We start from the raw sequence: 57,671 nt of genomic DNA, 5'->3' as shown, positions 1-57,671 counted from the left end.
GGCGCGGGGCCGGGCTTTTCGGGTGGTGCCGAACTGCGGATCAGGCAGGCATGTGCCATTCCTGCAGACGGTGGCCTTCCCGGTTGAGCTCGTCGCGGGCCTGGTTCAGCAGGCCTTCGAGCTGCTCCGGGTCGGAGTAGGCGGAGCTGGGAATGCGGGTGAGGCCCAGCAGTCGAGCACCGGTACGATCGAGGACGGACAGGTCGAGGCTGCCGTCGCCCCCCTGGTCAACCCAGGTGACGCAATTGAAGGGTTGGAAGGCTCGTCCGGTGATCAGCAGAGCCTCGTTGAAACGAAGAGTCGCATGCATGGTTGTGATCTCTCTGCGTGGTAATCCATTGCGAAGGTGGCGAAAGCGGTTCATCCACTTTCGTGTTCGTTCACGCAATTGATGTTTTCAGACCCGAAGAAAGTCACAGCCCATGTCGCGTTTGTACACAAAGTAGTCGCAATTTAATCCGCTGAAAATCCTGCAGGCCCCGTCATCCGTGGCCTGCAGGGCGCTCTGGGGTGCGCCATCGCGCCGCATATACCGTTCGTCAGGCTCGATCAGCGGTCAGGCCTGCATGGCCCAGCCGTCGACGTTCATCGCCGCCTGGCGCAGCGCCTCGGAACGCGTCGGGTGCGGGTGGCAGGTACGCGCGATGTCCTCGGCGGCGCCGCGGAATTCCATGGCCACGCAGTACTCCGCGATCATGTCGCCGACGTTCGGGCCGATCATGTGCACGCCGAGGATTTCGTCGCTGCGCTCGTCCGCCAGCACCTTCACGAAGCCTTCGGTCTCGTGGTTGATCTTCGCCCGGCTGTTGGCGCTGAAGGGGAACTTGCCCACCTTGTAGGCGCGGCCCTCGGCCTTGAGCTGCTCCTCGGTCCTGCCCACGGTGGCGACTTCCGGGTGGGTGTAGATCACGCTGGGGATGACGTCGTAGTTCACTTCCCCAGCCTTGCCGGCGATCAGCTCGACGCAGGAGATGGCCTCGTCCTCGGCCTTGTGCGCGAGCATCGGGCCGGAGGTCACGTCGCCAATCACCCAGATGCCCGGCACGCTGCTGCGGTGCTCGTGGTTCTCCAGCATGCCGCGCTTGTCGGTGGCCAGGCCCACGCTTTCCAGGCCGAGGCCCTGGGTGTAGGGGCGGCGGCCGATGGCGAGCAGCACGTAATCGGCCTCTATTGTCTCCGCCGCGCCGCCGGCGGCCGGTTCCACGCTCAGGGTCACCTGCTTGCCGCTGAGCTTGGCCTGGGTGACCTTAGAGCCGAGCTTGAAGCTCATGCCCTGCTTGGTCAGCGCACGCTGGAAGGTCTTGGCGGTTTCCAGGTCCATGCCGGGGCAGATGCGGTCGAGGTACTCGATCACCGTGACCTCCGCGCCCAGGCGGCGCCACACCGAGCCCAGTTCCAGGCCGATGACGCCGGCACCGATCACCACCAGGTGCTTGGGCACCTCGGGGATGGACAGTGCGCCGGTGGAGTCGAGGATGCGTTTGTTGTCGACCTCGACGCCCGGCAGCGGCGAGGGCTCGGAGCCGGTGGCGATGATGATGTCCTTGGCGGTCAGCGTGCTCTTGCTGCCATCGGCGGCGCTCACCTCGACCTTGCCCGGCCCGTCGATGCGGCCCCAGCCCTTGACCCAGTCCACCTTGTTCTTGCGGAACAGGAATTCGACGCCCTTGGTCAGCGCGGTCACGCTCTCGGCCTTCTGCTTCATCATCTGCGCCAGGTCGAGCTTGGGCTTGACCTGGATGCCGAGGTTGGCGAACTCGCCGCCGGCCGCCGCTTCATACAGCTCGGAGGCGTGCAGCAGCGCCTTGGACGGCATGCAGCCGACGTTCAGGCAGGTGCCGCCGAGGGTTTCGCGGCCCTCGACGCAGGCCACCTTCAGGCCCAGCTGGCCGGCGCGAATCGCAGCGTTATAGCCACCGGGGCCGCCGCCAATGACGATCACATCGTAAGCGCTCATGCAGTGTTCTCCTCAGTTGGGAAACGGGCAGTAGGAAAAGGGTGAAACGAGGTTAGTCGGTGGTCGCGGGATGGCCAGCGCAGAGCCCCGGCAATCCGTTACCTGATTTATATTACATACATAATATATTTGCCCGGGCAAGTGGCCGGCACATGACAGGCGCGGCGGGGAGGGCGAAAATGCAGGGCTTTGGCGCCCCAGGTTCGTGCGCCTACGGAGAATTCATGAAGATCGACTGCGATTTCGACAGCGGCAACATCCAGCTCATCGACGCCAGCGACCCGCGCCACGTGCGCCTGGCGCTGCGCCCGGACACCAGAAGCCCGCACTTCCAGTGGTTCCACTTCAAGGCCGAGGGCCTCGAACCCGGCCAGCAGTACCAGTTCAGCCTGACCAACACCCCCGGCTCCAGCTACACCGGCGGTTGGCCGGGCTACAACGCGGTGGCGTCCTACGATCAGCGCGAGTGGTTCCGTGTGCCCAGCACCTACGACTCCAACGGCCTGCACTTCAGCCTCGACGCCGAGCAGCCCCAGGCCTGGTTCGCCTACTTCGAGCCTTACAGCCGCGCACGGCACGCCGAGCTGGTGCAGCGCGCCCAGGCCAACGGTGCCGAGCTGCTCGCCACCGGCCACAGCCTCGAAGGCCGCGAACTGCCCCTGTTGCGCATCGGCAAGGGTGCGGCGGGCGCAAGGAAGATCTGGCTGATCGCCCAGCAGCACCCCGGCGAGCACATGGCCGAATGGTTCATGGAAGGTCTCATCGAGCGCCTGCAATCGGGGGATGCGGACATCCAGCGCCTGCTGCAGCGCGCCGACTTCTACCTGGTGCCGAACATGAACCCGGACGGTGCCTTCCACGGCCACCTGCGCACCAACGCCGCCGGCAAGGACCTCAACCGCGCCTGGGCCGCGCCCAGCGCCGAGGAAAGCCCGGAGGTGCTGTTCGTCCAGCAGCAGATGGCCCAGTACGGCGCGGACTTGTTCCTCGACGTGCACGGCGACGAGGAAATCCCCTTCGTGTTCGCCGCCGGCTGCGAAGGCAACCCGGAATACACCCCGCGCCTGGATCGCCTGGAAAGCCTGTTCCGCGAACGCCTGGAGGCCAACGGCGAATTCCAGAGCGTGCATGGCTACCCGAAGAACGCCCCCGGCAAGGCCAACCTCACCCTGGCCTGCAACCACGTCGGCCGCACCTACGACTGCCTGTCGCTGACCCTGGAAATGCCGTTCAAGGACCACAACCTCTCGCCCAACGCCCGCACCGGATGGAACGGGGCGCGCTCCAAGGCGCTGGCCGGCGCGGTGCTGGTGACGGTGGCGAGCCTGGTGGACGAGTTGCGTGGCTGATTCGGAATGACCCGCTTTTTGTAGGAGCGAGCTTGCTCGCGAACGAGATATCCGGCAGCACCTTCGCTGGGCGGTTCGCGAGCAAGCTCGCTCCTACAGGTCAACTCCCCGTGTCCCGCTCAGCCCCTGCGGGCCTGAACCGGCCACCGCCGGTCCGGCCTCGCACCGCGTTAATCCCCCGCTAATCCACTTCGTCGGACTGTATTCCGTATCCCGGAGCCTCCGCTGCGCTTCCTTCATCCCTTTCCCTGCGGGAAGCGGCATCCCAGAGCGGTCGGCTTCTGTAACTTCGGGCTTACCCAGTAGCCGTTGTCTTACAAAAAACAGACTGAAAACTTGAACTGCTTCACATAAAATCGACCTATCCGCTTAGTGCATTTCGCTCTATCCGCAGTCGCCAGTCAGCAGTAGAAGTCGCCCATGGAAAACCACAGCACCCCCCTGGGGCCGGTCCCCACTCATTTGCTCCGCGAGGCCGCGGCAAAGAAGACGGGCCTGGGCTGGGTCGTCGAATTCAACATCGCGACCTGGCTCAACCTCGCCGTGCGCGCTGCCACCCCCATCGTCCTCAAGGTCAGCTACCTGGACGGCGACAAGCCACGCGAAGTGCTGGTCGACAAGGGCACCCTGCACGGCGCCCAGCGCATCCTCCTGTGCGGCATCGCCCGCCTGGGGGTGAACCAGAAGCTCGAATCCATGAGTCTGTCGCTGGAAACCCAGGCGCCGATCCAGTCGCTGCTGGTCGAGGAACTGTTCGTCCAGGCCCTGGAAAAGCAGGTGGTGAAGAAGGACGGCGTGCGCAAGTCGCGCTGACTACCCGCCGCGAGGGGCGCCGCCTGCCGGCGCGCACGCTGCAATCGGCAGGCATTCCCGCCATGCATGACGCAGCGCCGGGCTTGCGATTCGACGGCCGGAGCGGGGAACATCGCCTGGCCCCACCCGTAAGCCAGGAAAGCCCATGCCCCTCGATATCGACCAGCTCAAGCTCTACACCGCCCACCGTGGCGTCGCCATCCCCATGCTCGACCACCTGCAGTTCCGCCATGCCCCCGCCGCCGATGGCAAAGGGCCGGGCTGCCTGGTGGTACGGATCGAGCCGCACTTCCTCAATGGCTGGGCCAACGCCCACGGCGGGCTGATCATGACCCTGCTCGACGTTGCCATGGCCCTGAGCGCCAGCGATGCCGACGAAGCCTATCGCGGCGTGGTGACCGTGGAGATGAAGACCAACTTCCTGCGCCCCGGCGGCGAAGCGGGGGAAATCCTCGAAGCCCACGGCAAGGTCCAGCACCACACCCGCTCCATCGCCTTCTGCGAGGGCGAGTTGCGCAACAGCCAGGGCGTGGTGGTGGCCACTTCCAGCGGCACCTTCAAGTACGTCAACAAGCCGCGCCCGCTGGCCGACGCCTGACCCGTTCCGTTCCCCTCCTGTTAGCGGCCGTGGACGGAAATTCGCGGCCGTTTCCCTGCGCTGATATCGCCTTGCTGGCAGCCCCATTCATCGGTGCGCTGGCGCCGTTAAGACCTTCTTAATTCATCGGGTGTCCTATCGAGGAACGCTCTAGCACGGGCTTTGTAAGAAATTTCTTTCACTGGCTGTCATGAATTCGTCACAAAGCATGACTACATTTTTCTGTCATGAAAGTGTCACGCGATGTGACTGAGCCAGTGACGGCACAAGGCAAACCACCATGCTGCTCGATGACAAGAACTTCCCACGACGCGTCCAGCGCGACCTGCTGGATGACCGCGACGAAGAGCTCGAACTCGAACTGTTCGACGAACTCTACGACTTCGAAGGGCTGCGCCACGGCAGCCTGCAGACCCATGAGGAACGCCTGGCGCGCCAGCGTTACTTCCACACCCTGTTCAGCCTGCAGGCCGAGCTGGTCAAGCTGCAGAACTGGGTGGTAAAGACCGGCCACAAGGTGGTCATCCTCTTCGAAGGGCGCGATGCCGCCGGCAAGGGCGGGGTGATCAAGCGCATCACCCAGCGCCTCAACCCGCGCGTCTGCCGGGTTGCCGCGCTGCCCGCGCCGAACGACCGCGAACGCACCCAGTGGTACTTCCAGCGCTACGTCTCGCACCTGCCGGCGGCGGGGGAGATCGTCCTGTTCGACCGCAGCTGGTACAACCGCGCCGGTGTTGAGCGGGTCATGGGCTTCTGCACCGACGCCCAGTACGAGGAATTCTTCCGCAGCGTGCCCGAGTTCGAACGCATGCTCGTGCGCTCCGGCGTGCAGGTGCTCAAGTACTGGTTCTCGATCTCCGACGAGGAACAGCACTACCGCTTCCTCAGCCGCATCCACGACCCGCTCAAGCAGTGGAAGCTCAGCCCGATGGACCTGGAATCCCGCCGCCGCTGGGAGTCCTACACCAAGGCCAAGGAAACCATGCTCGAACGCACCCACATCGCCGAAGCGCCCTGGTGGATCGTCCAGGCCGACGACAAGAAGCGCGCGCGGCTCAACTGCATCAGCCACCTGTTGAGCCAGATTCCCTACCAGGAAGTGCAACAGCCTGCTGTCGATTTGCCCGAGCGGCAACGCCACGAAGGCTACCGCCGGCATCCCACACCGTCGGAGCTGCAGGTGCCGGAAGTCTACTGAGCCGCCGCCGCGGACAACTTTTGTAGGATGGGTGGAGCGCAGCGATACCCATGCTGACCTTGCGCGGAGCAATCGATGGGTATCGCTGCGCTCCACCCATCCTACGTTCGAGGCTCTGCCTGTAATTCCGGAGCGGCCCATCACCTCGGTTCGCGAGCAAGCTCGCTCCTACAGTCGCAGCCATGCTCTTCGTAGGAGCGAGCTTGCTCGCGAACCCGCCTCACCTCCGAACCCCTCCCGCCACAAAAAAGCCGCCCCGAAGGGCGGCTTTTTGCTGCGCAACTGGCCGCAATCAGTGCCAGAACAGCGCGATCAGGATGATGATCGGGATCGGTACGCCGAGGAAGTACAGAAGAATCGAGCGCATGGTGTGCCTCCAGTCAGTGGGCGGGACGGGAATGGGACGAGACGTGTGCGGGCGTGCGGTTCACCAGCACCACCGCATCGCGACGGCGGCCGCCGTGGATGGCCAGGAAGCTGGCGAAGAACGCACCGCACAGCAGCGCGACGAACATCCACAGTGCCGAGCCGGCGGCCACCTTGCGCGCGGTGTCGGCGGCCTGCTGGGCCTTCAGCTTGGCCTGCTGCGCGGCGCCGAATACCTGGTCGATGCGCTGCTCGGCTTCCGCCTGGCTGATCTCGGTACGCTGCGCCACCACGCGGGCGAGGTAGGTGCGGTCGTCCGCATTGAGCTGACCTTCGGCGAGGCTGCGCACGAAGATGCGAGTGGCGATGGCATGGGCTGCGTCATCGCTCACCGCCACCGGACGGTTGTCGCGGAACAGCATGTCGATGAAGTAGCCCGAGCCATCATTGGAACGGTTGGCGCCGTGGGTCGAACCCGCCGCGGCGGCAGCGCTGGTGGCCGCCGAAGCACTGGCCTGCAGGCCGCCGCCGACGATACTGCTCACCGAGCCCACCACCAGCGTGGCCGTCACCAGCGTGGCCACGGCCCAGGCGAGGAAGCCATGGGCGGTATCGCGGAAATACACCTCGTCGTCATGCAGACTGGCCCAGCGCACCCGCAGGCGCCCGGCGACGTAGCCGCCCAGGCCGGAAGCGAGAATCTGCGTCAGCATCAGCCAGATGACGGTGGATATCCCCATCTGTTTCAACGTCGCGCCATCGCCCGGCCAGGGCGACACCGCGGAAAAGCCCAGGCCGAAGCCCAGGAGAATCAGGATCAGGGACAGCGCCGCCGCTCCAGCGGCCCCGGCGAACACCGCCGCCCAGGACACCCCCGAATGGTCGGCGGTATCCACGGCAGTGGCTGCGTAGGCATCAGTGGTTGTCATCATCTTGGCTGCTCCGTGGCGAGAGGGTGGAAACCTCGATGAGAGCTGCTGCAGCCGTTGTGCCAAATGTTACAAAATAATAAAGTCAGCCTTATCAACGGCTTGCAAAAGCTGATCGAGCTGCCGCCATGCAGCCTGCAAGATCGGCCGTTTTGCGCCTTGGCAGATTGCATGACTGCCGCGCCGTGCTCCCTTCGCCATGCCGGCCGCATGCAGCATGGCGGAAGACGGCGCCGCCACGGTGCCTACCTTCAACCCACGCAGGACGCCACGCCATGAGCCTCGACCCCTTGACCCTGCTGTGGAGCGCACCGCTGGTGATGCTGCTCGGCGGCTACCTGCTGATCCGCTGCATCGGCGGGCTGCGCCGGGTGATCGCACCCGACGTCCGCTACCGCTGGGCCGACCCCGCCCGCTCGGAAGTGGTGTCACTGCCGCAGCCGGGGCGCTACGTGGTCAACATCGTCTTCCCGCCGTTCACTGTCGTCACCGGTACCGCCCACTTCAACGCCGATTTCGCCATCACCGCCTGTGCCACCGACAAGCCCGTGCCCTACCAGGCGTACAGCCGCTTCAACGTCTTCACCGTGCGCCGCAGCGACATGGGCGGCAACTCCAGCAATCCCCTGGGCGAATTCCACTGCAGCGAGCCCGGCGACTACCGGATCACCTGCCTGACCCCGCAGCACATCCGCCCCGGCTTCCTGCTGGAAGTGACGCCCTACGTCTCGCCGGCCGGCGTCGTCCCGCTGATCCTCGGCACACTGCTCGCGTCCTTCATGACCATCGGCGGGCTGATCATGACCCTGCTCAAGCTGGCCGGCACGCTCTGACGCCACCGTACTGCGGCTTCTGCAGGGCGAATAACCGTGAAGCGGTTATCCGCCGCCACACCGCCACGGCGGATAACGCGTGCCGCGTTATCCGCCCTACGACCTGACTTCACGACGCCGGGTCCGGCCCTGACGCACCAGTAGGATGGGTGGAGCGCAGCGATACCCATGCTGTTGGCGCGCAGGCATTGATGGGTATCGCTGCGCTCCACGCCATCCTACGAACGGCATTTCCCGGTGGCCTCGTATGGCCTACAACCGCCGCGCCATGCTTCCGGGGTTCTTGCCGAATCGACGCTCAGGCTCAAGGCATTGAGCTAGCAATCAGTGAAAGTCGCCCAGACGGAAGCTGGTGTGGGCGAGAAGATAGGCATCCACCTCGGCCAATGAGGTGAGATCCACATGCCGGGCGTCCGCACCGTCCAGCGACAAGGTCAGTGCGCTGCCGGCGCTCGAGAGGGATGCACGGAATTGATGACCGTCTTCCTCGATCAAGGCCGAAAGCGGACGCTGCGCCAACTGACGTTCAATCTCTGCATAGAGCGCCACTTGATTTGCTTCGCGCCCGCTTGATCGTATGGCTTTGGCTGCGTACCAGATGGCCGCTGGTATCAGCAGCCATAGCAACTCCGTTACAAACCACTGCTGCATGGCCAACTCGCTTTCCCTGTAGACCAGGCAAGCGTGGCAGGACAGGGCAGGGCGTACAACCGTACGCGGTTGTACGCCCTGCCTCGCGCCATTGTGGTTCGGTGTCCGGCCAAACGGCGGATAACGCGTGCCGCGTTATGCGCCCTACGTCCGCAACCTTTTCGCCCAACCGCGCCAGCCGCTGCGCCCGGCGAGGGGCGAGCGGCCGCTCAGTACGCGGGGCAGGTCGCCGAAGCGCACCCAGAGATCATCCTGCCAATCCAGCACCCGCAGGCATTGCCGTTCGAATTGCAGCTCCACGTGGCGCGGGCCGCTGGCGTTGAACTGGCTGCGCACCTGCGGCACCACCGTGCCGCTGATCCAGCGCCGCAGCGCGCCATAGTCCGGCACGTTGAACAGCACCATCGCCTGGTACACGGCGGATTCGCTCAGCAGCACGTAATCGAGTTCCAGGCCGTCTTCGGTCAGCAGCCGCTCCTGGCGAATCTGGTCGTCCGCCAGGCGCATGGCCAGGCGGTCTTCGTGCGTATAGCCGGTCACGCGGCAGAAGTCGGAGAGGATGAACCAGACCTGATCGTCGATCAGCAGGGCGCGCAGGGTGCGGCGGTTACGGAGGAAGGGGAGTGGGGTGGGTAAGGGTAAATCGTCCATGGAGTAAGTCCTTGCTCTGAAGTCAAAGACCGTCATCCCGCTGCTAATCGGTGGTGACGGAACCGTGCAGGGTTAGCAGACCGGCAGAGCACCGGCAGACCCGAAGGTCTCCCCACACGGCCCGTCATAGCGGCAAATTCAAGGCGAACGAACTCGCCGGGAATCGCTATGGCGTTACCGATGCTCTGAAACGGGCTGCTAAACCCGGCCCGCGCGTGCGGGCAGTGCGGCAAGCTACTTACGCTACATGTATAAGTCAAGCTCGCATACTTAAAGCTTCTTGAATTTCTGGATGTTCCTTTGCTTGTGGTAATAAAATGGCGTCCTTTGCAAGAACAAGAAATTTGGTTTCGTTAAAGTTTGATGATCCTTGTATTTTTGCTTTCGCAAGTGCTTGCGCATATGCTACGAAAGCGAGAGGGTGAAGTTCGTGAATGTCTCGAATGTCCTCTGAAGTTAGTGTGTTAAATAGGTTGATGGCTGCATCTATTTCGTTGAAGTATAGTAATGTTATTCCGTAGTTGCCTTTGATTATTAAATTGTCTGGTTCCATGTTGTAAGCATTTTTATAGTGGCTGTAGGCTTGCTTGTATTTTCCTAGTCCATCAGAAATAAGGGCGGCTAGGTTCTCAGTCGCGGCAGATTTAATGCCAAGTAGTATAAGGTGTTCGTAATCGGCGTACGCTGTTTCAAAGGATCTTGAGAGTCTTAGTGCCTGAAGAACGCTTGTTGCAGTGTCATGAGAAAAATGGCGGATCCTAGTTGCTTCTGATCTTCCCAGTTCGGATGCTGCAAATCTTGAATACTCTATTGAGTTGGTTGCTGCAATTTCAGTCTTTATTTCGGCTTCCAGTCCGGCTCTGTCTTGCTCGGAAAAAACTCCGGCGACTGTCCCTGTTTCAGGGAATTCATTTGCAAATTCATCTGCAAAGCTTGATATAAATGGCTCGTTGTAGGATTGGTTTGGACCAATGATACATATTGATCCTCTATCCAGTATTTCTGTCTTTTGTGTGGTGTGAAACTTTATTTGCGCTGATCTATACAGTTTGGCAAGTGCAATGTTTAATGCAGCTGTGCCGTATTTTTTTATGTATTCCTGTTCGTTTGAAAATCTTATTACAGCGGAGTAGGGCTCTCTCTTCTGCTCAATTAGTGAGTCTAGAAAATTTTGCGCTGCTTGGAGGCCGCCGCTGCTAAGAGAGTCGGGGGCTGCAGGGAAGTATCTCGATGCGTTCGGGAGTAAGTGTCCGATGCTGCCTGCAGGTATTGCTTCAAGATGAGACTCTCTCTCTATGCTCTTTTCTGTATCCTCTGGAGACGATATGTATGCGAAAGAAATTTCAGCCTGCACGTCGAAAACAACTATCCTTGCACTTTCCACTCTAGGGTAAAGGCCAAGGGTGCGAGTGGTTCTCCCGTCATTTATGATGAAGCTTCTCGTTCCTGAGAAGGTTGGAAGATATACTTTGAATTCTTGGCCGAGAGATACGCCTACATTTGCACCTATATCAATTGCAATTATTCTGGCGTTCTGGTCTTGCTCAAGCACGCGGCCGCAAGTTGAAAGAATGTCATCGTAGGCTATTACCTGATTTCGCCCTGATGCCTTGGCTCGGTATAGAGCAGTATCCGCTCTATCTAATAGTGTGGATGAGATATCTGTGATGGACTCTGATTTTGAAGTGTTACTATGAATGGTTAAGCCTATACTGGTGCTTACTCTTCTTTCTGGGATGGGAGGGGGAATTATTGTGCTGAGATTTTCAGATGAGGATAGGATTGTCCATTCATCCTCAAGCGGCAGGATCTGCTCGCAGATGCATAACCGAAATTCATTGCCCCACTCTATAAATGTCTCCCTTGTGGCTCTGGCGAGGATCAGTATTAGGAACTCTTCACCTGATGGGTGACCTAAGTGGATTGAGAGCGGGGCGCTGAGGCCGTCTTTTATTTTGTTGGCGCAAGCCTCTAGTCGCATTCCGAATGTTTTGAGAACTTGATCGCCGTAGAGATGTCCCCAAGTGTCATTTATTTGTTTGAAGTGATCAATGTCCAATGCCAGGATGGCAAGGGTTTTGGGTAGATTTATTTCTTGTGTGTCGGACTTGTTGCTAGAGTCTTGGTTGACCTCTTTAAGTGCATCGCTGAGCTTTTCCTTGAAAGCGTCTTTTGCTAATAAATTTGTTAGATGGTGATGGGCTACTCTATATGCGTTGGTAGAGTTCTCCTTGATTCTGAGTATTTTATTCCTATACCTCAGTCGAGTGCCCTTTTGTGGGGATTTGTTGAATCTCAGTCTTACTGTGGCGTCGACGTCCTCAAGATAAAACCACGCACTATAGCTGCTGGAGGTATGTAGGGAGATTTCTTCTTGTTTTGATTTTTGAAGGTTGATAGTTGTCTGTGCGTTTACGGGGGAGCTGGTTATGTCGTTCCATAACTCGTTGTGGTAGTAATATAGAAAAATGTCTATTCCGTCGGGCTCTAGTTCTATCTTTAATTCTTCATATAGGGATACAAGTCTGTCTATCTTCATGGTTTGTGGGTCCGTTTTTTATGCACGGTTAAAACTTTTTTAGGTGGTAATATTTATCCGGCGACGATTGGCTCGTAGCGTGCCTACTTGCCGCCCACCCCATTGCGCTCATGCCGATAAACACTCACCGCCTCATAAACCGCCTTGCGCAGTCGGTTGATGCCGCCAATCGGGCGGTGTTCGGGGAGGGCGTGCCAGGGGTTGTAGGAGAGGTTGTCGCAGGCGAGGTTCTGCTCGCGGCTGTCGAAGTCCTGGGGTGGGATGCTGACGGTGGCGACGGTCTGGAAGGGGGCGTCCTTCTCGCTCCATTCGACGCTGACGTCTTCGATGGGCATGTACTTGCTCGGGTCCTGTTTCTGCACTTGCAGGGCGAAGCAGGCGGGGACGCGGTCGACCGAAAGTTGCTGGTACATGGCGGTGCGCAGGAAGTTCGGCAGTTTCTCGTTGAGCTTGGGCAACTGGTAGGCCGGGCAGCCTTCACTCAGTGGGATGACGCGGTACTTGATGTTGTTGGCGTCGCCCAGCTTGTAGGGGGCGATGCCGTTGTAGCCGGCCTGCAGGGGGCTGTCCGGGGCGGGGGCGAGGGTCTGCAGGGCGATGACCAGGTGGCGGATTTCCCAGGTGCTGGGCTTCCAGCTGGGGAAGAACGCGGCGACCTTCTGGCCGCTGGCCTGGGCAGCGAAGTTCTGCCGGTATTCGGCGACGTCGCGGACGAAGAACACCGGGTGGTTGAACATGACGAAGTCCTGTTCGGTGTCGTGGCCCTTGCCGGGCATCAGCTTGGCGCCGGGCACGTCGAGCAGTTTGATGGCCATGCCGCGGGCGTCGCGAGCGCTGTCGAACTGTGGGTACGCGTTGCCGTTGGAGAAGCGGACCATGGCCTCCCATTTGTGCCCCGGTTCGGCGAACACGCCCTGGCGCAGGCCGGGGGCGAGGTCGCCAGCGACTGTGACTTCGGCCTTCACGCAGCCGTGGGCCTTGGCGTGGGCGTCACGCAATACGCGGGTGTTGTCGCGGTGCTGTTCGACGATGCGCACGGCGTCTTCGATGATGGCCTGGGTGAGCTGGGCTTCGCCCGGCGGGATTTCTTCCTGGGCGGAGACCGGGCCGGAGAATTTCCACGCGTAGTAGAGGCTGCCGATGCCCCAGCCGAACAGGCCGATGGCGGCGATGGCGAGCAGCAGACGGCCGAGCCATTTGCCGAGGAAGAGCCAGATGCGGGTTAGCAGGGATTGCATGGCACGGGGTCCTTTCGTGTTCTTTTTATGGAGGGGACCCCAGGAGCTTCCCTCTCCCTGACCCTCTCTCTGGGGAGAGGGGACTGCTTGGCGGATCGGTGTTGCGGGGAGGGAGTGGTGGTGGGTGTTTCCCTCTTCCTAACCCTGGCTACGCGCCCCGCTCCGAAGGGAGAGGGGACTGGATTGGCGTTTCGATGGTGCTGCGGAGCAAGGCTTGTCTGTAGGAGCGAGCTTGCTCGCGAACCCGCCCAGCGCCGGAGCTGTCGGGGGATCTGTTCGCGAGCAAGCTCGCTCCTACGAAGAACAGCGGCTCACTCGCACTTCGGCCCCGGCGTCCACGGCGGGGTGGGTACGTTCGGGTCGAGGCGGGTTTCGTACTCGGGGTTGCCCAGCACTTTGAGGTATTCCACCAGCGCCCAGCGTTCTTCCGGCGACAGGGCGCGGCCGATGACGCCGTCCTGGCGGCAGCCGTCGCGGAATTCGTGGCCGCGGTTGCTGTTGCCGGTGACGCTGGTCTTGTAGAGGAAGCCGCCGGGGAAGCGCTCGCTGCGGTAGCCGGCGAATTTCGGGTCGTACTCGAAGCTGCCGACCCAGAACTGGCTGTCGCGCTCGGCCACCGGGGAGAGCATCTGGAACAGGTTGGGCACCGAGCCGTTGTGCAGGAACGGCGGGGTCGCCCAGATGCCGTCCAGCGGGCGGGCCTTGTAGGCGCGCAGTTCGCGTACGCCGATGTCGAGGCCGTAGCCGTTCATTTCCTTCTGCTGCTCGGGGCTGACGTGGGCGTCACGGTAGCCGCGCTGCTCGACGAACGCGGTGACATAGGCCAGGCCCTTGGCGGCGGAGATCTTCGACAGGTCCAGCGGTTCGTCGCTCTTGGGGTAGAGGCGCACGTTCATGTTCTTCAGTTCTTCGGGGTTCCACTTCAGCGAGCGCACGTCGAAGGTGTGGTCGGCGATGTTGTCGGCGGTGGTGGGGTCGGTGCCGATCTCGCTGGTGGGGACCATCTTCATGCGCCACTCGGGCACGCGGGCCGGGGCGATGTAGTCCGCGGCGCCGGGCTCCTTCACGTGCGGGCCGTGGCAGTAGACGCAGTTGGCCTGGAACAGGGCGCGGCCCTGGGAGGCCTTCTTCAGGTCGATCTCGCCGAAGACTTCCTTCGGCCAGGCCGGCGGCTTGAGCTGCTTGAGGGCTTCTTCGAGGGTGTAGAGGTCGCGCAGGCGCACACTGGAGGCGTAGCGCTCATCGCCCATCACCGGTTTGCCGTCGCTCTCGAACATGCGCAGGGTGGCGCCCACGCCGAGGGCTTCGCCGATGTTGCGGGCCATGGGCTGCATGGCCGAGCCGTTCCATTGCACCCAGTCGAATTTCCAGATGTCCCACAGCTGCGGGTAGTTCACCGGGGCGTTGGCGACGCGGTAGTTGGCGGCGTCGATACCGTCGCCGAACACGCCGTTGGCGATGCGCCCGAAGGCGTCGGCGCGGCCGGGGCCTTCCAGGGTCGGGTAGAGGCCGCGGTGGGTGTCGTTCCAGGCGGTGCCGACGAGAGTGCCGATGACGTTGCGCACGTCGCGCTTGAGCGCGGCCTTGCCCTTGGGATAGCGGTCGCCCAGCACGCCCTTGGCGAAGCGGTCGAACTTCCACGGCGTGTAGTAGGTGGCGGCCAGGCTGGCGCCGAGCGCCTGGCCGAACGCTCCGCCGCGCAGGGTCGGCACGGTGGAGGCAATGGAGTGCATGGCTGCGCCGCCGTCGATACGCACGGCGGTGCCTTTGTAGCGCAGCTCGCCGGTGTGGCAGGCGGAGCAGGTGATGTCGAGGTACCAGGCGCCGGTCTCGCCGTCCTGGTGGCGGGCGAAGCCGACTGGCAGGTTGCCCGGGTTCTTAACCGTGGCGGCCAGTGTGTCGTCGGCGTCGCGGCCGATCTGTTCGGGCTCGATGAGGAAGCCGAAGCGCGCGAGGTTTTCCGGGCTGGCGAACTTGTCGCTGGAGAACGGCTGTTCCAGATGGGTGAACCAGTCGTAGCGCAGGCCTTTCACCTGGGTGCCCTGGGGCGTGTAGTAGTAGAGCTCGCGATCCGCCTTGGACCATTGGTCCAGGTGGACCATCTTTTCCGGCTTGGTGTATTCGGGGAGGTTGGGATGCGCGATGTACCAGGCGATGACGCCGCCGACGAGCAGGAGCAACAGCAGGACCGCAAGTAGGACGCGTCCGAAAATGCGCATCGAAACTTCCTTGTTATTTGTACGAAAAGATTCGGACGTTTATGCCAACTGTGCGGCGGCTTGGCAAGGTGATGCCGTACGGAATTCAGGGTTTTTATGTTGGGTTACGCGGCTGGGCGGGGTATTTGCGGTTTCGCGGGGAAGTGCTGGTGTGGCAACAGCATGGGTATCGCTGCGCTCCACCACATCCTACGGAGAGTTCCGAGGCGAGTAGGTGGCAAGTCGTAGGATGGCATGGAGCGCAGCGATACCCATCGCCTTTCAGGCGGACACCTAGGACGCCGGCCGCAGCTCCAGCAGCAGGCTCAGGCAGATCGCCGCACCGATCAGCACGCCAACCAGGCTGGCGATGATCAGCGGCCAGCGCAGACCGGGGCTGTCGCCTTCGTCATCGGGGATGTGCGCGTGGATGGCCGGCCACAGGTCGTCCGGTGGCGGCAGCTCCGGCCAGGGCTCGTCGATTGGGAGCGGCGGCGGCTGGTCGGCGAGCCGGTAGAGCAGGGCGACCATCCAGTCCAGCGCCGCGCTGCGCGTGGGGTGGTAGCGGTCGGCGTCGGTCCAGACGTGGAGGAAGGTGTCGATCAGCAGGGTGTCGGCGGCTTTCTGTTCGGGCTTCAGTTTCAGCGCCAGCGGGTAGAGGCGCGGGGCGGTGCAGCGGTACAACGTGGCGAAGGCGCGCGCGTCGCCGTCGCCGCTTTCGGCGAGCAGGTGGCTGAGGAAGTCTTCTTCGCCCGGTTCGATGATGGCCTCCGGCGGTGTCGCGGCGAGCGGCGTGGCTGGGAGGGTAAGGATAGTTGGTGGTGCTTTTCGTAGGAGCGAGCTTGCTCGCGAACAGATGTGCAGGTGACTCCGCTGTTGGGCGGTTCGCGAGCAAGCTCGCTCCTACAGGTTGGGCTTCGGAGTGCGGGCTATTGTAGGAGCGGAGCTTCTCCGCGAAATCCCGGCGCAGCCGGGACAGCCGGAACACGGAGAGCACCGGCCTGTCGGCCGGATCGCGGACAAGGTCCGCTCCTACAGGCTGGGCTTCGGCGTGCGGGCTTTTGTAGGAGCGGAGCTTCTCCGCGAAATCCCGATGCAGAATCGTAGGGCGAATAACCTGGAACAGGTTATCCGCCGGCTCTTGAGCGGCGGATAACGCTGGCGCGTTGTGCGCCCTACGGGACTGGGGAAAACCCCTCAGGCCACGTCCTCGAACGGCAAACCGACATAGTTCTCCGCAATGGTCGTGCGGCCGGCCTCGGAGTCGAGGAAGTAGTCCAGCTCGGTCTCCAGCATGCGCCGGGTGAAGGCGTCGTTCTCCGGGAACTGGTGCAGCATCGAGGTCATCCACCAGGAGAAGCGCTCGGCCTTCCAGATGCGCCGCAGGGCGATGGGCGAGTAACGCTCCAGCAGGTCGGTGCGGCCTTCGCCGTAGACCTTCACCAGAATGCGGTGCAGCGCGTCGACGTCGCTGGCGGCAAGGTTCAGGCCCTTGGCGCCGGTGGGCGGGACGATGTGGCCGGCGTCGCCGACGAGGAACAGCCGGCCGTACTGCAGCGGCTCCACCACGAAGCTGCGCAGCGGGGCGATGCTCTTTTCCAGCGCCGGGCCGGTGACCAGCTGGCGTGCGGTGTCCTCGGGGATGCGGCGCTTGAGTTCCTCCCAGAAGCGCTCGTCGGACCAGTCCTCCACCTTCTCTTCCAGCCCCACCTGCAGGTAGTAGCGGCTGCGGGTGGCGCTGCGCTGGCTGCACAGGCTGAAGCCGCGTTCGCTGCTGGCATAGATGAGCTCGTGGTTGACCGGTGGGGTGTCGCTGAGCAGCCCGAGCCAGCCGAACGGGTAGACGCGCTCGAAGACGCTCAGGCGCTCGGCTGGGATGCTGCGCCGGGCCACGCCGTGGAAGCCGTCGCAGCCGGCGATGTAGTCGCAATCCAGGCGCACGTGCTCGCCCTGGTGGGTGAAGGTGACGTAGGGCTTTTCGCTGGTGACGTCGTGCAGCTCCACGTCGGCCGCTTCGTACACGCTCATGGCGCCGCTGGCCGCGCGGGCCTGCATCAGGTCGCGGGTGACTTCGGTCTGGCCGTAGACCATCACCTGCTTGCCGCCGGTGAGGGCCTTGAGATCGATGCGCTCGCGGCGGCCGTTGAGTACCAGTTCGAAGCCGTCGTGCAGCAGGCCTTCGGCGTCCATCCGCGCGCCTGCTCCGGCTTCACGCAGCAGGTCGGCGCAACCTTGTTCGAGCACGCCGGCACGGATGCGGCCGAGCACGTAGTCAGGCGTCTGGCGTTCGAGGATGACGTTGTCGATGCCGGCCTTGTGCAGCAGCTGGCCCAGCAGGAGGCCGGCAGGGCCGGCGCCGATAATGGCAATCTGAGTCTTCATGGGGTGGCTCCTTGGAGAGCGCTGTTGTTTTTGTCTCCTGCATTTTTTGTGGATAGGATCGGCCTTTGAAGGTAATTTCCAACAGTCTTCTTGGACTTTTCATGGATGTGGGCGGTGATCGAACAACGTGCTGACACACCGGTCCCGGTGTTCCGTCTTTATGGCGAGACGACGGCATGGCCGACGCCGGACCTGATCCACTGCGAATCCATCGCCTCGCGCAGCCGCCTGCACGACTGGGAAATCCGCCCGCATCGGCATGGCGATCTGGTGCAGTTGCTGTATGTGCAATCCGGCGAAGCAGAGTTGGAAGTGGAGGGGCGGGTGACGCCGATCCGCGAGGCTTCGCTGCAGGTCACGCCGGCGCTGGCGGTGCACGGCTTCCGCTTTGCCGAGGACGTACAGGGCTGGGTGCTGAGCATGGGCCTGCCGCTGGCCGAGCAGCTCGGCGGCCTGCTGCAGAGCCCGGTACTGGAACAGCCGGCGTGCTTCGCCGTGGGCCGCGGCAAGCGCCAGCTGGATGCACTGTTCGAGTCCATCGAGCGCGAGTACGCCGAGCAGGCGCCGGGCCGCGACCTGATGCTGCAGTCGCTGCTCAACGTGCTGCTGGTCTGGCTCAGCCGCCAGGCGCTGGAGCAGTCCCGCGCCCAGGCCAGCCAGCAGGACCGAGGGATCGAGCACGTGCACGGCTTCTCCCGCCTGCTGGAGCAGGACTTCCGCGAACACCGCCCCATCGAGCATTACGCGGCGGCCCTGGGCATCAGCGCTGCGCACCTCAATGCGCTGTGCCGGCGTCTGGCCGGGCAGTCGGCGTTGCAGATGATCCACCAGCGCCTGCTGCTGGAGGCCAAGCGCAACCTGGTGTACACAGCCATGACCATCCAGCAGGTGTCGGACAGCCTGGGCTTCTCCGAACCCGCCTACTTCTCCCGATTCTTCAAGCGCTACGCCGGGGTCTCGCCCCGCGCGTTCCGCGAGCCGCGTTGAGCCGCCATGAATATCGATTCGCGTATCAAGTTCCGCCATCTGGTGTGTTTCCTCGAAGTGGCCCGCCAGGGCAGCCTGGCCCGCGCGGCGGACGCCCTGGCGGTGAGCCAGCCGGCCATCTCGAAGACGCTCAAGGAGCTGGAGGACCTGCTCGAAGCCAGCCTGTTCGAGCGCGGCAAGAGTGGCGCCAGCCTGACCGAGGCGGGCGTGGCCTTCCTGCGCTACGCCGGCCCCTGCGTGCAGGCACTGCGCGACGGGGTGAACAGCCTGCGCGGCGGCGAGTACGCCTCCAGCACGGTGCGCCTGGGCGTGCTCTCCACCGTGGAAAGCCTGCTGATGCCGGAGACGGTGCGGCGTCTGCACGAGCGTCACCCGGCGCTGGTGGTCAGCGTGGTGACCGGGCCAAGCGCGCACCTGCTCTCGCAGCTGCGGGTGGGCGAGCTGGACCTGGTGGTCGGCCGCATGACGGAGAGCCCGCAAATCCAGGGCCTCGCCTTCGAGCATCTGTACAGCGAATCCATGACCCTGGTGGCCCGCGCCGGCCACCCGCTGCTGGGCCGTCCACTGCCGCCCTCGGCGCTCGACGACTGGCCGCTGGTGATGCCGCTAGCCGGCACCACCATCCGCAAGTCCGCCGACAGCCTGCTGGTGCAGAGCGGCCTCGGCCAGCCGCGCCGCCGGTTGGAAACCCTGTCCACGGTGCTCAGCCGCCGTTATGTATTGACCAGCGACGCGCTGTGGATCGCCCCGCTGGACTCGGTGCGCCTGGACCTGCGTTCCGGGGATATGGTCGAACTGCCGCTGGACGTACAGGAGCCGGGCGGTTCAGTCGGGGTTTGCAGCAACTCGACGTTGCCGCTTTCGCTGGGTGCGCACTGGTGCCTGGAGGTGCTGCGTGAGGTCGGCGAAGCCTATCGAGATGGGGCTTATCCATAACCAATAGGTTATGGGTTGCGGGCATCTTTTCAGTTTTCGCTATCAGGCTTGCGGGTGACACTCCGCCGCACTGCCTGATGCAACAGGCTCCTATAAATCCAACAAGAGGAGACCGACATGTCCGACGCGGAGAATAGCCGCTTCGTCATTCGTGACCGAAACTGGCACCCCAAAGCCCTCACCCCCGACTACAAGACCTCCATCGCCCGCTCCCCGCGCCAGGCGCTGGTGAGCATTCCGCAATCGGTCTCCGAAACCAGTGGCCCGGACTTCTCCCACCTGAAAATGGGCGAGCACGACAACGATCTGCTGCTCAACTTCAACAACGGCGGCCTGCCCATCGGCGAACGCATCATTGTCTCCGGCCGGGTGATGGACCAGTACGGCAAGCCCGTGCCGCACACCCTGGTGGAGATGTGGCAGGCCAACGCTGGCGGTCGCTACCGCCACAAGAACGACCGTTACCTCGCGCCGCTGGACCCGAACTTCGGCGGCGTCGGCCGCGCAATGACCGACAGCGAAGGGCGCTACGTCTTCCGCACCATCAAGCCCGGCCCGTACCCGTGGCGCAACGGCCCGAACGACTGGCGCCCGGCGCACATCCACTTCTCCATCAGCGGCCCGTCGATCTCCACGCGGCTGATCACCCAGCTGTACTTCGAGGGTGACCCGCTGATCCCGATGTGCCCCATCGTCAAGTCCATCGCCAACCCGGACGCGGTGGAAAGCCTGATCGCGAAGCTCGACATGAGCAACGCCAACCCCATGGACTGCCTGGCCTACCGCTTCGACATCGTGCTGCGCGGCCAACGCAAGACCCATTTCGAGAACAAGTGAGGAGGACCGACCATGCCTATCGAACTGCTGCCGGAAACCCCCTCGCAGACCGCCGGCCCCTACGTACACATCGGATTGGCGCTGGCCGCCGCCGGCAATCCGGCCCGTGACCAGGAAATCTGGAGCGAGATGGCCAAGCCTGGCGCGCCCGGCGAGCACATCCTGCTGATCGGCCACGTCTACGACGGCAACGGCCACCTGATCCGCGACTCCTTCCTGGAGCTGTGGCAGGCGAATCATGAGGGCGTGTACGACACGGCCTACGATCTGGAAAAGCCTTTCAACGGCTTCGGGCGCACGGCAACGACCTTCGACGCCGGCGAGTGGCAGGTGCAGACCATCAAGCCCGGTGTGGTGAAAAATGCCGCCGGCGTACCCATGGCGCCGCACATCAACCTGTCGCTGTTCGCCCGAGGTATCAACCTGCACCTGCAGACCCGCCTGTACTTCGACGACGAGGCTCAGGCCAATGCCGTGGACCCGGTGCTGAACCTGATCGAACAGCCCGAACGTCGGCAAACGCTCATCGCAAAGCGTTGCGAGGTGGACGGGAGGCTCGCTTACCGGTTTGATATCCGCGTCCAGGGAAATGCGGAAACGGTGTTCTTTGACTTCTGACACACGACTCCATGAAACATCCGCCGAACCGGTCGCCGACCGTGTCCGGCGGCACTTCGCTGCCGCGCTCGACGAGCGCGGCTATCGGGCGGACGAGGCACAGACGGCGGCGGTGGACCACCTCGCCAACTGGCTCGACGACTTCCTCGCCGGCCGCCATGGCTTCCTGCGCAAGCCGGTGGCCGGCGTCTATCTGTGGGGCGGGGTAGGGCGCGGCAAGAGCTTCGTCATGGACCAGTTCTTCGCCGCCGCACCGACCCAGGCCAAGCGCCGCGTGCACTTCCACGCCTTCCTGCAGGAATTGCAGGGACGCATGCTGGCGATCACCGGGCAGTCCGACCCGCTGGTGCGCGTCGCCCGCGCCATCGCCGAAGAAACCAAACTGCTGTGCTTCGACGAATTCCACGTGCACGACATCGGCGACGCCATGCTCCTTGGGCGAATGCTGAAGGTATTGGTGGACGAAGGCGTAGGCCTGGTCTGTACGTCCAACTATGAGCCGGAAAACCTCTGTCCGAACCCGCTGTACCGCGAGCGCTTCCGCCCGGCCATCGATCTGATCGAAAAGCGCTTCGAGGTGATCTCGGTGGACGCCGGGCAGGACTACCGCGAGCACAGCACGTCGCTGGAGGAGTGGGGCAGCTTCCTCTGGCCGGCGCGCGCCGATGACCTGGAGCTGATCGGCTCCCGGCTGGGGCTGGCGGTGGACGCCAAGTTCGACGAGGTGCTCAGCGTCAATCACCACCCGCTGAAGGTGCACGCCCACGACGATCACTGCGCGTGGATGGACTTCAGCGAGATGTTCGAACGCCCGCGCTCGGCCAGCGACTACCTGTGGCTGATCGAGCACTACCCGCGCATGGCGGTGAGCGGCTTAGGCCCGCTGGCGGACTACCCGCCGGACGTGAGCATGCGCTTCCTCAACTTCATCGACATCGCCTACGACCGCCAGTTGAAGCTGCAGCTGTTCGCCACGGTGTCGCTGGAGGACCTGGCAGCGGGCGGCGCGGCGCTGGACTTCTCGCGCACGCTGAGCCGGTTGCGGCAGTTGAAATTGGAGCCGTTGCAGGCGGGTTGATGGCTGGTCCGGCGAGGTCTGTTCGCGAGCAAGCTCGCTCCTACGAAGAGCGTAAACCGACCTGTAGGAGCGAGCTTGCTCGCGAACCCGTTCCTACGCCGCGTCACGAGCCTAGAAGATTTCGCGGACAAGGTCCGCTCCTACGAGAGCTGAGACGTCGGAGCTGGTCTGTAGGAGCGGACCTTGTCCGCGATCGCGCGCATGGCGCGCTCCTGCAGGGTGGGGCGTACGGCGCAAGGCAGAATGAAAAGCGGCCCCGGCGCCGGGTTGGTCCTGAGCGAGGACCCGGCGCCGGAGCCGTAAGGGGTCAGCCGCGGCGATGCACGTTGCGGCCGTGCGCGAAGGTTTCCTTCACGGTACGGTCGTCGCCGAGGATGACCAGTGCGAAGAGTTTCTCCTCCAGGGTTTTCGCCTGCTGCAGGCGGTAGTCCAGCAGCGGGGTGGCCTTGTAGTCGAGGACCACGAAGTCGGCCTCGTTGCCCTGGGCGAAGCTGCCGACCTTGTCTTCCAACTCCAGCGCGCGGGCGCCGCCGAGGGTGGCCAGGTACAGCGACTTGAACGGGTCGAGCTTGATGCCCTGCAGCTGCATGACCTTGTAGGCCTCGTTCAGCGATTGCAGCTGGGAGAAGCTGGTGCCGGCGCCGACGTCGGTGCCCAGGCCGACCTTGACCTTGTGCTTTTCCAGCTTGGCCAGGTCGAACAGACCGCTTCCCAGGAACAGGTTGGAGGTCGGGCAGAAGGCCACGGCCGAGCCGGTTTCCGCCAGGCGCTGGCATTCGCCGTCGCACAGGTGCACGCCATGGGCGAACACCGAGCGCGGGCCGAGCAGGCCGTGGTGGTCATAGACGTCCAGGTAGCCCTTGCGCTCCGGGAACAGTTCCTTGACCCATTCGATTTCCTTGAGGTTTTCCGACAGGTGCGTGTGCATATACACGCCCGGATGCTCCTTGAGCAGGCGGCCGGCAGCGTCCAGTTGTTCCGGGGTGCTGGTGGGTGCGAAGCGCGGGGTTACCGCGTAAAGCAGGCGGCCCTTGCCGTGCCAGCGCTCGATCAGCGCCTTGCTGTCGGTATAGCTGGTTTCGGCGGTATCGGTCAGGTAGTCCGGGGCGTTGCGGTCCATCATCACCTTGCCGGCGATCAGGCGCAGGTCGAGCTTCTCGGCCGCGCCGAACAGCGCGTCCACCGACTGCGGGTGCACGGTGCCGAACACCAGCGCGGTGGTGGTGCCGGCGCGCAGCAGCTCCTTGAGGAAGATGCCGGCGACGTCGGCGGCGTGGGCCGGGTCGGCGAACTGCTTCTCGGTGGGGAAGGTGTAGGTGTTCAGCCAGTCCAGCAGCTGCTCGCCGTAGGAGGCGATCATGCCGGTCTGCGGGTAGTGGATGTGGGTGTCGATGAAGCCGGGGGTGATCAGCGCGTCGCGGTATTCCACCACTTCGACGCCGCCCAGTTGCGGCAGCAGGTCGGCAGCGTGGCCCAGGCGGGCGACCTTGCCGTCTTCCACCAGCAGGATGCCGTCCTCGAAGTACTGGTAGGACTTCTCCACGCCGACTTCGGCGGGGTCGGCGACGCTGTGCAGGATGCTGGCGCGGTAGGCTTTGGCTTGAGTGCTCATCGATCTCTCTTCAGTCGTGTTTCGGGGCCGGGGCGCGCGCAGGCGCCGGGGCGGGATGGGCATGCGCCCATGCTACGGAAATTTCAGGCGCCGCTTTCGGCGGTGCGGGCGCGACGGCTGGTGGGTAACAGTTTGGCCACGGTGTTCTCACCCTTGCCGGTCTCCTGACCGAAGGTGGCGTTGTAGGTGGCGATCACCTCGCCGGCGATGGACACGGCGATCTCCACCGGCAGCTTGCCTTTCACTTCGCTGATGCCCATGGGGCAGCGCATGCGCTGTACGGTGTCGGCGGCGAAGCCGCGGTCGCGCAGGCGGTGTTCGAACTTGGCGCGCTTGGTGTCGGAGCCGATCAGGCCGAAGTAGGTGAAGTCGTTGCGCTCGAGGATCTTCGCGGTCAGCTCCAGGTCCAGCGCGTGGTTGTGGGTCATGACGATGAAGTAGCTGCCGGCGGGCATCTCGTCGATCTCGTCGATCACTTCCTCGTTGATCACGCGGGTCACGCCCTCGGGGATGTAGCCGGGGAACTCGGCTTCCCGCGAGTCGATCCAGCGCACCTTGCACGGCAGGCTGGCGAGCAGCGGCACCAGCGCGCGGCCGACGTGGCCGGCGCCGAACACGGCGATGTGTGCCTGGGGCTGGCCCATGGGTTCGAACAGCAGCACGGTGGCGCCGCCGCAGCACTGGCCGAGGCTGGCGCCCAGGCTGAAGCGCTCCAGTTTCGGTTCGCGCTCGCGGGCCAGCAGCATGTCGCGGGCGATCTGCATGGCCTTGAATTCGAGGTGGCCGCCGCCGATGGTGTCGTAGGCCTTGTCGGCGCTGATCACCATCTTCGAGCCGGCGTTGCGCGGGGTCGAGCCGCGTTCTTCGATGATGGTCACCAGTACGCTGGCTTCGGCGCGCTGTTGCAGGTCGGCGAGGGCACTGATCCAGTTCATGGCTTCAACCTCTGAGGCTGGGCTTTTCGTAGGAGCGAGCTTGCTCGCGAATGGACTTCCCGGCGGCTACGGCGCTGGGCGGTTCGCGAGCAAGCTCGCTCCTACAGGTTCCTGAAAGGGTGGGGCGGCGCTGGCAGGGTGGAGGACGGAAGTGGGGACGCCTCTCCCTGCCAGCGCTGCCCCATGGTCACGTCACGCCGGCTCGACCTGAGCCGGTGCCTTTTCTACCTGGGCCAGCTTCAGCTTGCGCATCTGCTCCACGCCCCAGAGCACGCGCTCGGGGGTGGCCGGGGCGTCGATCTGCGGCTGGGCGCGGTAGTCGGCGAGGCTGGCCACGGCGTCCTTGATCGCGCAGAACACCGAGATGCCGAGCATGAACGGCGGCTCGCCGACGGCCTTGGAGTGGAACACCGTCTGCTCCGGGTTCTTGCGGTTCTCCACCAGCTTCACCCGCAGGTCGATGGGCATGTCGGCGATGGCCGGGATCTTGTAGCTCGCCGGGCCGTTGGTCATCAGCTTGCCCTTGGCGTTCCAGACCAGCTCTTCCATGGTCAGCCAGCCCATGCCCTGGACGAAGCCGCCTTCCACCTGGCCGATGTCGATGGCCGGGTTCAGCGAGGCGCCGACGTCGTGGAGGATGTCGCTGCGCAGCATCTTGTACTCGCCGGTGAGGGTGTCGACGATCACTTCCGAGCAGGACACGCCGTAGGCGAAGTAGTAGAACGGCCGGCCGCGCGCCTTGCTGCGGTCGTAGAAGATCTTCGGCGTGCGGTAGAAGCCGGTGGAGGAGAGCGATACCTGGCCGAAGTAGGCCTGCTGGATCAGCTCCTCGAACGGCAGGATGAGGTCGCGCACGCGCACCTGGTTGTTGCGGAACTCGACGTCCTCCTCGGTCACCTTCCAGTGCCGGGCGGCGAATTCCACCAGGCGCTGGCGGATGATCTCGGCGGCGTTCTGCGCGGCCTTGCCGTTGAGGTCGGCGCCGGAAGAGGCGGCGGTCGGCGAGGTGTTGGGCACCTTGTCGGTGTTGGTGGCGGTGATCTGCACGCGGTCGATGTCGACCTGGAAGACCTCGGCCACCACCTGGGCGACCTTGGTGTTCAGGCCCTGGCCCATCTCGGTGCCGCCGTGGTTCAGGTGGATGCTGCCGTCGGTGTAGATGTGGATCAGCGCGCCGGCCTGGTTGAGGAAGGTGGCGGTGAAGCTGATGCCGAATTTCACCGGAGTCAGCGACAAGCCTTTCTTCAGCACCGGGCTATTGGCGTTGAATTCGCGGATCTCGGCGCGGCGCTTGGCGTACTCGCAGCTGGCTTCGAGTTCCTCGGTCATCTCCTGCAGCAGGTTGTGTTCCACCTGCTGGTAGTAGTGGGTGACGTTGCGCTCGTCCTTGCCGTAGTAGTTGCGCTTGCGCACTTCAAGCGGGTCCTTGCCGAGGTGGCGCGCGACCGCGTCCATGATCTCCTCGATGGCGACCATGCCCTGCGGGCCGCCGAAGCCGCGGTAGGCGGTGTTCGACGCGGTGTTGGTCTTGCAGCGATGGCCGTTCACCGTGGCGTTGCCGAGGAAGTAGGCGTTGTCGGAGTGGAACATCGCGCGGTCGACGATGGAGCCGGAGAGGTCAGGCGAGTAGCCGCAATTGCCGGCCAGCTCGAGGTTGATGCCGTGCAGCAGGCCGTCGTCCTCGAAGCCCACGTCGTATTCGACGTAGAACGGGTGGCGCTTGCCGGTCATCTGCATGTCTTCGACGCGCGGCAGGCGCATCTTCGCCGGGCGACCGGTGAGGCGCGCGACCACCGCGCACAGGCACGCCGGGGCGGCCGCCTGGGTTTCCTTGCCGCCGAAGCCGCCGCCCATGCGGCGCATGTCGATGACCACCTTGTTGAAGGAGATGCCCAGTACCTCGGCGACCAGCTTCTGCACTTCGGTGGGGTTCTGCGTCGAGGTGTAGACGATCACGCCGCCGTCTTCGCTGGGCATCACCGAGGAGATCTGCGTCTCCAGGTAGAAGTGCTCCTGGCCGCCGATGTGCAGGGTGCCCTGGATGCGGTTCGGCGCGGTGGCCAGCTTGGCTTCCGAGTCGCCGATCTTGTGCTGGTGGCTGTCGAGCACGAAGTGCTTCTTGCGCAGCGCTTCGACCACGTCGAGCACCGGCTCCAGGTCCTCGTATTCGATGATTGCGGCCATGGCCGCCTTGCGCGCGGTTTCCAGGCTGTCGGCGGCCACCGCGATGACCATCTGGCCAACGTACTCGACCTTGCCGTCGGCCAGCAGCGGGTCGCCGGCGACTACCGGGCCGATGTCCAGTTGGCCCGGCACGTCATCCTTGGTGATGGCGATGGCGACGCCGGGGAACTGGTAGCAGGGGCTGACGTCCAGCCTGGTGATGCGCGCATGGGCGCGGTCGCTCATGCGGGCATAGACGTGCAACTGGTTGGGGAATTCCAGGCGGTCGTCGATGTACTGCGCTTCACCGCTGACGTGCTTGGGCGCGCTCTCGTGCTTGACGCTGCGGCCGACGCCGGTGGTGAGGTCGGCGCGGAACAGCTCGGCGAGTTCTTCCTGGCTCTTCTGGGGCTTATGCATAGTGGGTCACCCGGGTCACGGCCTGAGGGGCTTCCAGTTCCAGGAAGCACTTGCGCAGCAGGTTCTGCGCGGTGAGCAGGCGGTATTCCTTGCTCGCACGGAAGTCGGTGAGCGGGGCGAAGTCCTCGCTCAACGCCAGCGCGGCGCGTTCGAAGGTGGCGCTGTTGAAGGTCTGGCCGAGCAGCGCGGCCTCGCAGGCCTTGGCGCGTTTCGGGATGGCGGCCATGCCGCCGAAGCCGGTGCGCACGGCGGTGACCTTGCAGTTTTCCACGGTGATGTTGAAGGCGGCGCAGACGGCCGAGATGTCGTCGTCCAGGCGCTTGGAGACCTTGTAGGCGCGGAACGCCTGGCTGGCCTGTGGGCGCGGGATGATCACCTGTTCGATGAACTCGCCTTCCTGGCGCGCGGTGACCTTGTAGTCGATGAAGTATTCGTCGATGGGCAGCTCGCGGCGCTCGTTGCCCTTGCGCAGCACCAGGCGCGCACCGAGGGCGATCAGCAGCGGCGGCGAGTCGCCGATGGGCGAGGCGTTGCCGATGTTGCCGCCCAGGGTGCCCTGGTTACGGATCTGCAGCGAGGCGAAGCGGTGCAGCAGCTCGCCGAAGTCCGGGTAGTCGCGGGCCAGGGTTTCATAGCAGTCGGTCAGCGGAGTCGCCGCGCCGATCTCGATGCGGTCGTCGAAGACTTCGACGCGCTTCATTTCCTCGACGTGGCCGACGTAGATCATCACCGGCAGTTCGCGGTGGAACTGGGTGACTTCCAGGGCCAGGTCGGTGCCGCCGGCCAGCAGGCGTGCCTGCGGGTTGGCGGTGTAGATATCGGCGAGGTCAGCAATGGTCAGCGGCAACAGGCAGCGCTTGTCGCCGCTGTTCAGCTCAGCGGTTTCGCTCGGGGCGATGGCTTTGAGCTGGGCGATGATCTCGGGCTGGGCGACGTCGAACTGGTCGGGCTGCTTCTGGCAGCAGGACTGCTCGGCGGCATCGAGGATCGGGCGGTAGCCGGTGCAGCGGCAGAGGTTGCCGGCCAGCGCTTCATGGGCCTCGGCCTTGCGCTCGTCGGCGCTCTCGCCGGCGGTGTTCTTCTGCAGGGCAAACAGCGACATGACGAAGCCGGGGGTGCAGAAACCGCACTGCGAGCCGTGGCAGTCGACCATGGCCTGCTGCACGCCGTGCAGTTCGCCGCGATGCTTCAAGTCATCGACGCTGATCAACTGCTTGCCGTGCAGCGACGAGACGAAGGTCAGGCAGGAATTGAGGGTGCGGTAGCGGATGCGCTCGGCGCCTTCCGCGCCGATCAGTTCACCGACGACCACCGTACAGGCGCCGCAGTCACCGGAGGCACAACCCTCCTTGGTGCCGGTCTTGCCCAGGTGCTGGCGCAGGTAGTTGAGCACGGTGAGATTGGGATCGAGGCGGTCTTCGACACGCAGCTCGCGATTGAGCAGGAACCTGATCAAGGCTTGCCTCCAGGCTGATTCTTGTTTTTGGCAGGGCACTGGAGGCGAATCTATGGAAAGCTGACTTTTGAGTCAATAAAATTTCTGTCTCAATGGTCAGAAAGTTTTTCGGCGGGTGACAGACGGTGTGAAACCGGCGGCGGAAAGAAAAACGTAGGGCGCATAACGCGCCAGCGTTATCCGCCGCGGGGCAACGGCGGATAACCCGTTCCGGGTTATGCGCCCTACATCCTGCGCTCCACGCCATCCTACGAAGAGCGGCCGATTCAAGAGCGCAGAAAGAAAAAAGGCGGCAAGCCGGGGTAGGGCTTGCCGCCAAGGCGTGGAACTCGTCGATCAGGCCTGCTGGGTGGCGCTCAGCTGGTATTCCTCACCGGCGTAGTAGGCGCGCACCCGGCGGTCCATCACCGCGCGCCAGAGCGGCGGGAACAGCGCGAGGACGATCATCCCGGCGTAACCATTGGGCAGTTGCGGGCTCTCGTCGAAGTGGCGCAGCACCTGGTAGCGGCGCTTGGCGTTGGCGTGGTGGTCGGAATGGCGCTGCAGGTGGAAGAGGAACAGGTTGGTCAGCAGGAAGTTGCTGTTCCAGGAATGCTCGTGGGTGGTCCGCTCGTAGCGCCCGGTGTCCAGGCGGCGGCGATGCAGGCCGTAATGCTCGACGTAGTTGACGATCTCCAGCAGGGTGAAGGCCATCACCGACTGGCCGATGAAGTACACCGCGCCAATCCAGCCGAAGGCGATGCTGAAGCCGACCAGGAACAGCGCGCTGATCACGTACCACCAGATCAGCTCATTGCGCCAGTGCAGCGCCGGCAGGCCCTTGCGCTTGAGGCGCTCGGTCTCCAGCCGCCAGGCGTTGAGGAAGTTGTGCTTGTAGGCGTGGGGCAGGAAGGCATACAGGCTCTGGCCGTAGCGCGAGGACGAGGCGTCTTCCGGCGTGGAGACATGCACGTGGTGGCCGCGCACATGCTCGACCTTGAAGCCGGCGTAGCACACCGCCGCCAGCAGCAGGCCACCGGCGTTCTGCTCCAGTTCCGGGTCCTTGTGTATCAGCTCGTGGGAGACGGTGATACCGATGGCGCCCATCACCGTGCCGACCGAGAGAATCCAGCCCAGCTGACCGACCCAGTTCCAGGCGTCATAAGTGGCCAGCACCCAGCCGCCGTAGACCAGCATGCCCAGCAGCAGCGGCACGGTCAGCAGGCTGAGGAAGCGGTAGTAGCCCTCGCGCTCCATGGGCGGGACTTCCTCGATCTCGTCGGGGTTGGCCGGATCGCGGCCGACCACGAAGTCCAGCAGCGGGATCACTCCAAACACCACGGTGATCACCAGCCAGGGCCAGGCATTGGGGTATTCGCTGCCGAAGGACCACCAGTAGCTGACGGGAATACCGAAGACGGGAACCAGCCAGATCCAGTAGCCGGCCTTCTTCAGACGCAACATCCAGGCAGAGGAAAGGAACAAAGCGAACATGGACGACTCCCGATACGTCTCTTGTGTAGGATTGTCAGACAATCCTGCGCCTGATCCTTCCGCAGGGCGCACCAACCTTTGTTCTGTCGTCCCCCTTGGGCGGGGGATGGCGCGGTAACACCCTGTGTTACACTTCGCGTCCGCAACACCCCCTCGAAAGCGCCCCGATTCTTAAGGACAACCATGACGTTCAAGGCCCCGGACAGCCTGGCTGAGCAGATCGCGCATCACCTTGCCGAACGCATCATCCGGGGCGAACTCAAGGAACGTGAGCGCATCCAGGAGCAGAAGGTCACCCAGACCCTCAACGTCAGCCGCGGCTCGGTCCGCGAGGCGCTGTTGATCCTCGAACGTCGCCACCTGGTCGTGATCCTGCCGCGCCGCGGTGCGCAGGTGTCCGAGCTGTCCGCTGCGCACGTCGAAAGCCTCTATTCGCTGGTGATGGAGCTGTACATCATGCTCGCCAGCAGCGTGGCGCGGACATGGCGGGAAGAAGCCGACCTGGCGCCGTTCATGGCCATCCAGCAGCGCCTGCTGGATGAACTAGAACGCGGCGACATCAATGCCTTCGTCGAATCCAGCTTCGACATCATGCGCGCCGCCTTCCCGTTCGCTGCCAACCCCTACCTGCAGGAAACCGTGGAAAATCTCCTGCCGGCCATCAGTCGCACCTATCATCTGGCCCTGGAACGCCGCAAAGGCGAGATGAGTCAGTTCATCGGCAGCTTCGAAAGCCTGCTGCGCGCCGTGGTCGGCCGCGACGAGGCGGGCATCCGCGAGGTGCTGCTCGACTACGGTCGGCACAACAGCCAACTGGTCCTGGCCGCACTGGCTGAAAGATAAGAAGAGAGAGGGGAAGGGCGCATGCGGCTCAAGTGCATCAAGCTGGCGGGCTTCAAGTCCTTCGTCGACCCGACGACGGTCAATTTCCCGAGCAACATGGCAGCCGTCGTCGGCCCCAATGGTTGCGGCAAGTCCAACATCATCGACGCCGTTCGCTGGGTAATGGGTGAAAGTTCGGCGAAGAACCTCCGCGGCGAGTCGATGACCGACGTCATCTTCAACGGCTCCAACACGCGCAAGCCGGTGACCCAGGCGTCCATCGAACTGGTGTTCGACAACTCCGACCAGACCCTGCTGGGCGAGTACGCCAGCTACGCCGAGATCTCCATTCGCCGCCGCGTGACCCGCGACGGCCAGAACACCTACTTCCTCAACGGCACCAAGTGCCGGCGCCGTGATATCACCGACATCTTCCTCGGTACCGGCCTGGGTCCGCGCAGCTACTCGATCATCGAACAGGGCATGATCTCCAAGCTGATCGAGGCCAAGCCGGAGGACCTGCGCAACTTCATCGAGGAAGCCGCCGGCATTTCCAAGTACAAGGAACGCCGCCGCGAGACCGAGAACCGCATCCGCCGCACCCAGGAAAACCTCGCGCGCCTCACCGACCTGCGCGAAGAACTGGAGCGCCAGCTGGAACGCCTGCACCGCCAGGCCCAGTCGGCGGAGAAGTACCAGGAGTTCAAGGCCGAGGAACGTACCCTCAAGGCCCAGCTCGGCGCCCTGCGCTGGCGCGACCTGAACGAGCAGGTCGGGCAGAAGGAAAAGGTCATCGGCGACCAGGAAGTGGCCTTCGAGGCGCTGGTGGCCGAGCAGCGCAGCGCCGACGCCAGCATCGAGCGCCTGCGCGACGGCCATCATGAGCTGTCGGAAACCTTCAACCAGGTGCAGGGCCGCTTTTATTCCGTGGGTGGCGACATTGCCCGTGTCGAGCAGAGCATCCAGCACGGCCAGCAGCGCCTGCGCCAGTTGCAGGACGACCTGCGCGAGGCGGAGAAGACCCGCCAGGAAACCGAATCCCACCTGGGCCACGACCGCACCCTGCTCGCTACTCTGAGCGAGGAGCTGGAGCGCCTGGCCCCGGAGCAGGAAATCAGCGCCGCCGCCGCCGAAGAAGCGAGCGTCGGCCTGGAAGATGCCGAGCAGCGCATGCACGACTGGCAGCAGCGCTGGGACGCCTTCAACCAGCAGAGCGCCGAACCGCGCCGCGAGGCGGAAGTACAGCAGTCGCGCATCCAGCACCTGGAACAGAGCCTGGAGCGCCAGGGCGAGCGCCAGCGCCGCCTCAATGATGAGCGCAGGCAGCTGGCTGCTGACCCGGAAGATGCCGCGATCCTCGAGCTGGGCGAGCAGGTCGCCGCCATCGAGTTGTTGCTGGAAGAATCGCAGATTGAAGAACAGGAACTGGCCGAGCGCCTGGAGCGCGTGCGCCAGTCCCTGCAGGAAAGCAGCGCCGCGCAGCACCAGGCCCAAGGCGAACTGCAACGCCTGAATGGCCGCATCGCCTCGCTGGAGGCGTTGCAGCAGGCCGCGCTCGATCCGGGCGACGGCACTGCGCAATGGCTGCGTCAGCAAGGGTTGGAGCAGCGCCCGCGTCTCGCCGAAGGCCTGCGCGTGCAGGCGGGTTGGGAGCTGGCGGTGGAAACCGTGCTTGGCGCCGACCTGCACGGCGTGCTGCTGGACGAGGTGAAAGGCTTGCCGTTCGACGCGCTGGAGAAGGGCGAGCTGCGCCTGCTCGATCTGGCCGCTGGCGCGGTTTCCCGCCCCGGTAGCCTGCTGGACAAGGTCGAGACCCATGTCGACCTGAGCTACTGGCTAGGCCGCGTGCGCCCGGTGGAAACCCTGGAGCAGGCGCTGGCCCAGCGCGCTTCGCTGGGCGACGGCGAAAGCCTGATCAGCCGCGACGGCTACTGGGTCGGCCGCAACTTCCTGCGCGTGCGTCGTGGCGAGTCTGCCGATGGCGGCGTGCTGGCGCGTGGCCAGGAGCTGGAGCGTCTGTACGCCGAGCGCGAGACGCTGGAGCAGCGCCTTGCCGAAATCGACGAACAACTCGTGCGCCTGCGCGACGAACAGCGCCAAGCCGAGGAAGGCCGCGACCAGGTGCGCCGCCGCCTGCAGGACGAAGGTCGCCGCCAGGGCGAGCTGAAGGCCCAGCTGTCCGCGCAGCAGGCCAAGGTCGAGCAGCTGACCCTGCGCCGCCGCCGTCTGGACGAAGAGCTGGCTGAGCTGGCCGAGCAGCACGCTGTCGAGCAGGAGCAGCTGGGCGAGGCCCGCCTGAGCCTGCAGGAAGCGCTGGACGCCATGGCAGTGGACACCGAACGCCGCGAATCACTGCTGGCCGAACGCGACGGCATGCGCGAGAAGCTCGACCGCATCCGCCAGGAGTCCCGCCAGCACAAGGACCACGCCCATCAGCTGGCGGTGCGCGTGGGCTCCCTGCGCGCCCAGCACGAATCCACCCGCCAGGCGCTGGAGCGCCTGGACGGCCAGGCCGTGCGCCTGGTCGAGCGTTGCGAGCAGCTCAACCTCAACCTGGAGGAGGGCGCCGCGCCGCTGGAAGAGCTGCGCATGCGCCTGGAAGAACTGCTCGACCGGCGCATGGCGGTGGAAGACGAACTCAAGCATGCGCGCCTGGCACTGGAAGATGCCGACCGCCAGCTGCGCGACGCCGAGAAGCGCCGCACCCAGGCCGAGCAGCAGTCGCAACTGCTGCGCGGCCAGCTGGAACAGCAGCGCATGGAGTGGCAGGCCCTGAATGTGCGGCGCAAGTCGCTGCAGGAACAGCTCCACGAGGACGGCTACGACCTGCACGGCGTGCTGGGCACCTTGCCCCACGACGCTGCCGAGAAGGTCTGGGAAACCCGCCTGGAAGAACTGGCCGCGCGCATCGGCCGCCTCGGCCCGATCAACCTCGCGGCGATCGAGGAATACCAGCAGCAATCCGAGCGCAAACGCTACCTGGACGACCAGAACGACGACCTGGTGGAAGCGCTGGATACCCTGGAAAACGTCATCCGCAAGATCGACAAGGAAACCCGCAACCGCTTCAAGGAAACCTTCGACCAGATCAATGCTGGCCTTCAGGCATTGTTCCCCAAGGTTTTCGGCGGCGGTCATGCCTATCTGGAACTTACCGGCGAGGATCTACTCGATACCGGGGTGGCGATCATGGCGCGCCCGCCGGGCAAGAAGAACAGCACCATCCATCTTCTGTCCGGTGGCGAGAAGGCCCTGACCGCTCTGGCGCTGGTGTTTGCGATCTTCCAGCTGAACCCGGCACCGTTCTGCATGCTCGACGAAGTCGATGCGCCGCTGGACGATGCCAACGTCGGTCGTTATGCGCGGCTGGTGAAGGAGATGTCGGAGAAAGTGCAGTTCATCTATATCACCCACAACAAGATCGCCATGGAGATGGCCGATCAGTTGATGGGCGTGACCATGCACGAACCGGGTTGTTCGCGTCTGGTGGCGGTGGATGTGGAAGAGGCGGTCGCATTGGCGGAAGCCTGATCGCTGGGGGAACTCGAAAGGGTGCTGGCACGATGCCTTTTTTGATCTCTAAGGCATTGATTTGGCTGGAATAGGCTGCATTCGCCAAATTGCACCCGGAACTGCTATGAAAAGTTGCAAAGAGCGCGGCGGAGTGTCGCGTCAGGCAGTGTAAAGTTATGTGAGAGCGTGTTAGCTTAACGACCACTTTTGTATCGCGTGGAAAACATCAGCCGGAACATGAAGTTGGCTCCACGTTTTCAAGGGATAGGACGTCCTTTTTCTTCATCATCATTTTTTGTTCAGGGGCTACGGGATTAGATGGATATCGGTCTGCGCGAATGGCTGATCGTCATTGGGCTTATCGTGATCGCCGGCATTCTGTTCGACGGCTGGCGTCGCATGCGGGGTGGCAAGGGCAAATTGCGCTTCAAACTGGATCGCCAGTTTGCCAACCAGCCCGATGACGGGGATGAAACCAACCCGGAACTGCTCGGGCCTTCCCGGGTAGTCGACCACCGTGAGCCGGATCTGGACGAGGAAGACCTGCCCAAGGTCAGCGCCAAGGAGTCGCGCGGCAAGCGCCGCGGCGAGCCGCGCCAGGGCGACCTGAACCTGGACGACCCGGCGCCGAACCTGCTCGGCCCGCTGGACGAAGAGGATTTCCCCAACCCGCTGGACGAAGCCCCGCAGGAGAAGGAAAAGCCCAGAAAGGATCGCAAGAAGGACAAGGAGCGCGCCGCTCCCGCTGCCGCCGCTGCTCCTTCCGCTTCCCAGGCTCCAGTCGAGGAAGTGCTGATCATCAACGTCATCAGCCGCGACGAGAACGGCTTCAAGGGCCCGGCGCTGCTGCAGAACATCCTTGAGAGCGGCCTGCGCTACGGCGAGATGGACATCTTCCACCGCCACGAAAGCATGGCCGGTAACGGCGAAGTGCTGTTCTCCATGGCCAACGCGGTCAAGCCGGGCACCTTCGATCTGGACAACATCGACCAGTTCAGCACCCGCGCGGTGAGCTTCTTCCTCGGCCTGCCGGGCCCGCGTCATCCCAAGCAGGCGTTCGACGTGATGATCGCCGCCGCCCGCAAGCTGGCCCAGGAGCTCAACGGCGAGCTGAAGGACGAGCAGCGCAGCGTGATGACCGCACAGACCATCGAGCATTACCGCCAGCGCATCATCGATTTCGAGCGCCGCGCCCTGACTCAGAAGCGCTAAGCTTCTCCCACGCTGCACGCGAAGCCCCAAGCGACCCTTGGGGCTTCGTATTTCTACCTCACGCAGAAAGCCGCCCGAGATTCCCGCATGACCGACTCCCAGACCGCTGCCGAACGCATCGCCCAGCTGCGCAGCGAACTCGATGACCACAACTACCGCTACTACGTGCTCGACGAGCCGAGCGTGCCGGACGCCGAGTACGACCGCCTGTTCCGCGAGCTGAAGGCGCTGGAAGCCGAGCATCCCGAGCTGATCACCCCGGAGTCGCCGACCCAGCGCGTTGGCGGTGCGGCCGCTTCGGCTTTCGGCGAGGTGCGTCATGAAGTGCCGATGCTCAGCCTGGGTAACGCCTTCGAGGAACAGGACCTCAACGACTTCGACCGCCGCGTGCGCGAAGGCCTGGCGGACCAGTTGCCGTCTTCCGACCTGTTCGGCGGCGGCGCCGAAGTGGAGTACAGCTGCGAGCCCAAGCTCGACGGCCTGGCGGTCAGCCTGCTGTACGAGAATGGCGTGCTGACCCGCGGCGCCACCCGTGGCGACGGCACCACCGGTGAGGACATTAGCGTCAACGTGCGCACCATCCGCAATGTGCCGCTGCGCCTTAAGGGTGAGGGCTGGCCGGCGGTGCTGGAAGTGCGCGGCGAGGTGTTCATGTCCAAGGCCGGTTTCGACGCGCTCAACGAGCGGCAGATGGAAGCCGGTGGCAAGACCTTCGCCAACCCGCGCAACGCTGCCGCCGGCAGTCTGCGCCAGCTGGATTCGAAGATTACCGCCAGCCGCCCGCTGGAGTTCTGCTGCTACGGCTTCGGCCGGGTCGAGGGCGGTGCGCTGCCCGGCACCCAGGTCGATATCCTCGAAGCCCTCAAGGGCTGGGGCATCCCGATCAGCCGCGAGCTGAAACTGGCCAAGGGCGTCGAGGGTTGCCGCGCCTATTACGAAGACATCGGCGCGCGCCGCGACAGCCTCGCCTACGAGATCGACGGCGTGGTGTTCAAGGTCAACCGCACCGACTTCCAGCGCGAGTTGGGCTTCCGCGCCCGCGAGCCGCGCTGGGCCATCGCGCATAAATTCCCGGCGCGGGAAGAGCTCACCGAACTGCTCGACGTGGAATTCCAGGTCGGCCGTACCGGTGCGGTAACGCCCGTGGCGCGCCTGAAGCCGGTGCAGGTCGCCGGTGTGACTGTATCCAACGCCACCCTGCACAACATGGACGAGGTGGCGCGCCTGGGCCTGATGATTGGCGACACCGTGATCATCCGCCGCGCTGGCGACGTGATCCCGCAGGTCATGCAGGTGGTCACCGAACGCCGCCCGGCCGATGCGCGCCCGGTGCAGATTCCCACCCAGTGCCCGGTGTGCGGCTCGCAGGTGGAGCGCACTCAGCTGGTCAAGCGCAGCAAGGGCAAGGAGTCGGTCAGCGAAGGCGCCATCTACCGTTGCGTCGGCCGACTGTTCTGCCAGGCGCAGCTCAAGCAGGCGATCATCCATTTCGTCTCGCGTCGCGCCATGGATATCGACGGCCTCGGTGACAAGATCGTCGAGCAACTGGTGGACAAGGGCCTGGTGAAATCCCCGGCCGACCTCTACACCCTGACCTTCGAACAGGTCATCGAGCTGGAAGGCTTTGCCGAAGTCTCCACGCGCAACCTGCTTACTGCCATTGCCGACAGCCGCAAGCCGGCGCTGGCGCGCTTCGTCTTTGCCCTGGGTATCCCGGATGTCGGCGAGGAAACCGCCAAGCTGCTGGCCCGCTCACTGGGTTCGCTGGCGCGCGTCCGCAAGGCGCTGCCGGAAGTGCTCACCTACCTGCCGGATGTCGGCGGTGAAGTGGCCTACGAGATCCACAACTTCTTCGGCGACGAACACAACCGCGAAGTCATCGACCAGTTGCTGGCGCGCGGCATCGAGCTGCAGGAGGAGGGCGAGGTTTCCGCCGAATTCGCCGCCGTGGCGACGCTGGCCGGCTTCATCGACAAGCTGAACATCCCCTTCATCGCCGCCACCGGCGCCGAGAAGCTGGCCGACAAGACCGGCAGCCTCGATGCGCTGGTTGCACTCAGCCGCGACTGGCTGGACCTCAGCACGCTCAAGGGCGTCAACGAGAAGGCCAAGCAGTCGGTGCGCGAGTACTTCGCCGATGCCGCCCGCGTCGAGCGCGCGAAAGCCGTCGAGGCGCAGCTGGCCGAGTTCGGCATGCACTGGCGCAGCGAGCGCAAGGTCGTCGAAGGCCTGCCGCTGGCCGGCCAGACCTGGGTACTCACCGGCACCCTGGAAGCCATGAGTCGCGACGTCGCCAAGGAAAAGCTCGAAAGCCTGGGCGCCAAGGTGGCCGGCTCGGTCTCGGCCAAGACCCATTGCGTGGTCGCCGGACCGGGAGCGGGTTCAAAGTTGGCCAAGGCCCAGGAACTCGGCGTCGCCGTGATGGACGAAGAACAGCTGGTCAAGCTGCTCGCCGACCATGGCGTAGGCGCGTGACACGTCTTTCATTCAGATCAACGCATCAAGATCACTGTATCTAGGAGTCAATCCATGCCCATGACCAAGGACCAACTGGTTCGCGATATCGCCGAATCCCTCGACCTGACCCAGGCCGCCGTGCGCGGCGTGTTCGAGCAACTGGCGCAGATCGCCCAGGACGCCCTGGAAAACGACGGCGAGCTGACCCTGCCGGGTATCGGCAAGCTCAAGGTCAGCGAGCGCGCCGCCCGCACCGGCCGCAACCCGCAGACCGGCAAGACCATCGAGATCGCCGCGAAGAAGGCGGTGCGCCTGGTGCCCGCCAAGGCCCTGGTCGACAGCCTGAACTGATCGGTCGGCCCGTTCCGTGTGACATGGAGCGGGCCATCCGTGAGCGGAGAGCAAGATGGACAAGGCAAGAAAGCAGCGCCTGATCGGCGTTGGCGCGCTGGTGCTGCTGTTCGGGGCCTACGTGGCCTGGACCGAGCGTCCGCAGATCGTCCTGCATTATGAAAGCGCGGGCGGGCCGGCGGTCAGCTACAGCTTCAAGGAAAACAACGAGGAAACCCTCGCGGGCGACATCAAGCCGGGCGAGGCGCGCGCCTTCCCGCTGCGCCTGTGGCGTTCCGGCGAGTACCGGGTCGCCTTCCAGTTCCACCAGGGGGCGGAGCGCTATTCCACCTTCAGCACCCGTCCGGGCTACAGCAAGATGGATCTGTACATCGGGCCGAACCTGGAAGTCTCCACCCAGCCTCGGCCCGAAGGGCTGCTCCAGGCCCAGTAACGTTCGTTACAGGTACTCGGCCACCAGCACGACATTGCGCTTGTCCGCCGCGACGCCACCCTTGGCGATCGCGCGGATGACGCTGTCGGTGCTGCCGCTGGCTGCCACCCCTTGCCCCAGCGCCTTGCCCTGGGTGTCGGTGAGCCGGTAGCTGACGCTCGGCAGCGCGCCGCGCGGCTCGTTGAGCATCATCGTCATCGCCTGGGCGCAGTCGCTCAGGCGCACTCGCGCACTCGCGGCAGTCACTTCGCTGAGGCCGACCTGGCAGGTCGGCTCGACCACGGCGCCGCTGAAGCGAACGATGCCGTCGTAGGCCATCGCCTGGGCGCAGAACAGCAGGGCAACGAGAGGGGTGGTTTTCAGTGCGGCAGACACGGACATCGGGCATTCCTCGCTCGGTCATGGTCCGTCACGACGTGACGGGTTCTTCCCTAAGCGTCGGCGCAATTAGAAATTTCTTAATGTTTTGTAGGGCGATTCCGTGAGTTGCGTTGCTGATTCGTGAGCAATGTCAGGAATCACACGTAGGACGCAGCTAAGTGCTTGAAGTACTTGTAACTTGCGCGCGAGTCGCTACAATGGCGCGGCTCGCCGATCTGGCGAGCTCTCGCGATGGTGGCCCTGTCGGTCCCCCCGCAACGATTACTCGCTTACCTGGTCAGGTCCGGAAGGAAGCAGCCAAGGCGGGGACATTGTGTGCCGGGGTGTGGCTGGCGGGGCCGCCTCCATTTCGGGGCCAGGAAAATCTTCCGCCCGTCGATCCTGTCGCAGCGCACCGCCTCAGCGGTAGTGATCCAGGATCTGCTCGATCTTTCCCGATGCCTTGATCTTCGCCAGTGCCGAGAGCACCTCGTCGGTGTGCACCTCGGGGCTGTCCAGCACCATGCAGGACAGTGGCGTTTCCTCGATCACGCTGGCGATCTGCAGGCGCTCCGCCTCGGGCAGTTCACGGTTGAACCAGTTCAGCGCGAACTCGCTACTGATCGCGTACTGATAGCGGCCGATGCGCAGCTTCTTCAGCACCAGTTCCTGGTTGCGCGCTTCGTCGCGGGTCAGCCAGTGACTGTCCAGCAGTGGCTGCAGGCGCGGGTAGTGGTAGCCCAGCACGGTGCCGATGGACTGGCTCGATATGCTTTCCAGCCTGTCCGCCGGGGCATCGCGGGTCACCAGCAGGTCGCGCTGCACCATCAGCGGCACCGTCCAGCGGTAATCGCTGAATTCGTGCTCGATCCAGGTGCGCGAGACGTAGCAGCGCACGTCCACCGAATGGGTCAGCAGGGCCTGTTCGATGCGCGCGCGCGGCACGATGTGGAAGGCCGCAGTGCGGCCCAGTTCGTGCGCCGTCTCGTTGAACAGCTCGAAGAGGATGCCGCCGGTCAGTTCGCCATTCTCGATCTGCGCCAGCGGCATCGCCCAGCTGTCGACCACCGAGAAGCGCAGGGGACGGTCGTCGGCCTGGGCAAGAGTGGCGGTCAGCAGCAGGGCGGTGGCAAGGAAGCGCATCAAGGCTCCGTTGATGGCAGAACGACGACACAATGCCGTGTAGCCCGGCCCTTGCCAAGATGCGACAACGACCGGTGCGGACATCGGGTGCAATTTACGGTCCGCTTCGCTAGGATTAGCGCACTTCTGCTCACCTGTCGCGATGGATTTCAATGAGTTATCAGGTTCTTGCCCGCAAATGGCGTCCGCGCTCGTTCCGCGAAATGGTCGGCCAGACCCATGTGCTCAAGGCCCTGATCAACGCGCTGGACAACCAGCGCCTGCACCACGCCTACCTGTTCACCGGTACCCGCGGCGTGGGCAAGACCACCATTGCGCGCATCCTGGCCAAGTGCCTGAACTGCGAGACGGGTGTCAGCTCGACTCCTTGCGGTCAGTGCTCGGTGTGCCGCGAGATCGATGAGGGCCGCTTCGTCGACCTGATCGAAGTCGACGCCGCCAGCCGCACCAAGGTCGAGGATACCCGCGAGCTGCTCGACAACGTGCAGTACTCCCCGACCCGTGGGCGCTACAAGGTCTACCTGATCGACGAAGTGCACATGCTCTCCAGCCACAGCTTCAACGCCCTGTTGAAGACCCTGGAGGAGCCGCCGCCCCACGTGAAGTTCCTGCTGGCCACCACCGACCCGCAGAAGCTCCCGGTGACCATCCTCTCGCGCTGCCTGCAGTTCTCCCTGAAGAACATGCCGCCGGAGCGCGTGGTGGAGCACCTGACCCACGTCCTGGGCGCCGAGAACGTGCCGTTCGAGGACGATGCGCTGTGGCTGCTCGGCCGCGCCGCTGATGGCTCCATGCGCGACGCCATGAGCCTGACCGACCAGGCCATCGCCTTCGGCGAGGGCAAGGTGCTGGCCGCTGATGTGCGCGCCATGCTTGGCACCCTGGATCACGGCCAGGTCTACGGTGTGCTCCATGCGCTGCTGGAMGGCGATGCCCGTGCGCTGCTGGAAGCCGTCCGCCACCTGGCCGAGCAAGGCCCGGACTGGGGCGGCGTACTGGCCGAAATGCTCAACGTGCTGCACCGCGTGGCCATTGCCCAGGCGCTGCCCGAAGCCGTGGACAACGGCCAGGGCGACCGCGACCGCGTGCTGGCACTGGCCCAGGCGCTGCCGGCCGAAGACGTGCAGTTCTACTACCAGATGGGCCTGATCGGCCGCCGCGACCTGCCGTTGGCGCCCGATCCCCGCGGCGGCTTCGAGATGGTGCTGCTGCGCATGCTGGCGTTCCGCCCTGCCGATGCCGATGGCGCGCCCAGGTCACCACTAAAGGACCTGGGGATCAGCAAGGCCACGGCTGATTCCAACCCGAACCCAGTGGCCGGCGCCGCCGTTGCAGCGCCGGTTGCAGCCATTGCTCCGCCGCCCGCAGCGCCTGCGCCGGTTGCTCCCGTAGCCCCGGCTGCCCAGGTTGCGCCGCCCGTTGCTGCGCCGCAGCCTCAGGCGGCTCCGGCTCCGGTGGTGGAGGCAGCGCCTGTTGCTGCGCCCGCGCCGGTCGTCGAAGCCGCACCGGCTCCGGTCGAAGCGCAACCGCAAGTGATCGCCCCAGTAGAGCCGGCCCCGGTAGCTGAACCGCAGCCGGCAGTTGCCGAAGCACCGGTCGACCTGCCGTGGGATGAACCTTCCGCACCGGTTGCCGCGGCTCCCGCAGCAGTCGAGCCTGCTGCACCTGCACCTGCACCTGCACCTGCACCTGCACCTGCACCTGTAGCGGCAGCTCCGGCTCCTGCGCCGGTGGCTGCCCCGACGCCAGTGCAAGCTCCCGCACCTGTGGCGGCAGAAGCCCCGGCCGACGATGACGATCGCGACGACGAGCCGCCGCCCGCCGAGGACTACTACGAAGTCGACATGGAGTCCTACGGCTACCTCGAAAGCGAGGCTCCGCAGGAGCAGGCCGAGCCGGAACCCGAGCCCGCCGCCATGCCCGCCACCGGCCTTGCCGCCGAATGGCTTGACCTGTTCCCGCGCCTGGGCCTGGCCGGCCTCACCGCCAGCATCGGCGCCAACTGCACCCTGGTGGCGGTGGACGGCGACAACTGGCACCTGCACCTGGACCCGGGCCAGAGCGCGCTGTTCAACGCGACCCAGCTGCGCCGCCTGAACGATGCGCTGAACCAGTTCCACGGCCGCACCCTGACCCTGCAGGTCACCCAGCAGAAGCCCGAGCAGGAAACCCCGGCCCAGGCCGCCGCGCGCAAGCGCGCCGAGCGCCAGCGCCAGGCCGAGGCGTCGATTGCCGCCGACCCCTATGTGCTGCAAATGAAGCAACAGTTCGCCGCGGTGGTCCGCGACGGTACAATTGAACCCCTGGAGGCGAAGGCCTGAGCCTGCGCTGACGACCGAACGAATCGAGGAACTCGACATGATGAAAGGTGGCATGGCCGGCCTGATGAAGCAGGCCCAGCAGATGCAGGAAAAGATGCAGAAGATGCAGGAAGAGCTGGCCAACGCCGAAGTGACCGGTCAATCCGGCGCCGGCCTGGTGAGCGTGGTGATGACTGGTCGCCACGACGTCAAGCGCGTCTCCCTGGATGACAGCCTGATGCAGGAAGACAAGGAAATCCTCGAAGACCTGATCGCCGCCGCGGTGAACGACGCCGTGCGCAAGATCGAGCAGAACAACCAGGACAAGATGTCCGGCATGACCGCCGGGATGCAACTGCCGCCCGGCTTCAAGATGCCCTTCTGATCCAGGCATCCAACTGACCTGTAGGAGCGAGCTTGCTCGCGAACGCTCTACCGGCACACGTGGCCGAGCAGGGTTCGCGAGCAAGCTCGCTCCTACAGTCGTTCTACCCCCTGAAAAATCTCCCGAGACCGCCCCATGAGCTTCACGCCGCTGATCCGCCAACTGATCGATGCCCTGCGCACCCTGCCCGGAGTGGGGCAGAAGAGTGCCCAGCGCATGGCGCTGCAGCTGCTGGAGCGTGACCGCAGCGGCGGCCTGCGTCTGGCCCAGGCGCTGACCCAGGCGATGGAGGGCGTTGGCCACTGCAAGCAGTGCCGCACCCTGTCCGAGGACGAGTTCTGCCCGCAGTGCACCGACCCGCGCCGTGACGACAGCCTGCTGTGCGTGGTGGAAGGCCCGCTGGACGTGTTCGCCGTCGAGCAGACCGGCTACCGCGGCCGCTACTTCGTGCTCAAGGGGCACCTGTCGCCGCTGGACGGCCTCGGCCCGGAAGCCATCGGCATTCCCGAGCTGGAAGCGCGGATCAAGGCCGGCAGCTTCAGCGAGATCATCCTCGCCACCAACCCCACGGTGGAAGGCGAGGCGACCGCCCACTACATCGCCCAGCTGCTCGGCGGCGGCGACCTGGTGCTGTCGCGCATTGCCCATGGCGTACCGCTGGGTGGCGAGCTGGAACTGGTAGACGGCGGCACCCTGGCCCACGCCCTGGCAGGGCGCCGGCCGATCAGCAGCTAACCGCCGGCAAGGCGCAGCAACTCGCGATCATCCATCCGGTAGGCAAGCCACTGGCTTTCGCGCCGGCCGCCCAGGCGCGTGTAGAAGCGCTCTGCCGCGTCATTGCCGACCAGAACATCCCAGAGCAGGCGGCCCGCGCCTTGTTCCAGCGCCCACTGCGCCACGCGCCGCAGCAGCTGTTCGCCTACGCCGCCGCCGCGTTCACCCTGGACGACATACAGCTCCTTGAGTCGGACGCTCGGGCGTAGATCGAAGGTGAAGGCCAGGCTCCGGACGACGGCGTAACCACAGATCGCATCGGTCTCGGCGACGAAAACCTGGCATTGCGCCGCTGCGCCAAAGGTGCGGGTGAGCAGGGCGTCGGCGTCTACTGCGAAGTCATCGAGATAGCCTTCGAATTCCGCCAACGCGCGCATCAGGTCGAGCACGGCTGGAACATCTTCCGGCCGTGCTTCGCGGATGCTCAGCAGGCGCACGAGATGCCTTCCGCCTGGCTGCGTGACGCGTCGCTGTCGGAGCCGGCCAGCGCCAAGCCCTCGTCCAGCCAGCCGGTCACCCCGCCGATCATCTCCTTCACCGGCAGACCCAGTGCGGCGAGCTTCGCAGCGGCGCGGTGCACGCCGTTGCAGTGCGGCCCGGCGCAGTAGACGACGAACAGCGTGCCTGCGGGAAACTGCGCCATGCGCCGTGCATCGATCTCCCGGCCGGGCAGGTTCAGCGCGCCGGGGACGTGCCCGCGAGCGAACGCGGCAGCGTTGCGCACATCAAGCAGGACGAAATCCTGCTCGCCGTTCTGCAGCGCGTGGTTGACGTCGGAACAGTCGGTCTCGAAGGCCAGGCGATGGCTGAAGTGAGCGAGGGCGTCGGCGGGCAGGGCGGCGGGGAACTGGCTGACGAGGCTGGGCATGGCAAGGCTCCTGGGGAAAGTGGGAGCACTGTATGTGGCTGCCGGAGTCGGCTACAGTGGCGGCCTGGACAGTGATCGGAAGTTTTCCGCCAAATGCCGCGCAATCCCCTGGACGTCGCCATTCTCGCCTACGACGGTCTTTGTACCTTCGAATTCGGCATCGCCGTGGAAATCTTCGGCCTGCCACGGCCCGAGTTCGATTTTCCCTGGTATCGCCACCGGGTCGTCGCTGCCGATTCAGGGCCGATGCGCGCCATGGGTGGCATCCAGGTGCTGGCCGATGGCGGGCTGGAAGCCCTCGACACGGTGGGCACAATCATCGTGCCGGGCTGGCGGGACCGTGCCGAGGCGCCATCCGCCGAGCTGGTGCAGGCGCTGTGCAAGGCCCACGCGGAGGGCGCGCGGCTGCTGTCGATCTGCTCCGGTGTTTTCGTCCTGGCCGCCACCGGCCTGCTCGACGGCCAGCGGGCGACTACGCACTGGCGCTATGCCGAGGAACTGGCGGCACGCTTCCCGGCCATCGAAGTCGATGCCCAGGTGCTTTACGTGGATGCCGGGCAACTGATCACCTCCGCCGGCAGTGCAGCGGGTATCGACGCCTGCCTGCACCTGGTGGCGCGGGATTTCGGCACCCAGGTCGGCAACACCGTCGCCCGCCGCCTGGTGATGTCGCCGCAGCGTGGTGGAGGCCAGGCGCAGTTCATTCCCGCGCCAGTGGCGAAAGCGCCCCGGCACGACCTCGCCGGGCTGCTGGACTGGGCCCGGCATCGGCTGGAGCGGTCGATCAGCGTTGGCGAACTGGCAAGCCGCGTGGCGATGAGCGAGCGCACCTTTCTGCGCCGTTTCAGCGAGGCCACCGGCATGACGCCCAAGGCCTGGCTGCAGCACGAGCGCATGGCCCGCGCCCGCGAGCTGCTGGAAAGCAGCGCCGACAGCGTCGAGCGGATCGCCGAGCAATGTGGTTTCGGCACCGTGGAAAGCTTCCGCAATGCTTTCCGTGGAGTGGCCGGGGTGGCACCCTCGGCGTACCGCGAGCGCTTCGGGACGGCGCATCTGTCCTAGCCGATGGCGGGTATTTCGCCTTGAAAACCAAGCAAGCGCTCGGTAAGTTTCAGGCAAATCGTCTGGAGCCTTGCCATGTCCGTGTTCGCCGAATACTTCGATGACAGCCACCGCCTGGTCCGTGACAGCGTGCGGCGCTTCGTCGAGCGGGAAATCCTCCCCTACGTCGCCGACTGGGAGGAGGCCGAGGAGTTTCCCCGCGAGCTTTACCGCAAGGCGGGCGAGGCCGGCATTCTCGGCATTGGCTACCCCGAGGCGCTCGGCGGCAGCCACGAGGGCGACCTGTTCGCCAAGGTYGCGGCCAGCGAGGAGTTGATGCGTTGTGGCTCTGGCGGGCTGGTGGCGGGGCTGGGCTCGCTGGATATCGGCCTGCCACCGCTGATCAAGTGGGGCCGCCCGGAGCTGCGCGAGCGCATCGCACCTCAGGTGCTGGCCGGCGAGAAGATCATGGCGCTGGCAGTCACCGAGCCGTCCGGCGGCTCCGACGTCGCCAGTCTGAAGACCCGCGCGGTGCGCGACGGCGACCACTATCGCGTCAGTGGCAGCAAGACCTTCATCACCAGCGGCGTGCGCGCCGACTACTACACCGTGGCCGTGCGCACCGGCGGCGATGGCTTCGGCGGCGTCAGCCTGTTGTTGGTGGAGAAGGGCACTCCCGGCTTCACCGTCAGCCGTAAGCTGAAGAAGATGGGCTGGTGGGCGTCGGATACCGCTGAACTGTTCTTCGACGACTGCAAGGTGCCGGTGGAGAACCTCATCGGTGCCGAGAACATGGGCTTCGCCTGCATCATGGCGAATTTCCAGAGCGAGCGCCTGGCGCTGGCGATCATGGCCAACATGACCGCGCAACTGGCGCTGGACGAGGCGCTGGCCTGGAGCCGCGAGCGCGAGGCGTTCGGCAAGCCGGTCGGCAAGTTCCAGGTGCTCAAGCACCGGCTGGCGGAGATGGCCACCCAGGTCGAGGTGTCCCGCGAATTCACTTACCGCCAGGCGGCGAAGATGGCCGTCGGCAAGAGCGTGATCAAGGAAATCTCCATGGCCAAGAACTTCGCCACCGATGTCGCCGATCGGGTGACCTACGACGCGGTACAGGTGCTCGGTGGTATGGGCTACATGCGTGAGAGCCTGGTGGAGCGGCTGTACCGCGACAACCGCATCCTCTCCATCGGTGGCGGTACGCGGGAGATCATGAACGAGATCATCGCCAAGCAGATGGGGCTCTGAGCGACATGTAGGAGTGAGCTTGCTCGCGAACGCCTTGCACCTGGAATGACAGGAGTGAAGTGTGTTCGCGAGCAAGCTCGCTCCTACAGGGCCGGGCGCTATCCGCCGATGGTCCGGCGGCGGATAAAGCGTTCCGCTTTATGCGCCCTACGGTCTGMGTCCAGTGCCGAGCTTCCCTGTAGGAGCGGGCCATGCCCGCGATCGTGCGCGCATGGCGCGCTCCTGCAGGTCGAATCCGCTGTCAGCGCTTGGACAACTGCGCCTTGGCCACGCGCGAGCCGTTGGGCTTGTCGAGCACGGTGCAGATGCGCTGGCCGGCGTCGATCAGTTGGTCCAGGTCGATGCCGGTGTCGATGCCCAGGCCGTTGAGCAGGTAGAGCACGTCTTCGGTGGCGACGTTGCCGGTGGCGCCCTTGGCGTAGGGGCAGCCGCCCAGGCCTGCGACCGAGCTGTCGAACACCGCGATGCCTTCCAGCAGGCTGGCGTAGATGTTCGCCGTGGCCTGGCCGTAGGTGTCGTGGAAATGGCCCGCCAGCTGCGCACGCGGTACGCGCTGGCCGACGACTTCGAACATGTGGCGGGTGGCGCCGGCGGTGCCCACGCCGATGGTATCGCCCAGGGATACTTCGTAGCAGCCCATGGCGTGCAGTTCCGCGGCGACGGCAGCGACCTGAGCTGCGTCCACTTCACCCTGGTAGGGACAGCCGAGCACGCAGGAGACGTAGCCGCGCACGCGCACGCCGTGCTGGCGCGCCGCTTCCATGATCGGCACGAAGCGCTCCAGGCTCTCCTTGATCGAGCAGTTGATGTTCTTCTGCGAGAAGGCCTCGGAGGCGGCGGCGAATACCGCGACTTCCTTGACCTGGGATTCGAGCGCGGCCTCGAAGCCTTTCATGTTCGGTGCCAGCGCGGCATAGGTGACGCCGGCCTTCTGCTGGATGCCGGCGAAGACTTCGGCCGAGCCGGCCATCTGCGGTACCCACTTGGGCGAGACGAAGCTGCCGACTTCGATGTAGGAGAGGCCGGCGGCGGTGAGGTCGTCCACCAGGCGCACTTTGTCGGCGACGGCGATGGGCTGTTTCTCGTTCTGCAGGCCGTCGCGCGGGCCGACTTCGACCAGGCGGACGGATGGGGGCAGGGTCATGGAATGTCCTCTTTGAATTCGGGCGAAGGGCGGCTTTGGCTCTTCGTAGGAGCGAGCTTGCTCGCGAACCTCATCACTCCTGCACCTCAGGGTGCAACGCGTTCGCGAGCAAGCTCGCTCCTACAAATGCGGTTTCAAGCGGAAGTCGTGTAGGGTGCATAAAGCGAAACGCGTTATGCGCCCTACAAAAGCCGGTGTCAGGCCGGCGATTCTTCCAGCTCCACCAGCGCGGTACCTTCCGATACCAGCTCGCCTTCGCTGCAATACAGCGATTTCACCACGCCAGCGTGCGGCGCGCGAATGCTGTGTTCCATCTTCATGGCTTCGAGCACCACCAGCGCGGCGCCGGCTTCGACGCTCTGGCCGGGTTCGACGAGGATGCGCACGATGCTGCCGTTCATGGGAGCGCCCAGGCCGCCCTGGTGCGAGTGCGCGGCTTCGGCCTCGGCGATGGGGTCGAAGCGCTGCACGCCGACCAGTTCGCCGTTCCATTCCAGGTAGAGGCTGTCACCACGGCGGATCACCTGGTGGCGACGGCGAACTTCACCGTCCTTGACCTCCAGCCACTGACCGTCCAGCTTGGCGATACGCTGGCCGTCGGCATGACGCAGGCGCACTACCTGGGATTCGCCCTTGGCCAGCAGGTGCAGGTCGGTTTCGCCCGGCAAGCCGCTGCGCCAGCCGCTCTGGGCGGACCACGGCGAATGGGCGTCGTCGCCACGCACGCGGGCGGCTTCGCTCTGCACCCAGGCTTCGGCGGCGAGCTGCCAGAAGCGCTCGGGCAGGGCGGTGGCGGCGGGCAGCAGGGTGTCCTGGTAGCGGCCGATGAAGCCGGTATCCAGCTCGCCCTCGGCGAAGGCCGGGTGGGCCAGCACGCGGCGCAGGAACGCCAGGTTGGTCTTGAAACCACCGACGGCGGTTTCGCCGAGCATCGACAGCAGGCGCTGGCGCGCTTCCTCGCGGTTCTCGCCCCAGGCGATCAGCTTGGCCAGCATCGGGTCGTAGAACGGCGAGATGTCATCGCCCTCGCGGATGCCGCTGTCCACCCGGCGGCCGGGGCCGGCGGCGGGTTCGCGGTACAGCGCGAGATGGCCGCTGGCGGGCAGGAAGCCGCCTTCGGGGTCTTCGGCGTAGAGGCGTACTTCGATAGCGTGGCCGATCAGCGGAACCTGTTCCTGGGTGATCGGCAGTGGTTCGCCACGGGCGACGCGAATCTGCAGGGCGACCAGGTCGAGGCCGGTGATGGCTTCGGTGACCGGGTGCTCCACCTGCAGGCGGGTGTTCATTTCCATGAAGAAGAACTGGCCGCTGCCTTCGTCGTAGAGGAACTCCACGGTGCCGGCGCCGACGTAGCCGATGGCCTGGGCGGCGCGCACGGCGGCTTCGCCCATGCCCTGGCGCAGTTCCAGGGAGAGGCCCGGAGCTGGCGCCTCTTCCACCACTTTCTGGTGACGGCGCTGGATCGAGCAGTCGCGTTCGTTGAGGTACAGGCAGTTGCCGTGCTGGTCGGCGAACACCTGGATTTCCACGTGGCGCGGCTTGGTCAGGTACTTTTCCACCAGCATGCGCGAATCGCCGAAACCGGACTGTGCTTCACGCTGGGCGGATTCCAGCGCCTCGGCCAGTTCGGCTTCGCGCTCGACCACCTTCATGCCCTTGCCGCCACCGCCAGCGGCGGCCTTGAGCAGCACCGGGTAGCCGATGCGCTGGGCTTCGCGCTGGAAGGTCGCGTAGTCCTGCGCCTCGCCGTGGTAGCCGGGCACCAGCGGCACGCCGGCGGTTTCCATCAGCGCCTTGGCGGCGGATTTGCTGCCCATGGCGTCGATGGCGCTGGCCGGTGGGCCGAGGAACACCAGCCCGGCCTCTTCGCAGGCGCGGGCGAAGCCGGCGTTTTCCGAGAGGAAGCCGTAGCCAGGGTGGATTGCCTGGGCACCGGCGGCTTTCGCGGCAGCCAGGACGGCGTCCGCGCGCAGGTAGCTTTCAGCGGGTTTGGCGCCGCCCAGGTCGATGGCGATGTCTGCCTCTTCGACGTGGCGGGCGTTGCGGTCGGTGGCGCTGTGCACGGCCACGGTGGTCAGGCCCAGGGCCTTGGCAGTGCGCATCACGCGGCAGGCGATCTCGCCGCGGTTGGCCACCAGCAGGGTATCTATCTTCTTCATCAGACTTGCTCCTGCCAGGCCGGTTTGCGCTTTTCCAGGAAGGCGTGCAGGCCTTCCTGCCCCTCGGGGCTGATGCGGATGCGGGCGATGGCGGCTTCGGTGTAGCGGCGGCGCTCGGGGGTGAGTTCGCCGGCGCCGATTTCGTGGAACAGCGCCTTGCAGGCGACCAGGGCCGCCGGGCTGTTGTTCATGAGATTGGCGATCCAGGCTTCGGCCTTCGCGTCCAACTCGGCTGCCGGGTAGTGTTCGTCCACCAGCCCCAGCTCACGGCCGCGTACGCCATTGAAGCGCTCGGCTGTCATGGCATAGCGGGTGGCGGCGCGCTGGCCGATGGCCTTGGTGACGAACGGGCCGATGGTCGCCGGGATCAGGCCGATGCGTACTTCGGACAGGCAGAACTGCGCGTCCTCGGCGGCCAGCGCCATGTCGCAGCAGGCCACCAGCCCCAGGCCACCGCCGAAGGCCGCGCCCTGGACGATGGCCAGGGTCGGCTTGCTCAGCTGGTGCAGGTTGTAGAGCAGTTCGGCGAGCTGCTGGGCGTCGTTGAGGTTGCCCTGGTAATCCAGCTTCACCGATTCCTGCATCCACGCCAGATCGGCGCCGCCGCAGAAGTGCCGGCCACGGCCGCGCAGCACGACCAGGCGCACGCGCTCGTCGTTGGCCACGGCAGCCAGTGCCTGGATCAGCTCGGCGATGGTCTGGGCGTTGAAGGCGTTGTTCTTCTCCGGGCGATTCAGCCAGAGACTGGCGACGCCGCGCGGGTCGATATCGAGCTCGATGTTCTCGAAGGGGAAAGTCTGATAGTCGGTCATGGCAGCGGCCTTACATGCGGAAGACGCCGAAGCGCGTGGCTTCGACAGGCGCGTTGAGCGAGGCGGAAAGGGCCAGGCCGAGCACGTCGCGGGTCTGTGCCGGGTCGATGACGCCGTCGTCCCACAGGCGCGCGCTGGAGTAGTAGGGGTGACCCTGGCGCTCGTACTGTTCGAGGATCGGCGCCTTGATCTTCGCCTCGTCCTCGGCGGACAGCGCGTTGCCTGCGCGTTCGGCCTGCTCGCGCTTGACCTGGGCGAGCACGCCTGCGGCCTGCTCGCCACCCATCACGCCGATCCGCGCGTTGGGCCACATCCACAGGAAGCGCGGGTCGTAGGCGCGGCCGCACATGCCGTAGTTACCGGCGCCGAAGCTGCCGCCGATGATCACGGTGAACTTCGGCACCTGCGCGCAGGCCACCGCGGTGACCAGCTTGGCGCCGTGCTTGGCGATGCCGCCGGCCTCGTACTTCTGGCCGACCATGAAGCCGGTGATGTTCTGCAGGAACACCAGCGGGATACCGCGCTGGCAGGCCAGTTCGATGAAGTGCGCGCCTTTCTGCGCGGCCTCGGCGAAGAGGATGCCGTTGTTGGCGAGGATCGCCACCGGGTAGCCGTGCAGGTGGGCGAAGCCGCACACCAGGGTGGTGCCGAACAGTGCCTTGAACTCGTCGAATTCGCTGCCGTCGACCAGCCGGGCGATGATCTCGCGCACGTCGAAGGGCTGCTTGCTGTCCACCGGGATCACCCCGTACAGCTCGTCGCTGGCGTACAGCGGGGCGCGCGGAGCACGGGTGTTGAGCTGGCCCTGCTTGCTCCAGTTGAGGTTGGCGATGCAGCGGCGGGCGATGGCCAGCGCGTGCTCGTCGTCCTCGGCGTAGTGGTCGGCCACGCCGGAGGTCTTGCAGTGCACGTCGGCGCCGCCCAAGTCCTCGGCGCTCACCACCTCACCGGTGGCGGCCTTCACCAGCGGCGGGCCGGCGAGGAAAATGGTGGCCTGGTTGCGCACCATGATGGTCTCGTCGCTCATCGCCGGCACGTAGGCGCCGCCGGCGGTGCAGGAGCCCATCACCACGGCGATCTGCGGGATGCCCTGGGCGCTCATGTTGGCCTGGTTGAAGAAGATCCGGCCGAAGTGCTCGCGGTCGGGGAACACCTCGTCCTGGCGCGGCAGGTTGGCGCCGCCGGAGTCCACCAGGTAGATGCACGGCAGGCGGTTCTGCTGGGCGATGGTCTGGGCGCGCAGGTGCTTCTTCACGGTCAGCGGGTAGTAGCTGCCGCCTTTCACCGTGGCGTCGTTGCCGACGATCATGCATTCCACGCCTTCCACGCGGCCGATGCCGGCGACCACGCCGGCGGCGGCGACGTCTTCGCCATACACGTCATGGGCGGCGAGGGCGGAGACTTCGAGAAACGGCGAGCCGGCATCGAGCAGGCGGTTGATGCGCTCGCGCACCAGCAGCTTGCCGCGCGCGGTGTGCTTGGCCTGGGCGGCAGCGCCGCCGCCTTCATGGACGCGGCCGAGAACGGCGCGCAGGTCCTGGACGTTCTCCAGCATGGTCGCGGCGTTGGCGGCGTATTCCGGGGAGCGGGTGTTGAGTTGGGTGCCGAGGATGGTCATAGGGTCTCCACAAGCGAAGGTGGGCCTGTAGGAGCGAGCTTGCTCGCGAACAGCGTCCGCAGCGGGGCTGGTTCGCGAGCAAGCTCGCTCCTACAAGAGCAGGTTCAGCGGGTCTCGTTGAACAGCTCGCGGCCGATCAGCATGCGGCGGATTTCGCTGGTGCCGGCGCCGATCTCGTAGAGCTTGGCGTCGCGCAGCATGCGGCCGGTGGGGAACTCGTTGATGTAGCCGTTGCCGCCGAGGATCTGGATGGCGTCCAGGGCCATCTGGGTGGCGCGCTCGGCGGTGTAGAGGATCACCCCGGCGGCGTCCTTGCGGGTGGTCTCGCCACGGTCGCAGGCCTGGGCCACGGCGTACAGGTAGGCGCGGCTGGCGTTGAGCTGGGTATACATGTCGGCGACCTTGCCCTGGATCAGCTGGAACTCGCCGATGCTCTGGCCGAACTGCTTGCGGTCGTGGATGTAGGGGACGATCACGTCCATGCAGGCCTGCATGATGCCGATCGGGCCGCCGGCGAGGACCACGCGCTCGTAGTCCAGGCCACTCATCAGCACCTTCACGCCGCCGTTGACCGCGCCCAGCACGTTCTCTTCCGGCACTTCCACGTCATCGAAGAACAGCTCGCAGGTGTTCGAGCCGCGCATGCCCAGCTTGTCGAACTTGCTGCCACGGCTGAAGCCCTTCCAGTCGCGCTCGACGATGAACGCGGTGATGCCGTGGGCGCCTTTCTCCGGCTCGGTCTTGGCGTAGATCACGTAGGTGTTGGCGTCCGGGCCGTTGGTGATCCAGGTCTTGCTGCCGTTCAAGACGAAGCGGTCGCCGCGCTTCTCGGCGCGCAGTTTCATCGACACCACGTCGGAGCCGGCGTTGGGCTCGCTCATGGCCAGGGCGCCGATGTGTTCGCCGCTGATCAGCTTGGGCAGGTACTTGGCCTTCTGCTCGGCATTGCCGTTGCGCTTGATCTGGTTGACGCACAGGTTGGAGTGGGCGCCGTAGGACAGGCCGACCGAGGCCGAGCCACGGCTGATTTCCTCGATGGCGATGACGTGGGCCAGGTAACCCATGTTGGCGCCGCCGTATTCCTCCGCGACGGTGATGCCGAGCAGGCCCATGTCACCAAACTTCTTCCACATGTCCATGGGGAACAGGTTGTCGGCGTCGATCTGCGCGGCGCGCGGGGCGAGTTCGCTGGCGACGAAGCCCTGCACCTGCTCGCGCAGCATGTCGATGGTTTCGCCGAGGCCGAAGTTGAGGGAGGGGTAGCTCATGGGATCACCTGTACTTGTATTTGTAATCTGATGGGTGAATGGACCTGCTGCGCGTCGGCCATGCTGCGTTGAAAGCCGCCGAGAACTGCTCATTTACAAGCGTAAACTCCGCGTTCTCGGCGCCTTTCGCCTTGCCTGGCTCTAGCTCGCGAGGTCCAGGAGATTGTCTTAAACCGGTACGCGCTGCTTGCGGGGTTTGTCGGTCTCGGCCATGGCCGCCAGGCAGCGTTCCTCGGCCGTGTCCAGTTCCAGTTTCATCTGCTCGATGTCGAGCAACTGCTGTTCCAGCTGCGCGCGGCGCGCGGTGATCTTGTCGAGGAAGGTCTGCAGCTGCTTGGTGTTGCCGCTGCTGGGGTCGTAGAGGTCGATCAGCTCCTTGCACTCGGCCAGCGAGAAGCCGATGCGCTTGCCGCGCAGGATCAGCTTCAGGGCCACCAGGTCCTTGGCGCTGTAGATGCGCTCCTGGCCACGGCGCTCGGGGCTGAGCATGCCCTGTTCCTCGTAGAAACGGATGGCGCGGGTGGTGACGTCCAGTTCGCGGGCCAGTTCGGAGATGGTGTAGGTCGTGGGCATGGGAATGTTCTTGCTCGGTCGTTTACCTTTACGTTAACGTAAACCTGCCTTGGGTCACTGTCAATACAACTCGGAGGCGGCGCGGGAGGGTTTGCTGGCGCGGGAATTGCGTTGCGATCGCGATGAACCTTCCTACTAAGGGCTTCCCCTTTACTGACGCTGCCTGCGGGTGTACACAGCCCTGACCAGCCTGCGAGTTCCGTGCCCCCTACCTTTCTGAAGAAGGAGTGCGCGGAACCTACCGGAGCGATGCATGACGACAAGAACAATAAGCAGTGACCTGCTGCGCGAAGCCCACCTGGCCCGTGAACGCCTGCAACAGGAAGGCGAAGTCCCCAGCGGCGTGCTCCGCGAGGAAATCGACGCCTCCTGGCGGCGCAGCCTCGACCACGGCCTGGACTGCGCCAGCGGCACCGAGCACGGCCTCGACACGCGGGTCAAACCCGACGTGCTGCTGGCCGGCAACCGCCTGCTGCTCGATGCCGCCATCCCCGAACTCGACTACCTGCAACAGCGCCAGGGCCACGATGGCGTGATCATCCTGGCCAACGCCGACGCCACCATCCTCTCCGTCGAAGGCGCCCGCGAGCGCATGCAGAGCAAAGGCCTGGCCGATATCGTCCAGGGCGCCTGCTGGAGCGAAGCGTCGCGCGGCACCAACGCCCTGGGCACCGCGCTGGTGGAAAAGCGCGCCACGCAGATCGACTGCGGCGAGCACTTCCTCGACCGCCTGAGCCGTTTCTCCTGCACCTCGGTGCCCATCGAAGGGCCGCAGGGCACGCTGCTCGGCGTGCTCGACATGACCCGCGAAGGGCCGCTCTCCGGCCCGCGCGAAAGCCTCTCGCTGCTCAGCCTCGCGGTGTTCCAGATCGAGGCGCGGCTGTTTGCCGTCAGCCATCCGGGGCAGGTGGTGATCGCCTTCCATTACCGCCGCCAGTACCTCGATTCCGCCTGGCAGGGCCTGTTGGCGCTGGGGCTGGACGGCAAGGTACTGGCCGTCAGCGGCCAGGCCTGCCAACTGCTCGGTGCCAACCGTGAAAGCCTGGTGGGTCGGCGCAGCGAGGATTTCCTCGGCCTGCGCGGCGACCAACTGCTCGGCCGCCTCTACCAGGGCGGCGTCGGCAGCCTGCAGACGCCCAAGGGCGAGCTGTTCTACAAGACGCTGCAGGCACCGCTGCGCAGCCACGCGGTGCCGGTCAGCGCCCGCGCGCCGCGCCCGGCTGCCGGCCCCGAACTCGAAGCCCTCGCCGGCAGCCACCCGCGCTACGCCCGCGCCCTGCGCATGGCGCGCCAGGGTCTGGTGAACGAACTGCCGGTACTGCTGCTCGGCGAAACCGGCAGCGGCAAGGAAGTGGTAGCCCGCGCCCTGCACCAGGCCAGCGCGCGCAGCGACAAACCCTTCGTCGCGGTGAACTGCGCGGCGATTCCCGAAGGCCTGATCGAGTCCGAACTGTTCGGCTACCGCGACGGCGCCTTCACCGGCTCGCGCCGTGGTGGCATGGTCGGTCGGCTGCAACAGGCCCACGGCGGCACGCTGTTCCTCGACGAGATCGGCGACATGCCGCTGGCCCTGCAAGCGCGCCTCCTGCGCGTGCTGCAGGAGCGCAAGGTAGCGCCGCTGGGCGCCGGCGAGGAGCAGGACATCGACGTCGCGCTGATCTGCGCGACGCACCGCGACCTCAAGCGGCTGGTGGAGGAAAAGCACTTCCGCGAGGACCTCTACTACCGCGTCAACGGCATCAGCGTGAAGCTGCCGGCACTGCGCGAGCGCGACGACCTCGCCGAGCTTGCCACTGGCCTTCTTGCCCGCCTGGGCGCGCCCAGGGTGAAGCTCTCCGCCGAGCTGCTCGGCCTGCTGCGCGAGTACCACTGGCCGGGCAACATCCGCCAGCTGGAGATGGTCCTGCGCACCGCACTGGCCATGCGCGAGGAGGGCGAGACGGAACTGGGCCTCGACCACCTGCCCGACAGCACCCTGGACGAACTCGCCGCCGGTGAGCGTCCGCAGAGCGGCAGCATTCGCGAGAACGAACTGGAGCTGATCCGCCAGGCGCTGGAGCGCCATCAGGGCAACGTCTCCGCCGCCGCCGACGCGCTGGGCATCAGCCGTGCCACGCTGTACCGCAAGCTCAAGCAACTCAAGGTGGGCTGATGTTCTTCACCCGCCTGATCGACAGCGACGACCCGCAGCAACTCAAGGCTTCGCTGCGCTGGCTGTACGGCTTCGTGAAGCCGCACAAGGCGGCCATCGCCGGGCTGCTCGGGTTGTCGTTCTGCGCCTCGATCCTGGTCCTTGCGCAGCCCTGGCTGACCAAGACGCTGATCGACGACGGCCTGCTGGCGAAGGACTTCCCGGTGCTGGTGATGGTGGCCGGGGCGATGATCGTCGTCGGCCTGGTCGGCACGGCGCTGTCCGGCCTGAACCGCTACCTGCACACGCGCCTGTCCGGACGCATCCTGTTCTCCCTGCGCGATGCGCTGTACCGCCACCTGCAAACGTTGTCGCCGAGCTTCTTCGGCCGTCGCCGCATCGGCGACCTGATGTCGCGACTCGATGGCGACGTAGCCGAGATCCAGCGCTTCGCAGTGGACTCGCTGTTTTCCGCCGTCTCCAGCGTGATCGGCCTGGTTGGCGCGCTGGTGCTGCTGCTTACCCTGTCATGGAAGCTCTCGCTGCTGGTGGCGCTGCTGATCCCGCTGGATGTGCTCTGGCTGCGCTGGATGCGGCGCAAGGTGGAGCGCGAGGCGCGCGGCCTGCGTGAGCGTTCGGCGGACCTGTCGTCGTTCTTCGTCGAGACGCTGCCAGCGATGAAATTCATCCAGTCCGCCGGCCAGCAGTCCCGTGAATCCGGGCGTCTGGAAGGGCTGGGGCAGGGCTATCTCGGCCAACTGCTGAGACTGCAACTCACCGAGTTCTTCACCCAGGCGGTGCCGGGTACGCTGATGTCGCTGTCCCGCGCCTGCGCCTTCCTGGTC

48 protein-coding genes and 1 other RNA gene are annotated in these 57,671 nt (G+C 65.0%); 24 read left to right on the top strand and 25 right to left on the bottom strand.

From position 1 onward, the window contains the following. Positions 1–40: 40 nt before the first annotated feature. Complete coding sequence (locus tag QO207_RS25865) at positions 41–310, bottom strand: hypothetical protein (RefSeq protein WP_301535113.1); 270 nt, start codon at positions 308–310, stop codon at positions 41–43. A gap of 246 nt (positions 311–556) precedes the next feature. Continuing rightward, positions 557–1,957 (bottom strand): dihydrolipoyl dehydrogenase, encoded by a 1,401-nt coding sequence (gene lpdA / locus QO207_RS25860; protein ID WP_301535112.1) that lies wholly within the window; start codon positions 1,955–1,957, stop codon positions 557–559. Between the two features lie 224 nt (positions 1,958–2,181). On the opposite strand from lpdA, the gene QO207_RS25855 reads away from it, so the two are divergent. The 4 genes from QO207_RS25855 (at position 2,182) to ppk2 (ending at position 5,915) form a co-directional block, all read left to right on the top strand. Next, positions 2,182–3,306, top strand: coding sequence for a M14-type cytosolic carboxypeptidase (locus QO207_RS25855; RefSeq protein ID WP_301535111.1), 1,125 nt, complete (start codon positions 2,182–2,184; stop codon positions 3,304–3,306). A 420-nt stretch (positions 3,307–3,726) separates the two neighbouring features. Continuing rightward, positions 3,727–4,119 carry a hypothetical protein gene (locus QO207_RS25850; protein ID WP_301535110.1) on the top strand — a complete coding sequence of 131 codons (393 nt, stop codon included), beginning with the start codon at positions 3,727–3,729 and terminating at the stop codon, positions 4,117–4,119. A gap of 145 nt (positions 4,120–4,264) precedes the next feature. Then, positions 4,265–4,717 carry a PaaI family thioesterase gene (locus QO207_RS25845; RefSeq protein ID WP_184593448.1) on the top strand — a complete coding sequence of 151 codons (453 nt, stop codon included), beginning with the start codon at positions 4,265–4,267 and terminating at the stop codon, positions 4,715–4,717. Between the two features lie 280 nt (positions 4,718–4,997). Further along, complete coding sequence (ppk2, locus tag QO207_RS25840) at positions 4,998–5,915, top strand: polyphosphate kinase 2 (RefSeq protein WP_301535109.1); 918 nt, start codon at positions 4,998–5,000, stop codon at positions 5,913–5,915. A 380-nt stretch (positions 5,916–6,295) separates the two neighbouring features. On the opposite strand, the gene QO207_RS25835 is transcribed toward ppk2, so the two are convergent. Further along, entirely contained in the window at positions 6,296–7,213 is a 918-nt protein-coding gene (locus QO207_RS25835; protein ID WP_301535108.1) for a hypothetical protein, read from the bottom strand. A gap of 272 nt (positions 7,214–7,485) precedes the next feature. Here QO207_RS25835 and QO207_RS25830 point away from each other — a divergent pair, with 272 nt between their 5' ends. Further along, complete coding sequence (locus QO207_RS25830; RefSeq protein ID WP_301535107.1) at positions 7,486–8,043, top strand: hypothetical protein; 558 nt, start codon at positions 7,486–7,488, stop codon at positions 8,041–8,043. A 324-nt stretch (positions 8,044–8,367) separates the two neighbouring features. Here the strand turns inward: QO207_RS25830 and QO207_RS25825 are convergent, their stop codons facing one another. From QO207_RS25825 to pobA, 7 genes are all read right to left on the bottom strand, one after another. Further along, the gene (locus QO207_RS25825) at positions 8,368–8,694 is read right to left on the bottom strand and encodes a hypothetical protein (RefSeq protein WP_301535106.1); all 327 of its coding nucleotides are present in this window, start codon (positions 8,692–8,694) and stop codon (positions 8,368–8,370) included. Positions 8,695–8,838: 144 nt separating this feature from the next. Continuing rightward, a complete protein-coding gene (locus QO207_RS25820) occupies positions 8,839–9,345 on the bottom strand; it encodes a BRO family protein (RefSeq protein ID WP_301535105.1) in 507 nt (168 codons plus the stop codon). A 256-nt stretch (positions 9,346–9,601) separates the two neighbouring features. Then, on the bottom strand, positions 9,602–11,884 hold the full coding sequence (locus QO207_RS25815; protein ID WP_301535104.1) for a diguanylate cyclase: 2,283 nt from the start codon (positions 11,882–11,884) through the stop codon (positions 9,602–9,604). A gap of 83 nt (positions 11,885–11,967) precedes the next feature. After that, positions 11,968–13,122 carry a catalase family protein gene (locus QO207_RS25810; protein WP_301535103.1) on the bottom strand — a complete coding sequence of 385 codons (1,155 nt, stop codon included), beginning with the start codon at positions 13,120–13,122 and terminating at the stop codon, positions 11,968–11,970. A gap of 311 nt (positions 13,123–13,433) precedes the next feature. Beyond that, positions 13,434–15,341 (bottom strand): di-heme-cytochrome C peroxidase, encoded by a 1,908-nt coding sequence (locus QO207_RS25805; RefSeq protein ID WP_301535102.1) that lies wholly within the window; start codon positions 15,339–15,341, stop codon positions 13,434–13,436. Between the two features lie 273 nt (positions 15,342–15,614). Then, a complete protein-coding gene (locus QO207_RS25800) occupies positions 15,615–16,004 on the bottom strand; it encodes a hypothetical protein (RefSeq protein ID WP_301535101.1) in 390 nt (129 codons plus the stop codon). A 513-nt stretch (positions 16,005–16,517) separates the two neighbouring features. Beyond that, a complete protein-coding gene (pobA, locus tag QO207_RS25795; RefSeq protein WP_301535100.1) occupies positions 16,518–17,702 on the bottom strand; it encodes a 4-hydroxybenzoate 3-monooxygenase in 1,185 nt (394 codons plus the stop codon). A 117-nt stretch (positions 17,703–17,819) separates the two neighbouring features. Here pobA and QO207_RS25790 point away from each other — a divergent pair, with 117 nt between their 5' ends. The 5 genes from QO207_RS25790 (at position 17,820) to zapE (ending at position 22,158) form a co-directional block, all read left to right on the top strand. Next, positions 17,820–18,689 carry a helix-turn-helix domain-containing protein gene (locus QO207_RS25790; RefSeq protein WP_301535119.1) on the top strand — a complete coding sequence of 290 codons (870 nt, stop codon included), beginning with the start codon at positions 17,820–17,822 and terminating at the stop codon, positions 18,687–18,689. 6 nt (positions 18,690–18,695) lie between these two features. Next, positions 18,696–19,625: a pca operon transcription factor PcaQ gene (gene pcaQ / locus QO207_RS25785; RefSeq protein ID WP_301535099.1), complete on the top strand. Its 930-nt coding sequence runs from the start codon at positions 18,696–18,698 to the stop codon at positions 19,623–19,625. Between the two features lie 117 nt (positions 19,626–19,742). Then, on the top strand, positions 19,743–20,462 hold the full coding sequence (pcaH, locus tag QO207_RS25780) for a protocatechuate 3,4-dioxygenase subunit beta (RefSeq protein WP_301535098.1): 720 nt from the start codon (positions 19,743–19,745) through the stop codon (positions 20,460–20,462). A 12-nt stretch (positions 20,463–20,474) separates the two neighbouring features. After that, positions 20,475–21,080 (top strand): protocatechuate 3,4-dioxygenase subunit alpha, encoded by a 606-nt coding sequence (pcaG, locus tag QO207_RS25775; RefSeq protein WP_301535097.1) that lies wholly within the window; start codon positions 20,475–20,477, stop codon positions 21,078–21,080. Beyond that, positions 21,070–22,158, top strand: a complete 1,089-nt coding sequence (zapE, locus tag QO207_RS25770; RefSeq protein ID WP_301535096.1) for a cell division protein ZapE — start codon at positions 21,070–21,072, stop codon at positions 22,156–22,158. The genes pcaG and zapE overlap by 11 nt, the downstream gene beginning before the upstream one ends. 307 nt (positions 22,159–22,465) lie before the next feature. Here zapE and guaD read toward each other — a convergent pair whose 3' ends face one another. The 5 genes from guaD to QO207_RS25745 form a co-directional block, all read right to left on the bottom strand. Beyond that, positions 22,466–23,770, bottom strand: a complete 1,305-nt coding sequence (gene guaD / locus QO207_RS25765) for a guanine deaminase (protein WP_301535095.1) — start codon at positions 23,768–23,770, stop codon at positions 22,466–22,468. 83 nt (positions 23,771–23,853) lie between these two features. Then, positions 23,854–24,705: a xanthine dehydrogenase accessory protein XdhC gene (gene xdhC, locus QO207_RS25760; protein WP_138214767.1), complete on the bottom strand. Its 852-nt coding sequence runs from the start codon at positions 24,703–24,705 to the stop codon at positions 23,854–23,856. A gap of 192 nt (positions 24,706–24,897) precedes the next feature. Beyond that, positions 24,898–27,288 (bottom strand): xanthine dehydrogenase molybdopterin binding subunit, encoded by a 2,391-nt coding sequence (gene xdhB / locus QO207_RS25755; protein ID WP_301535094.1) that lies wholly within the window; start codon positions 27,286–27,288, stop codon positions 24,898–24,900. Then, a complete protein-coding gene (gene xdhA, locus QO207_RS25750; RefSeq protein WP_301535093.1) occupies positions 27,281–28,744 on the bottom strand; it encodes a xanthine dehydrogenase small subunit in 1,464 nt (487 codons plus the stop codon). The genes xdhB and xdhA overlap by 8 nt, the downstream gene beginning before the upstream one ends. A gap of 336 nt (positions 28,745–29,080) precedes the next feature. Beyond that, positions 29,081–30,217, bottom strand: coding sequence for an alkane 1-monooxygenase (locus QO207_RS25745; RefSeq protein ID WP_301535092.1), 1,137 nt, complete (start codon positions 30,215–30,217; stop codon positions 29,081–29,083). A 183-nt stretch (positions 30,218–30,400) separates the two neighbouring features. Between QO207_RS25745 and QO207_RS25740 the strand changes: the two genes are divergently transcribed. The 6 genes from QO207_RS25740 (at position 30,401) to QO207_RS25715 (ending at position 39,005) form a co-directional block, all read left to right on the top strand. After that, positions 30,401–31,060, top strand: coding sequence for a GntR family transcriptional regulator (locus QO207_RS25740; RefSeq protein WP_253448290.1), 660 nt, complete (start codon positions 30,401–30,403; stop codon positions 31,058–31,060). A gap of 21 nt (positions 31,061–31,081) precedes the next feature. Then, a complete protein-coding gene (smc, locus tag QO207_RS25735; RefSeq protein WP_301535091.1) occupies positions 31,082–34,570 on the top strand; it encodes a chromosome segregation protein SMC in 3,489 nt (1,162 codons plus the stop codon). Between the two features lie 300 nt (positions 34,571–34,870). Then, positions 34,871–35,764, top strand: coding sequence for a cell division protein ZipA (gene zipA, locus QO207_RS25730; RefSeq protein WP_301535090.1), 894 nt, complete (start codon positions 34,871–34,873; stop codon positions 35,762–35,764). An 87-nt stretch (positions 35,765–35,851) separates the two neighbouring features. Next, positions 35,852–38,239: an NAD-dependent DNA ligase LigA gene (gene ligA / locus QO207_RS25725; protein WP_301535089.1), complete on the top strand. Its 2,388-nt coding sequence runs from the start codon at positions 35,852–35,854 to the stop codon at positions 38,237–38,239. Between the two features lie 30 nt (positions 38,240–38,269). Continuing rightward, the gene (locus tag QO207_RS25720) at positions 38,270–38,572 is read left to right on the top strand and encodes an HU family DNA-binding protein (protein ID WP_301535118.1); all 303 of its coding nucleotides are present in this window, start codon (positions 38,270–38,272) and stop codon (positions 38,570–38,572) included. Between the two features lie 55 nt (positions 38,573–38,627). Further along, complete coding sequence (locus QO207_RS25715) at positions 38,628–39,005, top strand: hypothetical protein (RefSeq protein WP_301535088.1); 378 nt, start codon at positions 38,628–38,630, stop codon at positions 39,003–39,005. A 6-nt stretch (positions 39,006–39,011) separates the two neighbouring features. Here QO207_RS25715 and QO207_RS25710 read toward each other — a convergent pair whose 3' ends face one another. Beyond that, on the bottom strand, positions 39,012–39,386 hold the full coding sequence (locus tag QO207_RS25710) for a hypothetical protein (protein ID WP_301535087.1): 375 nt from the start codon (positions 39,384–39,386) through the stop codon (positions 39,012–39,014). A gap of 241 nt (positions 39,387–39,627) precedes the next feature. On the opposite strand from QO207_RS25710, the gene ffs reads away from it, so the two are divergent. Next, positions 39,628–39,724: signal recognition particle sRNA small type (gene ffs / locus QO207_RS25705), an RNA gene on the top strand. A 61-nt stretch (positions 39,725–39,785) separates the two neighbouring features. Here the strand turns inward: ffs and QO207_RS25700 are convergent. Further along, a complete protein-coding gene (locus QO207_RS25700; protein WP_301535086.1) occupies positions 39,786–40,508 on the bottom strand; it encodes an ABC transporter substrate-binding protein in 723 nt (240 codons plus the stop codon). 152 nt (positions 40,509–40,660) lie between these two features. Between QO207_RS25700 and dnaX the strand changes: the two genes are divergently transcribed. The 3 genes from dnaX (at position 40,661) to recR (ending at position 43,928) form a co-directional block, all read left to right on the top strand. Then, positions 40,661–42,829 carry a DNA polymerase III subunit gamma/tau gene (dnaX, locus tag QO207_RS25695; RefSeq protein ID WP_301535085.1) on the top strand — a complete coding sequence of 723 codons (2,169 nt, stop codon included), beginning with the start codon at positions 40,661–40,663 and terminating at the stop codon, positions 42,827–42,829. Between the two features lie 37 nt (positions 42,830–42,866). After that, positions 42,867–43,193, top strand: coding sequence for a YbaB/EbfC family nucleoid-associated protein (locus QO207_RS25690; protein ID WP_045209089.1), 327 nt, complete (start codon positions 42,867–42,869; stop codon positions 43,191–43,193). 135 nt (positions 43,194–43,328) lie between these two features. Continuing rightward, entirely contained in the window at positions 43,329–43,928 is a 600-nt protein-coding gene (recR, locus tag QO207_RS25685) for a recombination mediator RecR (RefSeq protein WP_301535084.1), read from the top strand. Here recR and QO207_RS25680 read toward each other — a convergent pair. Together QO207_RS25680 and QO207_RS25675 are read right to left on the bottom strand one after the other, a co-directional pair. Beyond that, positions 43,925–44,404: a GNAT family N-acetyltransferase gene (locus QO207_RS25680; RefSeq protein ID WP_301535083.1), complete on the bottom strand. Its 480-nt coding sequence runs from the start codon at positions 44,402–44,404 to the stop codon at positions 43,925–43,927. The two genes, recR and QO207_RS25680, sit on opposite strands and share 4 nt — an antisense overlap. Continuing rightward, on the bottom strand, positions 44,392–44,835 hold the full coding sequence (locus QO207_RS25675) for a rhodanese-like domain-containing protein (protein WP_301535082.1): 444 nt from the start codon (positions 44,833–44,835) through the stop codon (positions 44,392–44,394). Before QO207_RS25675 ends, QO207_RS25680 begins: the two co-directional genes overlap by 13 nt. A 93-nt stretch (positions 44,836–44,928) precedes the next feature. Here QO207_RS25675 and ftrA point away from each other — a divergent pair, with 93 nt between their 5' ends. Continuing rightward, a complete protein-coding gene (ftrA, locus tag QO207_RS25670; protein WP_301535081.1) occupies positions 44,929–45,897 on the top strand; it encodes a transcriptional regulator FtrA in 969 nt (322 codons plus the stop codon). Between the two features lie 75 nt (positions 45,898–45,972). After that, positions 45,973–47,121: an acyl-CoA dehydrogenase family protein gene (locus tag QO207_RS25665; protein ID WP_301535080.1), complete on the top strand. Its 1,149-nt coding sequence runs from the start codon at positions 45,973–45,975 to the stop codon at positions 47,119–47,121. A 241-nt stretch (positions 47,122–47,362) separates the two neighbouring features. Here the strand turns inward: QO207_RS25665 and QO207_RS25660 are convergent, their stop codons facing one another. The 6 genes from QO207_RS25660 to QO207_RS25635 all read right to left on the bottom strand — a co-directional run bounded on the left by QO207_RS25660 (position 47,363) and on the right by QO207_RS25635 (position 54,695). Continuing rightward, entirely contained in the window at positions 47,363–48,265 is a 903-nt protein-coding gene (locus QO207_RS25660) for a hydroxymethylglutaryl-CoA lyase (protein WP_301535079.1), read from the bottom strand. A 197-nt stretch (positions 48,266–48,462) separates the two neighbouring features. Beyond that, on the bottom strand, positions 48,463–50,424 hold the full coding sequence (locus tag QO207_RS25655) for an acetyl/propionyl/methylcrotonyl-CoA carboxylase subunit alpha (RefSeq protein WP_301535078.1): 1,962 nt from the start codon (positions 50,422–50,424) through the stop codon (positions 48,463–48,465). Further along, positions 50,424–51,236 carry a gamma-carboxygeranoyl-CoA hydratase gene (locus QO207_RS25650; protein ID WP_301535077.1) on the bottom strand — a complete coding sequence of 271 codons (813 nt, stop codon included), beginning with the start codon at positions 51,234–51,236 and terminating at the stop codon, positions 50,424–50,426. Before QO207_RS25650 ends, QO207_RS25655 begins: the two co-directional genes overlap by 1 nt. Positions 51,237–51,246: 10 nt before the next feature. Beyond that, complete coding sequence (locus QO207_RS25645; protein ID WP_151186620.1) at positions 51,247–52,854, bottom strand: carboxyl transferase domain-containing protein; 1,608 nt, start codon at positions 52,852–52,854, stop codon at positions 51,247–51,249. Between the two features lie 104 nt (positions 52,855–52,958). Further along, positions 52,959–54,122, bottom strand: coding sequence for an isovaleryl-CoA dehydrogenase (locus QO207_RS25640; protein WP_301535076.1), 1,164 nt, complete (start codon positions 54,120–54,122; stop codon positions 52,959–52,961). Positions 54,123–54,290: 168 nt separating this feature from the next. Beyond that, a complete protein-coding gene (locus QO207_RS25635; protein WP_301535075.1) occupies positions 54,291–54,695 on the bottom strand; it encodes a MerR family DNA-binding transcriptional regulator in 405 nt (134 codons plus the stop codon). Between the two features lie 253 nt (positions 54,696–54,948). On the opposite strand from QO207_RS25635, the gene QO207_RS25630 reads away from it, so the two are divergent. Both QO207_RS25630 and QO207_RS25625 read left to right on the top strand, forming a co-directional pair. After that, positions 54,949–56,847: a sigma-54-dependent Fis family transcriptional regulator gene (locus QO207_RS25630; protein WP_301535074.1), complete on the top strand. Its 1,899-nt coding sequence runs from the start codon at positions 54,949–54,951 to the stop codon at positions 56,845–56,847. Further along, the coding region (locus tag QO207_RS25625; protein ID WP_301535073.1) for an ABC transporter ATP-binding protein at positions 56,847–57,671 on the top strand (825 nt) is incomplete at its 3' end. The genes QO207_RS25630 and QO207_RS25625, both read left to right, overlap by 1 nt.

This window comes from Pseudomonas sp. CAN1 (assembly GCF_030462585.1).
In the GTDB taxonomy this organism is placed as follows: Bacteria; Pseudomonadota; Gammaproteobacteria; order Pseudomonadales; family Pseudomonadaceae; genus Pseudomonas.
The sequence above is the reverse complement of the archived record's forward strand: the minus strand, read 5'-3'. Positions and strand labels throughout refer to the sequence as shown.

Coding starts and splice junctions, on each gene's coding strand:
- QO207_RS25740 (WP_253448290.1), top strand. CDS start 30,401: ATGACGTTCAAGGCCCCGGACAGCCTGGCTGAGCAGATCGCGCATCAC.
- QO207_RS25715 (WP_301535088.1), top strand. CDS start 38,628: ATGGACAAGGCAAGAAAGCAGCGCCTGATCGGCGTTGGCGCGCTGGTG.
- guaD (WP_301535095.1), bottom strand. CDS start 23,770: ATGAGCACTCAAGCCAAAGCCTACCGCGCCAGCATCCTGCACAGCGTC.
- ppk2 (WP_301535109.1), top strand. CDS start 4,998: ATGCTGCTCGATGACAAGAACTTCCCACGACGCGTCCAGCGCGACCTG.
- pcaG (WP_301535097.1), top strand. CDS start 20,475: ATGCCTATCGAACTGCTGCCGGAAACCCCCTCGCAGACCGCCGGCCCC.
- recR (WP_301535084.1), top strand. CDS start 43,329: ATGAGCTTCACGCCGCTGATCCGCCAACTGATCGATGCCCTGCGCACC.
- ligA (WP_301535089.1), top strand. CDS start 35,852: ATGACCGACTCCCAGACCGCTGCCGAACGCATCGCCCAGCTGCGCAGC.
- smc (WP_301535091.1), top strand. CDS start 31,082: ATGCGGCTCAAGTGCATCAAGCTGGCGGGCTTCAAGTCCTTCGTCGAC.
- pobA (WP_301535100.1), bottom strand. CDS start 17,702: ATGAAGACTCAGATTGCCATTATCGGCGCCGGCCCTGCCGGCCTCCTG.
- QO207_RS25640 (WP_301535076.1), bottom strand. CDS start 54,122: ATGAGCTACCCCTCCCTCAACTTCGGCCTCGGCGAAACCATCGACATG.
- xdhB (WP_301535094.1), bottom strand. CDS start 27,288: ATGCATAAGCCCCAGAAGAGCCAGGAAGAACTCGCCGAGCTGTTCCGC.
- QO207_RS25815 (WP_301535104.1), bottom strand. CDS start 11,884: ATGAAGATAGACAGACTTGTATCCCTATATGAAGAATTAAAGATAGAA.
- lpdA (WP_301535112.1), bottom strand. CDS start 1,957: ATGAGCGCTTACGATGTGATCGTCATTGGCGGCGGCCCCGGTGGCTAT.
- QO207_RS25690 (WP_045209089.1), top strand. CDS start 42,867: ATGATGAAAGGTGGCATGGCCGGCCTGATGAAGCAGGCCCAGCAGATG.
- QO207_RS25830 (WP_301535107.1), top strand. CDS start 7,486: ATGAGCCTCGACCCCTTGACCCTGCTGTGGAGCGCACCGCTGGTGATG.
- QO207_RS25805 (WP_301535102.1), bottom strand. CDS start 15,341: ATGCGCATTTTCGGACGCGTCCTACTTGCGGTCCTGCTGTTGCTCCTG.
- QO207_RS25655 (WP_301535078.1), bottom strand. CDS start 50,424: ATGAAGAAGATAGATACCCTGCTGGTGGCCAACCGCGGCGAGATCGCC.
- QO207_RS25660 (WP_301535079.1), bottom strand. CDS start 48,265: ATGACCCTGCCCCCATCCGTCCGCCTGGTCGAAGTCGGCCCGCGCGAC.
- QO207_RS25810 (WP_301535103.1), bottom strand. CDS start 13,122: ATGCAATCCCTGCTAACCCGCATCTGGCTCTTCCTCGGCAAATGGCTC.
- QO207_RS25675 (WP_301535082.1), bottom strand. CDS start 44,835: ATGCCCAGCCTCGTCAGCCAGTTCCCCGCCGCCCTGCCCGCCGACGCC.
- QO207_RS25850 (WP_301535110.1), top strand. CDS start 3,727: ATGGAAAACCACAGCACCCCCCTGGGGCCGGTCCCCACTCATTTGCTC.
- pcaH (WP_301535098.1), top strand. CDS start 19,743: ATGTCCGACGCGGAGAATAGCCGCTTCGTCATTCGTGACCGAAACTGG.
- QO207_RS25855 (WP_301535111.1), top strand. CDS start 2,182: ATGAAGATCGACTGCGATTTCGACAGCGGCAACATCCAGCTCATCGAC.
- QO207_RS25710 (WP_301535087.1), bottom strand. CDS start 39,386: ATGTCCGTGTCTGCCGCACTGAAAACCACCCCTCTCGTTGCCCTGCTG.
- QO207_RS25820 (WP_301535105.1), bottom strand. CDS start 9,345: ATGGACGATTTACCCTTACCCACCCCACTCCCCTTCCTCCGTAACCGC.
- QO207_RS25700 (WP_301535086.1), bottom strand. CDS start 40,508: ATGCGCTTCCTTGCCACCGCCCTGCTGCTGACCGCCACTCTTGCCCAG.
- ftrA (WP_301535081.1), top strand. CDS start 44,929: ATGCCGCGCAATCCCCTGGACGTCGCCATTCTCGCCTACGACGGTCTT.
- QO207_RS25865 (WP_301535113.1), bottom strand. CDS start 310: ATGCATGCGACTCTTCGTTTCAACGAGGCTCTGCTGATCACCGGACGA.
- QO207_RS25835 (WP_301535108.1), bottom strand. CDS start 7,213: ATGATGACAACCACTGATGCCTACGCAGCCACTGCCGTGGATACCGCC.
- xdhC (WP_138214767.1), bottom strand. CDS start 24,705: ATGAACTGGATCAGTGCCCTCGCCGACCTGCAACAGCGCGCCGAAGCC.
- zipA (WP_301535090.1), top strand. CDS start 34,871: ATGGATATCGGTCTGCGCGAATGGCTGATCGTCATTGGGCTTATCGTG.
- QO207_RS25745 (WP_301535092.1), bottom strand. CDS start 30,217: ATGTTCGCTTTGTTCCTTTCCTCTGCCTGGATGTTGCGTCTGAAGAAG.
- QO207_RS25825 (WP_301535106.1), bottom strand. CDS start 8,694: ATGCAGCAGTGGTTTGTAACGGAGTTGCTATGGCTGCTGATACCAGCG.
- QO207_RS25645 (WP_151186620.1), bottom strand. CDS start 52,854: ATGACCATCCTCGGCACCCAACTCAACACCCGCTCCCCGGAATACGCC.
- pcaQ (WP_301535099.1), top strand. CDS start 18,696: ATGAATATCGATTCGCGTATCAAGTTCCGCCATCTGGTGTGTTTCCTC.
- QO207_RS25635 (WP_301535075.1), bottom strand. CDS start 54,695: ATGCCCACGACCTACACCATCTCCGAACTGGCCCGCGAACTGGACGTC.
- QO207_RS25845 (WP_184593448.1), top strand. CDS start 4,265: ATGCCCCTCGATATCGACCAGCTCAAGCTCTACACCGCCCACCGTGGC.
- QO207_RS25630 (WP_301535074.1), top strand. CDS start 54,949: ATGACGACAAGAACAATAAGCAGTGACCTGCTGCGCGAAGCCCACCTG.
- QO207_RS25650 (WP_301535077.1), bottom strand. CDS start 51,236: ATGACCGACTATCAGACTTTCCCCTTCGAGAACATCGAGCTCGATATC.